This window comes from Luteimonas padinae (genome assembly GCF_014652935.1).
GTDB lineage: Bacteria > Pseudomonadota > Gammaproteobacteria > Xanthomonadales > Xanthomonadaceae > Luteimonas > Luteimonas padinae.
The window spans coordinates 1-56,296 of the sequence record NZ_BMZT01000013.1 but is presented as its reverse complement, the minus strand read 5'-3'; the positions used below and the strand labels follow the sequence as shown (position 1 = coordinate 56,296).

Sequence of the window (56,296 nt, the reverse complement as noted above, 5' to 3'; positions counted from 1 at the left end):
GGTGGTGGGCCTGCTTCTCCAGGCCCACCCCGCCTTCTCGAGCAGATCCGCATCCGCTGCCGGACGAAGCACTACAGCATCCGTACCGAACGCGCCTACGTGGGCTGGGCCCGCCGTTTCATCCTCGCCAACAATCGCCGCCATCCGCGCGAGCTCGGGATTGCCGAGGTCGAGGCCTTCCTGTCCGCGCTGGCGGTCCGCGACGATGTGGCTGCCAGCACGCAGAACCAGGCGTTGTCGGCGCTGCTGTTCCTCTACAAGGAGGTGCTGGGCGTCGACCTGCCCTGGGTCGGTTCGGTCACGCGTGCCAAGCGGCCGAAGCGTTTGCCGGTGGTACTCACCAGTGCCGAGGTCCGGTCGCTCCTCGCGCTGATCGATGGCCAGGCGGGCCTGATGGCGTCGCTGCTCTATGGGGCCGGCATGCGCCTGATGGAGGCGGTGCGGTTGCGGGTCAAGGACGTGGACTTCGGGCGCTGCGAGATCGTGGTGCGCAACGGGAAGGGCGGCAAGGACCGGCGCGTGCCGCTGCCGCGGCGGCTGGAAGCGGCGCTGCTGGCGCAGATCGAGCGCGTGCGGGTGTTGCACGGGCGCGATCTGGCGCAGGGGTACGGTGAGGTGTGGCTGCCGCACGCGCTGTCGCGCAAGTATCCGACGGCCGGCCGTGAGCCGGGCTGGCAGTATGTGTTCCCGGCCTCCGGCCTGTCGGACGATCCGCGCAGCGGGACGCGCCGGCGACACCACGTCGATGAGGCGGTGCTGCAGCGCGCGGTCAAGTCTGCGCGGGTGGCAGCGGGGATCGACAAGCCGGCCACCTGCCATACGCTGCGCCATTCGTTCGCGACCCATCTGCTCGAGGCCGGCCACGACATCCGTACGGTGCAGGAGCTGCTGGGGCACAAGGACGTGGCGACGACGCAGATCTATACGCATGTCCTCGGCCGCGGGGCGGGAGGCGTGCTGAGCCCGCTCGACCGCGACTGAGACCCGGTCGCAACCACGCAGGCGGCACGGCTGGCACAGCTGGCACTGCTTCGCGCTGCTACTTCACGCTGCTACTTCACGCTGCTGTTTCGCGCTGCTGCTTCGCTCCACCGCCTCTGCGACTCACGCTGCCGCGATCGCCTCGCGGCGACGTCGAGGGTCGCCGCGGGCCGCTACGCGATCCGCTCCGGCAGCGGCAAGCCCCGCATCGCTTTCACCGTGCGCAGCACGAAGCTCGAGTTCACGTCGCCCACGCCCGGGCGCGCCAGCACGCGGTCGAGCAGGAAGCGGGAAAAGTGTTCGAGGTCGGTCACGGCCACCTGCAGCAGGTAGTCCATGTCGCCGGTCAGGGCGTGGCAGGCCACCACTTCGTCCCATTCGTTGACGCCGCGGGCGAAGTCGGCGACGGCGGCGGCATCGTGGTGGTTGAGGCGGATGCGGACGAAGGCGGTCAGACCCAGGCCGATGCGTTCGGGGTCGACTTCGGCGCGGTAGCCGGCGATCACGCCGCTGCGTTCGAGCCGCTGCACGCGGCGCAGGCAGGCAGATGGGGAGAGATGCACGCGCTCGGCCAGTTCGGCGTTGCTCAGGCGGCCCTGGTGCTGCAGTTCGGCCAGCAGCTGCAGGTCGATGCGGTCCAGCGTGTCTGCGGCGGGCATGGGATGTCTCCGGCGATCTGGCACAAGAATATTGCGTTGCTAGACGGAAGGCAGGCAACAATTGCAACCATCTTGCGAGCTTCTGTCGCTAGAGTCGATGTTCAGGGGTGTAGCGGCGCACGAAACATGCGTCCAGCCAGCAGCAGGGGGGGGGCGGCGACCATTTCGATGCTCCGTCCCGCCAGTGCCTCCCCGGCCACGTCATGTGGCGGCCATCCGCGGGACGCCTCACGGCAAGCCACTTCCGCAGCACGACGGCCGCCGCCGCGCGCCACCCCCAGCCCCCTGCGCCATCGAGCTCCCTGCACCACCGCCAGCCCGCATCGCCGTCATCACCACCGCCATTCCGGAGTCCGCCATGTCCGCCCAGGCCCCCACCGCACCCCGCCGCGTCGAGAACATCCACACCGACAAGGGCAAGGTGCCGGTCTATGCCACCGGCGTGGTCGACCAGAACTGGGCCGGCTACACCGATGAGGACCATGCGACCTGGGCGACGCTGTTCGAGCGCCAGCGCAAGCTGCTGGTCGGCCGTGCCAGCGGGGAGTTCCTGCGCGCGCAGGACGCGATGGGCATGACGCCCGACCGCATCCCGAAGTACGACGACCTCAACGCGGTGCTGGAGCCGGCCACGGGCTGGCGCCTGATCGGTGTCGAGGGCCTGCTGCCGGAGCTCGACTTCTTCGATCACCTGGCCAACCGCCGCTTCCCGGTGACCTGGTGGATCCGCCGCCCGGACCAGATCGACTACATCGAGGAGCCCGACCTCTTCCACGACCTCTTCGGCCACGTGCCGCTGCTGATGAACCCGGTGTTCGCCGACTACATGGCGGCCTACGGGCGCGGCGGGGTCAAGGCGCACGCCATCGGGCCGGACGCGCTGCAGAACCTGACGCGGCTGTACTGGTACACGGTGGAGTTCGGCCTGATCCGCGAAGCCGACGGCCTGCGCATCTACGGCAGCGGCATCGTGTCCTCGAGCGGCGAGTCGGTGCACAGCCTCGAGTCCGCCGCGCCCAACCGCATCGGCTTCGATCTGGAGCGCATCATGCGCACGCGCTACCGCATCGACACCTACCAGAAGACCTATTTCGTCATCGACAGCTTCGAGCAGCTGATGGCGGCGACCGATCCGGACTTCACGCCCATCTATGCGCGCCTGGCCGAGCAGTCCTCGATCCCGGCCGGCACGGTGCTCGAATCCGACACCGTCTTCCAGCGCGGCACCGGCGAGGGCTGGGCCACCGACGGCGACGTCTGACCTCTCCTCGCCCGCCCCTGCCCTCTGCAGGAGCGGCTACAGCCGCGACCGCTGGAGTCATCGCCACCCGAAGCCGACAACGTCACCGCCCGTCCCGTGCACAGGTGCCGGGAGCACACCCCCTGTGCGCGGGACGGGCAGCGAGGCCTCCAACGGAGTCGCACCAGGCTTCCAACGGAGCCGCCCCGACCGACCCGAAGAAAACCGGCCTTGCCCTGGTCTTGGAGATGAACTCGCCCCGCAAAAAATCCGACGGGAACACTCCTTTCCCACGCACGCACCGGCCTTTCCCCCTGCCACGGGCGACAATGCCCGCATGACTTCCCTCTCCCCCGCTCCGGCAGCCGCCCCCGCGCTGTCGACGCTGCCGTTCGCCATCGCGCTCGCGCTTGTTTCCTGCTCCGCCGCGGCCCTCGCGGCCTCGCCCGCCGAGGTCCAGGCCCCCGCCGCCAGCCCCACCACCCTCGACGCCGTCGTGGTCGAAGCCACCCGCCTGCGCACCGTGCCGGCCTTCGACACACCCGCCTCCACCGCCACCATCGACCTCGAAGGCGAGCGCTCCACCGCCGAGGGCGACGTCTCCGAGGCCCTGCGCGGCGTGCCCGGCCTGCTCGCGCGCGACCGCCAGAACCTGGCGCAGGACACGCAGCTGTCGATCCGCGGCTTCGGCGCGCGCGCGACTTTCGGCGTGCGCGGGCTGCGGCTGTACGCCGACGGCATCCCGGCGTCGATGCCCGACGGCCAGGGCCAGCTGTCGCACTTCAGCCTTGCCGGCGCCGAACGCATCGAGGTGCTGCGCGGGCCGTTCTCGGCGCTGCACGGCAACTCGTCCGGCGGCGTGGTCTCGATCCACAGCGCTGATGGCCAGGCCGGCGACCCCTGGCGCCTGCGCGCCACCGTCGGCAGCGACGGCACCTGGACCGGCGCGGCACGCCTGCTCGGCGGCAACGACGTGGTCGGCTACAACCTGTCGCTCTCGCGCCTGGACACCGACGGCTGGCGCGACCATTCCGCGGCGCGCCGCGACGTCGCCAACCTCAAGCTGGGCTTCGACCTGGGCGAGCGCCGTCGCCTCGACCTGGTGCTCAATCACGTCGACATCCCCGAGGCGCGCGATCCGCTGGGCCTGACCGCGCAGCAGATGCGCGAGGATCCTCGCCAGGCCGTCGCCAACGCCTACGTCTACGACACCCGCAAGAGCGTGCGCCAGTCGCAGGCCGGCGCGGTGTTCGAGCAGGGCTTCGGCCAGGCGCAGGCGCTGCGGCTGTCGGCCTGGGGCGGCGACCGCGAGGTCACCCAGGTGCTGCCGATCCCGCCGGCGCCGCAGCGCAATCCGCTGCACTCCGGCGGCGTGATCGACCTCGACAACCGCTACGCCGGCTACGATGCGCGCTGGTCCTGGAGCGGTGCGCTGGCGGGCCGTCCGCTGGAACTTGCCGCGGGCCTGTCCGGCGAGCGCCAGCGCCAGCACCGCCGCGGCTTCGAGAACTTCGTCGGCGAGTCGCTGGGCGTGCGCGGCACGCTGCGCCGGGAAGAGCGCAACGAGGTCGAGTCCGACGACCTGTACGCGCAGGCCTGGTGGCGGTTCGCGCCGCACTGGTCGCTGCTGCTTGGCGCGCGCCGCAGCGAGGCCGCGTTCACCTCGCGCGACCACTACGTCACCGCGGGCAATCCCGATGACAGCGGCCGCGTCGATTACGCCGAAACCTCGCCGGTGGCCGGCATCACCTTCGCGCCCTCTGAGCACCTGCGCATCTATGCGTCGGCGGGCCGCGGCTTCGAAACCCCCACCTTCAACGAACTCTCCTACCGCGCCGACGGCGGCGCCGGCCTGGCCTTCGGCCTGCGCCCGGCGGTCAGCGACAACCTCGAGCTGGGCATGAAGTGGCGCACGCCGGCCGGCGGTCTGCTGGAAGCGGCGCTGTTCCGTGCCGACACCGACGACGAGATCGCCGTGGCCAGCAACGTCGCAGGCCGCAGCAGCTATCGCAACGCCGGCAGCGCGCGCCGCCAGGGCGTGGAGCTGTCCTGGTGGCAGCCGCTGGGCGAGGCCTGGGACCTGCAGCTGGCGGCGACGCAGCTGGAAGCGGAGTTCCGCAGCGGCGCGGCCGACACCGGCGCGATCGCCGCCGGCCGGCGCATTCCCGGCGTGCCCGAGCGCCACGCCTTCGCGCGCCTGCAGTGGAACGACGGCGGCGCCTGGTCGGCGGCGCTGGAGGCCGAAGCCATGGGCGAGGTGATGGTGAACGACGCCGGCACCGGCTCGGCCGCGGGCTACGGCCTGCTCCACGTCGAGGCATCGCGCCGCTGGGCCACCGCCTCCGGCCCGCTGCGGGTGTTCGCGCGCATCGACAACGTGCTCGACCGCGACCACGTCGGCTCGGTCATCGTCAACGAGGGCAACGGCCGCTTCTACGAGCCCGGCGCCGGCCGCAGCTGGCTGCTCGGCCTGGAGTGGCGGTTCGACCGCCGCTAGCTCAGCCCGGCACGAACGCCGCCGCGGCGACGCCGGCGGCCAGCGCCGCCAGCAGCCCGGCGGCCACGCGCAGGCCGTAGCCGCGTCCGCCGCTGGCGAAGGCCAGCACCGACTTCGTGCCCAGGCTGGCGGCGAGCAGGCCGACCATCAGCCATCGCCCCTGCGCCGGGTCGATGGCGTCGCCCAGGCGCAGGCTGCCCAGCGTGGCGATCGACGCGTGCAGTTCGGCCGCCGCGGCGATCACCGCGGCGGCCATCGCACCGCCGGCGCCGATCCATCGGTTGAGCACGGCGGCGGTCGACGACACATAGCCGGCGAAAAACCCCGACACCGCCAGCCCCCAGCGGTTGCCGATCACGCGCAGCACGACGTGGCCCAGCGCGCCGACGGCCATCACCAGCACCACCAGCAGCCACAGCGTGCGCGGGTTGATCGCCTGGTAGGGGCCGAAGCCGCGGTCGGGCAGCAGCGGCAGCACCACCAGCGCCGAGGCCAGGAGGAACAGGTCGTCGAAGACTTCGCGCTCGCTCAGCAGGTCGCGCGTCAGCCGGTGCAGCGGCTGCTTCGCGAACAGCAGCACCGCCACCAGAACCGCCAGGCCGGTGGCGATCGCCGGCGAGCGCAGCGCCAGCGCGCCCAGCAGGGCGGTGGCGACCAGCGCCACCTCGCCGGTCAGGCCCGGGTCCTGCTCGTGGCTGGCGTGGTAGGCCATCGCCGCCAGCAGCGCGACGGCGGCCAGCACCACCACCAGCACCGCGGTCCCCAGCCAGGCCGCGACCGTCGCTGCCAGCGCCACCAGCGCGTGCGTGCGCAGGCCGGCAGTGGGCTGCGTGGCGTGGCCGCGCTCGCGCACCAGGCCCACCAGCAGCCCGGCACCGAGCGCGGCGGAGAAGGCGTACAGCAGGGCCGCGGTGTCCTCGGGTACGTTGGAGTCCGGTGTCGTTGAAGCCCCGCAGTCTGCCATGCGCTTGCTTCCCCGGCGGCAGCCGGGAGAATGGCGGCGTCCTTCCCGTCCGCAGGTCGCCATGTCCAGCCCCCGCCACGCCGTCTCCCTCACCCGCCACCTGATCGAGGAGCAGCGCGCCGGCCGCATCAACGCCGACCTGCGCCAGCTCATCGCGGTGGTCGCCCGCGCCTGCACCAGCATCTCGATCGCGGTCGGCAAGGGCGCGCTGGGCGGAGTGCTCGGCGATGCCGGCACCGGCAACGTCCAGGGCGAGGCGCAGAAGAAGCTCGACGTGATCAGCAACGAGATCCTGCTCGAGGCCAACGCCTGGGGCGGGCACCTCGCGGCCTGCGCCTCGGAGGAGATGGAGCACTGCCACCAGATTCCGGATGCGTATCCGCGCGGCAACTACCTGCTGCTGTTCGATCCCCTGGACGGCTCCAGCAACATCGACGTCAACGTTTCGGTGGGCACGATCTTCTCGGTGCTGCGCGCGCCCGACGGCGTCGCCACGATCGCCGACGAACACTTCCTGCAGCCGGGCACCGGCCAGGTCGCGGCCGGCTACTGCGTCTACGGCCCACAGACCACCCTGGTGCTGACCTTCGGCCACGGCACCCACGCCTTCACCCTCGACCGCGAAACCGGCACCTTCATGCTGACCCGCGAATCCATCCGCATCCCGGAGGAGACGAAGGAATTCGCGATCAACATGTCCAACCAGCGCCACTGGGAAGCGCCGATGCAGGACTACGTGCGCGACCTGCTGGTGGGCAAGGAAGGCCCGCGCGGCAAGGACTTCAACATGCGCTGGGTGGCGTCGATGGTGGCCGACGTGCACCGCATCCTGACCCGCGGCGGCATCTTCATCTATCCCTGGGACCGCAAGGACCCCGGCAAGGCGGGCAAGCTGCGCCTGATGTACGAGGCCAACCCGATGTCCTTCCTGGTCGAACAGGCCGGCGGCGCCGCCACCAACGGCCGCGCGCGCATCATGGAGATCGCCCCGGAACAGCTGCACCAGCGCGTGCCGGTGTTCCTCGGCTCGAAGTCCGAAGTCGAAGCCGCCACCCGCTACCACCGCGACCACGACGCATCAGCCGGGTGACGCTGGAGGTGCGGAAAAGCCTTTGCCACGGATGAACGCGGATCAAGCGGATTTACACGGATAGGGCAAAGGCAGGAGAAGGGAAAAGGCCAAGAGCTTTTTTGCCACGGATGGACGCGGATTACGCGGATTACGCGGATCGGGTCGAGGCCAGTGCAGGCACACTCGCCTGGCCAGGGCAGTGTTTCCGGCTGTGCCTCTCCCCGGCGATCTTGCTTCAGCTGAATCCGCGTGATCCGCGTTCATCCGTGGCAAGAAGCTTTTTCCCAGTTTTTGCTCTATCCGTGTAAATCCGCGTAATCCGCGTCCATCCGTGGCAAGAAAGCTCTTCCCCCAAGTCCCACCAGAAGCGAGCCCCGTATGACACCGACCGCCGACTTCATCGAAGTGACCCCGGGTGCCCTGGACGCGGCGACCTGCGCGGCGATCGTCGAGCGCATGCGCGCCAGCGATGCGCTGCAGCCCGGGCGCGTGGGCAGCGGGGTGTTTCCGGAGCTGAAGAAGAGCCGGGACATCGGGCTGGCCGGGCGCGCCGACTGGGCCGACGTCGAGCAGGCGCTCAACGTCGCCGTCTACGGCGGGCTGTTGGCCTATCTGCGCAAGTATCCGCAGGCGCTGATCGCGCCGCTGATGCTGCAGCAGCCCGGGGCCGACGGCGCGCTCCGGCGGCTGCAGGCCGACGACATCGCCGCCATGGACGACCGTGCGCTGGGCCGGCTGGCGATGGCCTGCCTGCGCCCGGGCACGGTCAACCTGCAGTGGTACGCCGACGGCGAAGGCGGCTATCCGTACTGGCACTGCGAGCTCTATCCGCGCGACCCTCAGGCCGAAACCCTGCACCGGCACCTGCTGTGGACGCTCTACCTCAACGACGGCTTCGACGCCGGCGAGACCGAGTTCCTGTTCCAGGGCCGCAAGGTTACGCCGCGTACCGGCGACCTGCTGATCGCGCCCACCGCCTTCACCCATACCCATCGCGGCAACCGTCCGCAGGGCGGCGACAAGTTCATCGCCACCAGCTGGATCCTGTTCCAGCGCGCCGAGGCGCTGTTCCCCGCGGGCTGAGCGCCGGTTGCGCGACCGGCGGCGTCCCCCGGCGGCGTCCCCGCGATCCGCCCTAGCCCTCGCGCGGGTGGTTCAGCACCAGCCAGTACATCCCGACCTGCTTCACCGCCCACATGAACTGGCTGAAGTCCACCGGCTTGCGGATGTAGCTGTTCGCGCCCAGCGAATAGCAGGCCTCGACGTCGAAGGGCTCGGTGCTGGTGGTCATTACCACCACCGGCAGGCTGCGGGTCCCGCTGTCGGCGCGGATCGCCTGCAGCACTTCGCGGCCGTCCATCCGCGGCATGTTGAGATCCAGCAGCACCAGCGCCGGTGGCTCGCGGCGCGCCTGGTCCGCCCAGGCGCCGCGGCCGAACAGGTAGTCCAGCGCTTCCACGCCGTTGCCCACGACGTGCAGCGGGTTGGCGATCTTGGCCTCGGCGAAGGCGATGCGGGTGAGTTCGACGTCGTCGGGATTGTCCTCGACCAGCAGGATCGGGCGGTTGCTCATGGCGACGCCGGACTCCGGGCCGCCGGCAGTTCGACGTGGAACACGCTGCCCTCGCCGCGCACGCTGTCGGCAAAGATGCGGCCGCGCATGCGTTCGATGATGCGGCGCGCGATCGTCAGGCCCAGCCCGTGGCCTCCGCCCTCGTCGGCACCATGCAGGCGCTGGAAGGGATCGAACATGCGGTCGGCGTGGCGCGTGTCGAAGCCGCTGCCCTGGTCGCGCACGTGGATCCGCACGGTGTCGCGCGCCTGCTCTGCATCGACGGTGATGTGCACGGCGTCGCGGCCGGCGGAAAACTTCCATGCGTTGTGCAGCAGGTGGTCGAAGACCAGCTTGAGCTGGCGCTCGTCGGCGCGCACCAGGATGCCCGGCTGCACGCTCGATTCCACCCGGCGCCCGGGTTCGGCGTCGCACAGTTCCACCAGCGCCCAGTCCACCAGCAGGCTGGCGTCGACCTCGCCGATCTCGAGCGCGTCGTGCGACGCGCGCGAGAGTGCCTGCAGCGCGTCGATGAGCGAGGCCATGCGCGCGGCCGCGGCGCGGATGCGCGCCAGCTGGTCGCGCCCGGCAGCGTCGAGACTCTCGCCGGAGCCGGCCTCCAGCATCGCCGCGAAGCCATCGATCGCACGCAGCGGCGCGCGCAGGTCGTGGGCGATGCCATGCGAGACCAGGGCATGGTCCCTGGTCACGCGTTCGAGTTCCGCCTGGCAGTCGCGCAGCTGCTGATCGAGGTCGCCGGCATCGCCGGATGCGGCGTCGGCCGCGCCGACCGCTTCGGTCGCCACGTCCCCGGCGGCGGGATGCCCGGCTTGGCCGTGTTGCTCTTTCATCGCGGCACCGTACACCAGAGCCCTGTCTCCGGTGCGTGTATGCCGTGTGTACCGGGCGGCTAGAACAGGCTCCCCTGCGGCGAGGGCGGCGGCGCCGCCGCGGGCCGTACCGGCGCGATGAAGCGGCCGCAGTCGAGCGCCGGCAGCCGGGTGAACCCCAGCGTCCTGCGGGCCTTCGCGAAGCGGGCGGCCAGCAGCTGGGCGAAGGGCCCCTCGCCGCGCATGCGGCTGCCGAAGGCGCTGTCGTAGTCGCGCCCGCCGCGCATCTGGGCGACCAGGCTCATGACATGCGCGGCGCGGTCGGGATAGTGCTGGGCAAGCCATTCCCGCCACACCTCCTTGAGCTCGTGTGGCAGGCGCAGCAGCACATAGGACGCGTCCGTCGCGCCGGCCCCGCGCGCGGCGGCAAGGATCGCCTCGAGCTCGCCGTCGGTGATCGCCGGGATCACCGGCGCCACCATCACGCTGACCGGCACGCCGGCCTCGTGCAGCCCGGCGATGGCCTTGAGCCGCGCGTGCGGTGCGGAGGCCCGCGGCTCCATGCGCGCGGCCAGGCGGTTGTCGAGCGTGGTCACCGACAGCGCCACCTGCACCAGGCCCTGCTCCGCCATCGGCGCCAGCAGGTCCAGATCGCGCAGCACCAGCGCGTTCTTGGTGATCAGGTGCACCGGATGACGGGCTTCGGCCAGCACTTCGAGCAGGCCGCGGGTGAGGCGCTGGCGGCGCTCCAGCGGCTGGTAGGCATCGGTGTTCACGCCAAGCGCGATCGGCGAGCAGGCGTAGCGCGGGCGCGCCAGCTCGGCGCGCAGCAGCTCGACCGCGTTGGTCTTGGCGTACAGGCGGGTCTCGAAGTCGAGGCCCGGCGACAGGTCGAGATACGCGTGGCTGGGCCGGGCGAAGCAGTAGACGCAGCCGTGCTCGCAGCCGCGATAGGGATTGACCGACTGGCTGAAGCCCACGTCCGGCGACTGGTTGCGGCTGATGATGCTGCGCGCGCGCTCGACGGTGACCGTGGTGGCCGGGCCCGGCTCCAGCGCCTCGCCGCTCGCGTCGGTGAAGTCATGGCCCGAGCCCCAGCCATCGTCTTCGCGGCTGGCGCTGCGCTGTTCGAAGCGGCCGGTGACGCGCGAGGCCGCCCCGCGGCCCTTGAGGGGTCCCAGGGCGGCCAGCCTGGCTTTGCCATCGTCGCGCATGCGGCTAGCCTAGACGCTGGTGGTCTCAGTCCCTGCGACGGGGGAAGCGTCTGGACGCGTTGCGCGAAGCCTGGCAGGCCCTCCTGTCGATCCCACAGCTGGGCACGTGGCTGCTGGCGCTGTGGGCCGCCTACCTGCTGCTGCTCGGCGGCTGGATCGTGCTGCAGAAGCGCGAGCCGGTGGCGACGCTGAGCTGGCTGCTCGGCCTCGCCCTGCTGCCCTACCTCGGCTTCTTCATCTACCACGTATTCGGGCCGCAGCGGATCCGGCGCCATCGCCTCCGGCGCGCGCGCAGCCGCGAGTCGATGGATGCCGGCGCCGCCTTCGAGCACGCGGCGCACGCCGACGCCGCCGAGCTCGCCCGCCTCGCCTTGACCATCACCGGTCTCGCGCCGGCGACCGCGCGTGAAGTGCGCCTTCTCGTGGACGGGGCGGCGAAGTACGACGCGCTGCTGGCCGACGTCGCCGCCGCCACGAAGCACGTCCACCTCGAGTACTACATCTACGAGCCCGACCGAACCGGCGCCGCGCTGCGCGACGCACTGGCCGAGCGCGCACGCGCCGGCGTCGAGGTGCGGCTGCTGGTGGACGCGATCGGGTCGGCACGCGCGCGCCGCTTCTTCCAGCCGCTGCTCGACGCCGGCGGTGAAGTCGCCTGGTTCCACCCCATGCGCTTCGGCCACGTCTGGCGCCGGCCCTGGGCCAACCTGCGCACCCACCGCAAGATCGTGGTGATCGACGGCCGCGTTGCCTACACCGGCGGCATGAACGTCACCGACGAGCAGGACGAGCGCCTCGGCGATCACGCCTATCGCGACCTCCACCTGCGCCTGGGGGGCGAGGTCGTGCGCCGGCTGCAGCTGGTGTTCTGCGAGGACTGGGCCTATGCCACCGGCAGCCGCGACTTCCTGTCCCGCGTGGCGCGCGATACCCCGCCGGACGCCGGCCCCGGGCCGATCCGCGCGCAGGTGCTGGTGTCGGGCCCGGACTCGCCGTGGGAGGCGATCCACCGCATGCACGTGTCCGCCATCCACGCGGCGAAGCGGAGGGTGTGGATGACCACGCCCTACTTCGTGCCCGGCGAGGCCGCGATGATGGCGCTGACCTCGGCCGCCGCGGCCGGCCTCGACGTGCGCCTGCTGGTCCCGCGCGAGAGCGATTCGAAGCTGGTCACGCTGGCGGCGCGCTCCTACTTCGGCGCCCTGCTGCTGGCCGGGGTGAAGATCTACGAGTACGGCCCGCGCATGCTGCACAGCAAGACCCTGCTGGTCGACGACGAACTGGTGCTCGTGGGCAGCGCCAACTTCGACCACCGCAGCTTCCGCCTGAACTTCGAGGTCTCGGTGCTGTTCGACGATCCGGGCATCGCCGCCACATTGGCGACCCTGCTCGAAGGCGAGCTCGCCAATGCGCCGCGCGTCCAGCGCGGTCGCCATCGCCCGCTGCTGCGTGCCCGCCTGCCGGAGGCCCTCGCCCGCCTGCTGTCACCGCTGCTCTAGGCGGGCGCGCCGCCGGCTCCGGCCGTCCCCGGCGACACAGCGCCGGGCGCTGCGTGTCCCGAACTGCGACCGGCGGCAGACTCCCGCCGTCCGGCGGCCGCGCGGGCGCGGCGTCAGGCGGGCTAGACTGCGCATCCGACCCCGCGGAGACACCCCATGCCCTGGCTGTTCCTGCTCCTGGCCGTGGCCGCCTTCGCGGTGGCGCTGAACGCATCCTCGATGGCGCTGGCCGTGATCTGCCTGCTCGTCGCCCTGGCCGGCACCGTGGCCTGGGTACTCGGGCTGCTGGCGCAGCGCGTCGGCAACCAGTCGCGCGACGACAGCATGATGCTCGACCCGATGGAGCTGAAGCGCCTGCGCGACGAGGCAGAGGCCCGCCGCGCCAGCGGTGCTTCGGTCGCCGCGGCGGCGGCAGCGACGGCAGCGGCGGCGACGCCGGGCGATTCCACCCAGGCTTGAGTTCACGCCGGACGAACAGGGCCCGGGCACATCGCTGGCGGCCGGCGTATCCTGCCGCCCCATGACCCGACTGAGCGTCAACCTCAACAAGATCGCCGTGCTGCGCAATTCGCGCGGCGGCGCCGAGCCCGACATGCTGCGCGCCGCGCGCACCTGCCTGGACGCCGGCGCCCACGGCCTGACCCTGCATCCCCGCCCCGACGCGCGCCACGCCCGCGCCGACGACGTCATCGCCCTGGCCGCGCTCGCCGGCGAACGCGGCGTCGAGCTCAATCTCGAAGGCAATCCCTTCGCCGCTCCCCGCCCCGGCTACCCGGGCTTCATCGCCCTCTGCCGCGCGGTCCGGCCTGCCCAGGCGACCCTGGTGCCCGACGACGACGGCCAGATCACCTCCGACCACGGCTTCGACTTCGAGCGCGACCGCGACCGTCTCGCGCCGCTGGTCGCCGAACTGCGCGGCCTCGGTTGCCGGGTCAGCCTGTTCGCCGACGCCGGCAGCGCCGTCGAGTCGGCCGCCGATGCCGGCGCCGACCGCATCGAGATCTACACCGGCCCCTTCGCCGACGCCCACGCCTCCGGCGATGCCACCGCTGCGCTGGCCGCCTGCGCCGACACTGCGCGCCGCGCGCGCGCCGCCGGCCTCGGGGTCAATGCCGGCCACGACCTCAGCCAGTCCAACCTGCGCGACTTCCTGGCCGCCGTTCCCAGCGTCGAGGAAGTCTCCATCGGCCACGCTCTCGTCAGCGAAGCCCTTTATGACGGCCTGTCCACCACCGTCGGCCGCTACCTCGCACTTCTGTAGCGGCGCAAAGAGCTCTTGCCACGGATGGAGGCGAATGGACGCGGATCACGCGGATCACGCGGATAAAGCACAGCGCACTTGTGTAGGAGCAGCTACAGCTGCGACCGGAATCTGCGGGGCTCATCACAGGCAGCGCCCCGCCCGCGAATGACGGTTTTGCGAGGCAAGCCTGTTACGCCGTTCGGCGCACTGGTCGCAGCTATAGCTGCTCCTACCGCGATCCTGGCAAAGCTGTTGTCTTATCCGTGTAGATCCGCTCCCAACCGCGCAAATCCGTGGCAAACGCGTTTCTTTCACACGCAAAAAAGCGCCGCCCTTGTGGGGCGGCGCAAGAAAGCAAGCGTGTTGTGCCTCCGCGACGCGCTGCAGGCGACGCCGGGAGACTCTTGCGGATCAGTTCCTCACGAAACCGATCTTCATCATCTGTGCATTCTTCGCTTCGGCCAGCACCTTGGCCAGCACGCCGTAATCGGCCTCGGCGTTGACGTCGATCTCGAGCGTGGGCTGGTTGTTGGGATCGCGCTGGACCTCGCTCTCCATCATGTTGCGCAGCGCCGACATCGGGGCCGGGCTGTCGTTCCAGAACACCTGGCCGCCGGCGTCGATGCGCAGCCGGATGGGCTCCGGCGGATCCACCGGGTTCACCGGCGGATTCGTCGAACGCTGCGGCAGGTCGATGTCGATCGGATACGACAGCTGGGGCGCGGTGACCATGAAGATGATGAGCAGCACCAGCATCACGTCGCAGAGCGGAATGATGTTGATGTCGGCCATCGGGCCGTCACCGGAATCGGATGAAAAAGCCATGGTGCAAACTCCGAATCAGTTGGGCTCGCGGGTGGCGACGAAGCCGACCTTGCGCATGCCCTGGGCCTGCGCGAGCTGGACGACTTCCTTCACCATTCCGTACTTCGTGGTCCGGTCGGCGCGGACGTTGACCGGGGGCTGCGGCGTCTTCTGGGCCTCGACCGCCAGCGAACTCTCCAGCAGCTGGAGCGTCACCGGCGAATCGTTGAGGAAGATGTCGCCGTTGTCGGTCACCGCGATGGTGATCGGCACCACGGCCCCGGACGTGTCCGGACGCTCGTCCAGGTTGGCCTCCGGGAGCTCGACCTTGACCTTGTGGGCCATCAGCGGTGCCGTGACCATGAAGATGATCAGCAGCACCAGCATCACGTCGACCAGCGGCACGATGTTGATCGTGGCGTTGACCTTGTCATGGCCCCTACCACTTGAACTGTAAGCCATGTCGGTTCTCCTCGGACCCGTACGTCTGCGCTTAGTGCTTCTGCTCGCCGACGCGCGAGCCGGTGGCGAAGAAGTCGTGCAGGTCGTGGGCGAAGGTGTCGAGCTTGTTGTTCACGCCGCGGTTCAGGCGGACGAAGAAGTTGTAGCCGAGCACCGCCGGGATCGCGACGCCGAGACCGATGGCGGTCATGATCAGCGCCTCGCCGACCGGACCGGCCACCGCGCCGATGTCGGCCTGGCCGCTGGCGCCGATGCGGATCAGGGCGCGGTAGATGCCCCACACGGTGCCGAGCAGGCCGACGAAGGGCGCGGTCGCACCGACGGTGGCGAGCACGGTCAGGCCGGCTTCGAGCTTCAGCGACTCGCGGGTCACGCCCTGGCGCAGCGCGCGGTCGACGAACTCGGAGCGGTTGAGCGACTCGACCAGGCGCGAACCTTCATGGCGCTGGTGGTGCGCCGCGGCCTGGGCGGCATCGAGGGCGACCTTCGAGAAGGGCTCGCTGCGCGCTTCTTCTTCCATGGAGCGGATCGCGTCCTGCGCGTTCTGGGTTTCCCAGAACGTGTTGATCACGCGGTCCGAGCGGCCGCGCAGGCGGGCGTGCTTGATGGCATTGAAGATGATCCAGTAGATCGACATGGCCGACATGACCAGCAGGGTGATGAGCACCACCCAGCCGACCGCGTCCATGTGTTGGATCATGTCCGCGAAGCCCATCTGCTGGAGCGCTGCGGCGTTGCTGCCTCCAGCGGCGGGGACGTTAGTGGTTTCCTGCAGCATGACGCTTACCTTCTAGATGTTGTGATGTTGGAAAGGGTGGAGCGGGCGGAGCGGTGTTGCAAAGCTTGCGGCACTCGCGGCGTGCTTGCGCCCTTAGAGGACGAAGTCCACCGGGACACGGACGCGGCCGGCCACGGGGACGCCGTCGCGGACCTCGGGGTTGAAGCGCCAGCGGCGGGCGGCGTCGATCGCGGCACGATCGAGGTCGCGGTTGCGGCTGGACTTCTCCACCGACACGTTGGTCACGTTACCCGAAGCGTCCACGTCCACCACCAGCACGACCTGGCCGGTGATGCCGGCGCGGAGCGCGGCCGGCGGATACTTCGGCGGGTTCATGCTCTTGGACGAGGGGTCGACGCTGGCGCCGATGCTCGGGGCCGGGGCGGGCGGCGCCGGCGGGGCCGGCGGCGGGGCCGGAGTGTCCATCGGCGAGGGCTCGTCGAAGACCACCGGCGGCTCTTCCGGCGGCGGCGGCAGCGGCGAGGGCTGCGGCGGCACCAGCTCACGGATCGGCTGGGGTTCCGGCGGCTTCGACGGCGGCGGCGGCGGCGGCGGGGGCGGCGGCGGCGGTTCGATGATCACCACGCGGGTGACCTGTTCTTCCTCCTGCGCGGCGTTCGGCGGGTTCACCGGCGCCAGCAGGAGCAGGACGGCGGCGGCGTGGAAGGCCACCACCATGGTGAAGCCGGCGATACGCGCCCAGTTCAGGCCCTCGTCCTGGTCGTTGTTCCGGTCAAGGGTCGTGGCGTGCTGCGTCATGCGGGGAACTCGATTCTGGCCGGGCGGCGAGCGCCCCGAATGTTGTCTGGATCCGCGACCGTGTTCTGCGCGGGAATTTCCAAGCTTATACCAATCTTGCGGCGCAGTACCACCGCGTCAGGGCGCTTGATTTGCACGCCGGATCAGCGTGCAAGCAGCTTGCGCGCCTCCTCCGGATTGGGCAGGCCCTTGTCAAGTGCCTTCTGGGCCGCCGCCTTGGAGTCGGCGTCCCGGCCCTCGTTGGACAGCACCTTGGCGAGGTTCAGGTAGGTGCTGCCGTCGTCGTCCAGGGGCGCCGCCTTGCCGTAGAACTCGATCGCCTTCTCGTACTGGTCACTGAAGTAGTACGCCTGCGCCAGCGACGAGTAGGTGCGGTAGTCGCCCTTCAGCAGGCCCTTCTCGAGGCCCTCGTTGAGTACGCTGATGGCATTGGCCTCGCCGTTCTCGGAGTTCAGGTAGAGCGCGGCAAGGTTGTTGTAGTCGCGTTCTTCGCTGAGTTCGCCGGCCTGGCGCAGGCGCTCGTAGACGGCGATCGCGTTCGGGTAGTCGTCCGCCTGCAGGTAGACGTTGGCCAGGTTTAGCTGGGCGCGCTTGTCGCCGGGTGCCTGGCTTGCGACCTGTTCGGCCAGAACCTTGGCATCGTCGGGCCGCCCCGCGTCGGCGTAGGAGGCCATCAGCAGCTGGGTCCAGTCGGCACGCGCCTCCGGATTGCCCTTGACCACCGGCTCGAGCGCCGCGATCGCGTCGTTGTAGCGCTCCAGGCGATACAGCGTGTTGCCGCGCAGCACCTGCAGCTCGGGCTTGTCCGAATGCGTCTCCGCCACGAGGCGATCGAACGTCGCCAGCGCCGCGGTGTAATCCTCTTCCTGCAGCTGCAGCTGGCCCAGGCCCAGCATGGTGTTGTAGTGGTCGTTGTTGTTGAGGCCATCGGCCTCGAGCGCCTGGCGCATGTAGTCGGCGGCACGCGTGGCGTCGGTGTCCATCACCACGTCTGCCAGCAGGCGCAGGGCGAGCGCGCGCTCGTAGGCGTTGGCGCGGTCGTTCTCCAGGATGACGGCGGCGGCGGCCTCGGCGGCGGCGAGGTCGCCGGCCTGCTGGGCTTCCGACAGCGTGTTGAGCTGGGCGCCGATCCGCGTACTCGTCTTGAGACCCGGCTCCTGGCGCGTGGCCTGCGGGTACTCCTGGGCAACGGCCTGGGTGTCCGCCTTCTCCGCGCGCTTGCGCGACTGGCCGCGCTGCTGGAAGGCATCGCGCGCACTGCGGCGCTCGTTGCGCTGCTCGCCATCCTGGGCCCAAACCGGCGAGGGAACGGCCGCCAGGCCGAGGGCGGCGGCGACCGCCGTCATCAGGATGGTGCGATGGAACATGGAAGCGAACATGGCGGACCTCTTGGCTGCGGGACGCGTGCCGGCGGACGCCGGCCTGCGCACGGGGGGTGCCAAACCTAACAGAATCCGGGCCGATGGCGCGAGCGCACCATCGGCCAATGGCGTGGAGATTCAGCCGCAGGCCGGTCGACGGCCGGCCGCGCGGGCCTGCTCCCAGGTCGGCACCAGTGCGGTCGCGCGCGACTGCAGCTCGCCGATGCGGGCGGAGGGATCCGGGTGCGTGGACAGCCACTGCGGCGGGCGCGAACCGCCGCTGGCAGCGATCATGTTCTGCCACAGGTTGACCGCCTGGCGTGGATCGAAGCCCGCGGCGGCCATCAGGCGCTGGCCGACCACGTCGGCCTCGCTCTCCTGCACGCGCGAACCCGGCAGCAGGAAGGCGGTCTGCAGGGCGGCGCCGCCGAGCTGGCTGGTGGCCTGGGTGGCGCCCTCGCCGTAGCGCGAACCCACCAGCGCGCCGACCACGCCCAGCGCGCCCTGTGCGCCCATCTGACGGGTGATGCGCTCGTCGTGGTGGTTCTCGACCACGTGGCCGACCTCGTGCGCGATCACCGCCGCCAGCTGGTCCTGGTTGCGGGCCACGCTGAAGATGCCGGTGTACACGCCGACCTTGCCGCCGGGGAGCGCGAACGCGTTCGGATTGTCATCCACGAACACCGCCGACTCCCAGGCGATCCGGCGCTGGTCCGCCGGCAACTGGGCGACGATCGCGTTGACCACGCAGCTGACGTAGCGCTTCTGCGCGGCGTCGCTGGTCTGGCGCATCTGCGCCTTCTGCTCGTTGAAGGCCTGGGCGCCCATCTGGTCGAGCTGGGCCTGGGACACCGCGCCGACATACTGGGTACGCCCGGTGGAGGAGGTGGTGGTGGCGCAGGCCGTGATCGCCAGGGTGGCGGAAAGCGCGGCGGCGAGCGGCAGGATCCTCATGGGAACGTCCTCTGGGATGAATTGCGCCGTTGTAGACGCCGCCGGCTGAAGGCGGCGTCAAGCCCTGTATTCAGACGTCCAGATTGGACACCCTGAGCGCGTTGTCCTCGATGAAGGCCCGGCGCGGCTCGACCACGTCGCCCATCAGGGTGCTGAAGATCTGGTCGGCGCCAACGGCGTCCTCGATTGTCACCTGCAGCAGGCGGCGCGTCTCCGGATTGACCGTGGTGTCCCACAGCTGCTCTGGGTTCATCTCGCCCAGGCCCTTGAAGCGCTGGATCTGGCGGCCCTTCTTCGCTTCCTCCAGCAGCCAGGCCTGGGCCTGGGCGAAGCTGGTGACCGGCTGCGCGCGGTTGCCGCGGGTGATCTGCGCGCCTTCGCGCACCAGGCCGTGCAGCAGCGCCGCGGCGTCGCGCAGGGCGCGCAGCTCGCCGCCCTCGAAGGCGGAGAACGGCAGCACCTGCACCGCGTCCACGCCCATGTGGCGGCGCCTCGCCACCAGCGCCGGGCCGATGGTGTCGGTGGCCGGCTGGAACTCGAGCGAATAGCGCGGCTTGCCGAGCCCGGATTCGTTGAGGCGCTTCTCGAGCTGGTCGAGCTCGTGGCGCTCGTCGACGTTGGCGGCCAGGATCGCGGCGTCCAGCGGCGTGAAGTCCACAAGCGCCCCCAGCAGCTCGGGATCGTAACGCCAGGCGTTGCGGGCGATGGTGTCGCGCGCGGCCGCATAGGCCAGCAGCAGCTTCTCCAGCGCCTCGCCGGTGATCGGCGGCTCGCCGGTGGCCGGCACCAGGCTGGCGCCTTCCACGGCGTTGCCGGCGAGGTAGGCGTCGAGCGCCGCATCGTCCTTCAGGTACAGCTCGGTCTTGCCCTGCTTGATCTTGTACAGCGGCGGCAGGCCGATGTAGACGTGGCCGCGCTCGATCAGCTCCGGCATCTGCCGGTAGAAGAAGGTCAGGAGCAGGGTGCGGATGTGGGCGCCGTCGACGTCGGCGTCGGTCATGATGATGATGCGGTGGTAGCGCAGCTTGTCCGGGTTGTACTCGTCCTTGCCGATGCCGGTGCCGAGCGCGGTGATGAGCGTGCCGACCTCGGCGCTGGAGAGCATGCGGTCGAAGCGCGCGCGCTCGACGTTGAGGATCTTGCCGCGCAGCGGCAGCACCGCCTGGTTCTTGCGGTTGCGGCCCTGCTTGGCCGAGCCGCCGGCGGAGTCACCCTCGACGATGAAGAGTTCCGACAGCGCCGGATCCTTCTCCTGGCAGTCGGCGAGCTTGCCGGGCAGGCCTGCGATGTCCAGCGCGCCCTTGCGGCGGGTCAGGTCGCGGGCCTTGCGCGCGGCTTCGCGCGCGCGCGCGGCGTCGACGATCTTGCCGGCGATCGCGCGGGCCTCGTTCGGGTTCTCCTGCAGGAACTCCTCCAGCCTGGCACCAAAGGTGTGCTCCACCACCGGGCGCACGTCGGACGAGACCAGCTTTTCCTTGGTCTGCGACGAGAAGCTGGGGTCGGGCACCTTCACCGACAGCACCGCGATCATGCCTTCGCGCATGTCGTCGCCGGACAGGCTCACCTTCGCCTGCTTGGCGACGCCGTTCTGCTCGATGTAGTTGGTCAGCGTGCGCGTGAGCGCGGCGCGGAAGCCCTGCAGGTGCGTGCCGCCATCCTTCTGCGGGATGTTGTTGGTGAAGCAGAACATGGTCTCCTGGTAGGAGTCCGTCCACTGCAGCGCCACTTCCACGGTGATGCCGTTCTCCTCGCCCGACACCGCGATCACCTTAGGGTGCAGCGGGGTCTTCAGCTGCGCCAGGTGCTCGACGAAGGAGCGGATGCCGCCCTCGTACTCGAACACGTCGCGACGCGACTCCCCGCGCTCGTCGGACAGCGTGATCTTCACCCCGGAGTTCAGGAAGGACAGCTCGCGCAAGCGGCGCGCCAGCACGTCGTAGTGGAACTCGACGTCGCTGAAGATCTCCCGCGCCGGCTTGAAGCGCAGCGTGGTACCGCGGCGCACACCCGCCGGGCCCACGGCCTTGAGCGGGTACAGGGGCTCACCCAGCGCGTATTCCTGCTGGTGGTGTTCGCCGTCGCGCCAGATGTCCAGCCACAGGTGCTCGGACAGCGCGTTGACCACGGAGACGCCCACGCCGTGCAGGCCGCCGGAGACCTTGTAGCTGTTGTCGTCGAACTTGCCACCGGCGTGCAGCACGGTGAGGATCACCTCGGCCGCCGAGACGTTCTCTTCCTTGTGGATGTCGACCGGGATGCCGCGGCCGTTGTCGGACACAGAGACCGAGCCGTCTTCGTGGATGGTCACGATGATGTCGTCGGCGTGGCCGGCCAGGGCCTCGTCGACCGCGTTGTCGACGACCTCGAAGACCATGTGGTGCAGACCGGTGCCGTCGTGGACATCGCCGATGTACATGCCGGGACGCTTGCGGACGGCCTCCAGGCCGCGCAGGACGGTGATCTTGCTGGAGTCGTAGCCGGTATTGGCGGCGGTCTCGGGGGTGTTGCCGTTTTCTTCGGTCATCGAGGTGCTTCTGGCCGTGAAACGCCCGGCAATGGCCGGCGCGCGGGGAAGGCGCGCGACACATTACTTATAGGGCTTGAGGCGGGGATTATAGCATTTCAGGCCCGTTGGCAAGGGGTGCCCCGGGTGGCCTGCATGGCGCATCCGGGAGCTTCGCTGGATGTGCGGCGGGACCACTCCCGGAGGGCGGGCCCGGTTGCCCTCCGGAGAAGCGGGTCCATCGACGGCCTCAGGCCTGGTGCGCGCACGGGCGCCGCCCTGGAGCCCGAATCGGGGAACGTTCCACGTGGAACAAGCGCGATCCTGCGACCCGGCAACCTGGCAACCTGGCAACCTGGCAACCTGGCAACCCGGCAATCGGTGGTTGGCGGCGGCTTGGGCTTGGCTGTTGAGGGCTGAGGTCTGCCGAAGACGAGGCTGAAAATGAGGTTCATGTCGCAAGTGAGGGATCGCGCCCTGCGCTGATCCCAGACGCGGCCGGCGGGAGGGGGGTCGTGCTGCGGTGCGATGCCTGCTGCCGCTCATGTCCCCCGGCTGCGGCCTGCGGCCACAGCCTCCTCCTTGACTTCCCGTCAGCAGGCATCGCACCGCAGTCCGGAACAGTGTCGGCGGTCGAGGGATAGTGGAAGCGTCGCGGAGCCGGTGGAGAAGGGCAGAGCGTCGACGCGCCTCGGGGCTCACGCAAGGTGGCCCACGCCGCGCCTTTTCCAACGGCCCGCCGGGACCTTGCACGCTTTGGCGCGTGGCCTGCTGACGGGAAGTCAAGGAGGAGATGCCGGCCCCTGTGGGGCCGGCATCGGGGGACATGAGCGGCAGCAGGCCATGCGTCGAAGCGCCGCGATGCTCCCACGCGCCTTTTTCCTCGGTCGGGAGAAGAACCAAAAATGAGCGCTGATGCCGGTAGCTGACCACTGCATACCGGGCATCGAACACCGACGACCGCGCTCGCAACCGCAACCACCGGCCCACCTAGCCCGGGGTCACCAGACCCTGTTCCACGTGAAACACCCTGCTGCCGTCATCCAGCGGAAGCGGATCGGTGCCTGTAATGAACGCCTGGGCCGGCACGTTTCCCAGGAACGCCAGCACTCGCCCCCGATGCTCCGCATCCAGCTCCGACGCCAGGTCGTCCAGCGCGATCACCGGCCAGTCGCCACGCTCGGCGGCGCAGTCCGTCGCCTGCGCGAACAGGCAGGAGAGCGCCGCCAGCTTGGCCTGCCCGCGCGACAGGGTCTCGCCCTCGCCCTTGCCGGACAGCCGCAACCGCCAGTCGGCGCGATGCGGTCCCACGCTGGTATGGCCCAGCATCCGGTCCCGGTCCCGCGCAACCGCCAACGCATCCGCCAGCGACAGGCTGGACTGGCGCCAGCCGGGTTCGAACTCCAGCATGGCCTGCCCGAGCGAGGGCGCGAGTGCCGCGGCAACGGGCTCCAGCCGGTCCTGCAGCCGGTCCAGATACAGGGCCCGACGACGGGTCAGTTCCTCTCCGGACGTTGCCAGCTCATGATCCCAGGCCGCGATCTGTCCGATCCCCGCCCCCGACTTCAGCAGCGCATTTCGCTGCTTCAGCGCTCGCGAATAGCGGCGCCAGATCGGAAGAAATCCCTGTTCCACGTGGAACAGCCCCCAGTCGACGAACCTGCGCCGGGGCTCGCCGCCCCCGGACACCAGCGCGTGGCTGCCCGGCTCGAAGGTCACCACCATGAAGGCCGCGCAGAGTTCGCCGAGATGGCCAACCGTCCCACCGTCGATCCTGGCCTCCCAGCTGCCGCCGCCATGCCTCAGGCCCGCGCGATGGCTGCGGTCACCGGCCTCGGTGTGCCATTGGGCGAACACTTCGACTGCGCTGCTGCCGGTCCGCAGCAGTCCGTCGCGGACGCGTCCGCGGAAGCTGCGTCCATAGGCCAGCAGGTGCAGGCCTTCGAGCACGCTGGTTTTCCCGGCTCCGTTGCGCCCGACCAGGAGGTTCAACCCGGCGCCGGGCTCCAGCACGACCTCCGCCAGATTCCGCAGGTTGCGCAGCTCCAGACGATTCAGACGCATCCCGATGACCCCCGGAAAGCATAACGCCCGGTCGAAGCCGGGCGTCCCTGTTCCACGTGGAACCCTCGCGGGCTCACAGACGCAGCGGCATCACGACGTGGCGTGAACGCTCGTTGGCCGCCTCGCGCACCAGCGCCGAGGAGTTGGCGTCGCGCAGCGCCAGCACGACGGTTTCGTCGCGCAGCGCGCCCAGCGCATCGAGCAGATAGTTCACGTTGAAGCCCACGGCCAGGCCGTCCACCGCGGTATCAGCTTCCACCTCTTCCTGGGCTTCTTCCTGCTCCGGATTGTGGGCGCTGATCTTCAGCTGGCCCGGCGATACCTCGATGCGCACGCCGCGGTACTTCTCGTTCGACAGGATGGCGGCACGCAGCAGCGACGCGCGCAGGACCTCGCGATCCACCTTCACCTCGCGGTCGGCGCCGATCGGGATCACGGCCTCGTAGTCCGGGAAGCGGCCGTCGATCAGCTTGCTGGTGAAGGTCACATCGTCGCGCTTCACGCGGATGTGGTTGCGGCCCATCTCCAGCTCGAGCACGCGGTCGCCGCCTTCCAGCAGGCGCTGCAGCTCGGTCACGCCCTTGCGCGGCACGATGATCTGGCGCTTGGCCTGCGCGCCGCCGTCCAGCGCCGCCTCGCACAGCGCCAGGCGGTGGCCGTCAGTGGCCACGCAGCGCAGGCGGTGCTCGCCCAGGTCGAACAGGAGGCCATTCAGGTAATAGCGGACGTCCTGCTGGGCCATGGCGAACGCGGTGCGCTCGATCAGTTCCTTCAGCGCAGCCTCGGGCACCTCGACACGCTCGGTCGCCTCGACCTCGTCGATCGACGGGAAGTCGTTGGCCGGCAGGCTGGCCAGGGTGAAGCGGCTGCGGCCGGCCTGGACCGTGATCCGGTCGCCGGACTGGCTGACGGTCACCTTGCTGCCGTCGGGCAGGGCACGAACGATATCGAAGAGCTTGCGGGCCGGGATCGTGACCTCGCCGTCCTGGGCGTCGTCCACGGCGCAGCGGGCGACCATCTCCACTTCGAGGTCGGTGCCAGTCAGCGAGAGCTGGCCGTCCTTCACCAGGGCCAGCAGGTTTGCCAGCACCGGCAGCGTCTGCCGGCGTTCGACCACGTTGACCACCTGGGCCAACGGCTTGAGGAAGGCTTCTCGCTGCAGACTGAAACGCATGCCGGTGGTATCCCCTTGCCCTAGCTCTTGAATTGGATAAATACAGAAAGCGGTGGTGGTGGTGTCGGAAATTTCGGTTGACAACCCACACAAGCCATTGATTTGAAACGTAAATCCAGCGCTACAACCCCGTGGACAAGATCGCGTCCTGCGGTGGGAGAACCTGTGGACAACTTTCGGGTCCCGGGCGGGAGGTCGAGTTGTCCACAGCTTGTCCCGCCTCCGTCCACCGGCTCCAGCGCCGCCGGACCCTCACTCGCTGAGCTTGCGGATGAGCTTGTCCCAGTCCTCGCGGAGCTTGCCGTCGGTCTGCGCCAGGGCGCGGATCTGTCGGCAGGCATGCAGGACCGTGGTGTGGTCCCGGCCCGCGAAGGCATCCCCGATTTCGGGCAGGCTGTGCTCGGTCAGCTCCTTGGCCAGCGCCATCGCCACCTGGCGCGGGCGGGCCAGCGAACGCGTCCGCTTCTTGCCCAGCATGTCCTTGATCTGGAGGCCGTAGTAGTCTGCCACGGTCTTCTGGATATTGGGGATGCTGATCGCCGCCTGCTGGGCGCGCAGCAGGTCGCGCAGCGTCTCCTGCGCGAACTCGGTGGTGATCGCGCGCCCGGTGAAGTTCGCCTGGGCGGAGAGCGTGTTCAGGGCACCCTCGAGGTCGCGCACGTTCGACGGCATCTTCTTGGCCAGCAGGAAGGCCACTTCCTCGGGTACGTGGGTGCCGCGCTCCTGGGCCTTGGCCAGCACGATCGCCGCGCGGGTCTCGAAGTCCGGCGGGTCGATCGCCACCGGCAGGCCCCAGGCCAGTCGCGACTTCAGCCGCGGCTCCAGGCCCTCGACCTCGCGGGGGAAGCGGTCGCAGGTCATGATGATCTGCTGCCGGCCCTCGAACAGCGCGTTGAAGGTGTGGAAGAACTCCTCCTGCGTGCGGTCCTTGCCGGCGAAGAACTGGATGTCGTCGATCAGCAGCGCGTCGAGCTGCTGGAACTGGCGCTTGAACTGGTCCGCGGTGCGTTCCTGCAGCGCGCGGAAGAACGCGTTGTAGAACTGCTCCGAGCGCAGGTACAGCACGCGCGCGCCGGGATTGTTGCGGCGCATCTCGTTGCCGGCGGCGAACATCAGGTGGGTCTTGCCCAGGCCGGTGCCGCCGTAGAGCAGCAGCGGGTTGTGGCCGCGGTCGCCGGGCTTCTGCGCCGCCTGCCAGGCGGCCGCGCGGCCGAGCTGGTTGCTGCGGCCCTCGACGAAGTTGTCGAAGGTGTAGTGCGGATCCAGGTTGCCGTGGAACGCCGCCGCGCTTGCGGTCGCCGAGGCGGCAGTGGCCGCCGCCGTCGGGGTCATGCGTGGCGGCGCCGGGGCCGCGGGCAGGGACCCGATTTCGAGCGAGACGTCCGCGCCGCCGCCGAAGTGGCCCAGGAGTTCCCGGATCCGCGGCAGGTAGCGCTCGACCACCGCGTCGCGGATGAAGACGTTGGGGGCGTACAGCACGGTCGCGTCCTCGCGCCGCGCGGCCTGCAGCGGCCTCAGCCAGGTGTGGACATCCTCGGCCGGGAGTTCGGCTTCCAGGCGTTCGAGGCAGCGGGGCCAGGCTTCCATGTGGGATTCACGTACCGACGGCGGGGCCCGCCGCACGTCGTGGCGGACCACGTGCGGCGGGGGGTGGGAAGGGGGACGCCAGCCTACCACCTGCGCTCCCCCGGCGGCTTGCGCGAACACGGCGCGGGGGCGGGCAGGGCGGCAGGGTTTGACCCGCTGATCCGGGCCGGGATAGAATCTCCGGTTCTTTCCTCCGCGTCACGCTCAGAGCAAACCGCCATGGCCACCAAGCGCACCTACCAGCCCAGCAACCTCAAGCGCAAGCGCGACCACGGCTTCCGTGCCCGCATGGCCACCGCCGACGGCCGCAAGATCCTGGCCCGCCGCCGCGCCAAGGGCCGCAAGCGCCTCAGCGCCTGATGATCGCGGGCGGCCCGCACGCCGGCCGCCCCGTCGCGCTCCCGGTTCCGATGGACCGCCGCTTGCCCCGCCAAGCGCGCGTACGCGTGCGCGCGGATTTCGACCGCGTCTTCAGCGAGGGCCGCCGCACCGGCACGCCCCTGCTCGCCCTGCACCTGCTCCGCGACGGCCAGCCGGCCCGGCTGGGCCTGGCCGTGTCGCGCAAGGTCGACCGCCGCGCGGTTGGCCGCAACCGCATCAAACGCGCGCTGCGCGAGGAATTCCGCGCCCTGCGCGAGCGCCTGCCGCCCGCGGCCTATGTCGTGGTGGCGCGCCACGCCGCCGCGTCCGCGACCCGGGTCGCGCTGCGCGAGGCCTTCCACGACGCGCTGCGCCGCGCCGGTGCGTTGCCCGCGCCGGAGGCGGGCGGCACAATGCCCGCCGCATCCCCCGTCCACGTCCCGACGCCGCGCCCCAGCGGCGAATGAGCCTGCCTGCCCGATGAACCAGACCCGTACCTTCCTGATCTTCGCCTGGCTGATGGTGGCGACCCTGCTGTGGATGGAATGGGGCAAGGAGCAGCGCGAACCGCTGCCGACGGCGCAGGCCACGACCGCCGCGGCCGATCCCGCTGCCACGGTGCCCGGTGCGCCCGAGGCGATCCCCGGCGCGCCCGCCGTGCCGGGCGCGGTACCGGAAGCGCCGCAGGTCGCGGCGGTGCCCGGCAGCAACCCGCAGGCGGCCGCGGCACCTGCGGCCGAGGGTCTGGTGCATGTGCGCACGGACGTGCTCGACCTTGCGCTGCGCGGCGGCTCGATCGCCCGCGCCGACCTGTTGCAGTTCCCGCAGACGCGCGACGACGACAGCGCCCCGGTGCGCATGTTCGACGACGCGCCCGAGCGCTTCTATGCCGCGCAGAGCGGCTGGGTCAGCGCCACCAGCGCCGCGCCGAGCCACGAGTCCGGTTTCGTGGCCGAGTCGCCGGGCACGGAGTACGCCCTCGCCGACAACGCCGACACCCTTGAAGTGCCCTTCGTCTGGCACGGCGCCGACGGCGTCAGCATCCGCCGCAGCTATGTCTTCACCCGCGGCAGCTATGTGGTCGAGGTGCGCGACACCGTCTACAACAGGAGCGACAGCCTCTGGCAGGGCCACGTCTACCGCCAGCTCGTGCGCCTGCCGCAGGTGCTCAAGACCGGCTGGACCAATCCCGAGTCCTTCAGCCTGTACGGCGCCACCTGGTTCAGCCCCGGCGAGGGCTACAGCCGCGTGCGCTACGCTGATTTCGCCGACGAGGGCCCGGTCAACGTGCGCCAGTCCGGCGGCTGGCTGGCGATGCTCCAGCACCACTTCTTCAGCGCCTGGATCCCGGGCGGCAGCGACGAGGTGACGATCTCCCTGCACACCGTGCCGGGCCCCGCGGGCGGCATGCACCACCTGATCCGCGAGGTCGGTCCCGGCCTGGCGGTGGCGCCGGGCGACCAGGCCAGCACCAGCGCGCGCCTGTGGGTGGGCCCGAAGCTGGTGGGCCAGATCAAGGCGCAGGGCGTGCCCGGCCTCGACCGCGCCGTCGACTACAGCCGCTTCTCGATCTTCGCCGTCCTGGGCGAGGGCCTGTTCTGGATCCTCGACAAGCTGCACAGCCTGCTGCAGAACTGGGGCTGGTCGATTATCGGCCTGGTGGTGGTGGTGAAGGCCGTCCTGTACCCGCTGTCGAAGGCGCAGTACCAGTCGATGGCGAAGATGCGCAAGTTCCAGCCGCGTATCCAGCAGCTCAAGGAGCGCTACGGCGACGACAAGCAGAAGTTCCAGGTCGCCATGATGGAGCTGTACAAGAAGGAGAAGATCAATCCCGTCGGCGGCTGCCTGCCGGTGCTGCTGCAGATGCCGATCTGGCTGGCCCTGTACTGGGTGCTGCTGGAGTCGGTCGAGCTGCGCCACGCGCCGTGGATCGGCTGGATCCAGGACCTGACCGCGCGCGATCCGTACTTCATCCTGCCGGTGCTCAACATCCTGGTGATGTGGGGCACGCAGAAGCTGGCGCCGATGGTCGGCATGGACCCGATGCAGCAGAAGATGATGCAGCTGATGCCGCTGGTTTTCGGCGTGTTCATGATCTTCTTCCCCTCGGGCCTGGTGCTGTACTGGGTGACCAACGGCGCGCTCGGCCTGCTGCAGCAGTGGTGGCTGATCCGCAAGTTCGCCGACAAGCCCGATGCCGGCGGCGACCGTCCGGCCAAGGCCGTTGCCAGGGACTGAGTCCGGGCGGCGGTTGCGCCCGGCGCAGCGATGAACCGCGCCGCCTCCGACACCATCGCCGCCGTCGCCACCGCGCCCGGCGTCGGCGGCGTCGGCATCGTGCGCCTGTCCGGCCCCGCGGCCGCCGCGATCGCGCGCACGCTCTGCGGGCGACAGGCCCTGCGGCCACGCCACGCGCACCACGTCCGCTTCCTCGATGCCGACGGTGAGGCCCTCGACGATGGCATCGTCCTGCTGTTCCAGGCACCGGCCAGCTACACCGGCGAAGATGTGGTGGAACTGCAGGGCCACGGCAATCCCGTGCTGCTGCAGGCACTGGTCGCGCGCTGCTGCGCGCTGGGCGCGCGCATGGCACGGCCGGGCGAGTTCACCGAGCGCGCCTTCCTCAACGGCCGCCTCGACCTGGCCCAGGCCGAGGCGGTTGCCGACCTCGTCGCCGCAGGCGACCTGACCGCCGCGCGCGCGGCGCGACGCTCGCTCGAAGGCCGGTTCTCGCACCGCGTCGAAGCCCTGGCCGACGAGCTGCTGGCGATCCGCGTGCACGCCGAGGCCGCGATCGATTTCGCCGACGAGCCGCTGGAAACCCTGGGCGGTGCGCAGCTGGTCGCGCGCCTGCAGCGTGCGCGGGCCGACCTCGCCGCACTGCTCGGCGACGCCGAGCGTGGCCGCCGCCTGCGCGATGGCCTGCACGCGGTGATCGTGGGGCCGCCCAACGCCGGCAAGAGTTCGCTGCTCAACGCGCTGGCCGGCAGCGAGCGCGCGATCGTCACCGACGTCGCCGGCACCACGCGCGACCTGCTGCGCGAAACCGTCCACGTCGACGGCGCGGAGCTCGTGCTGGTGGACACCGCCGGCCTGCGCGACGCCGGCGACACGATCGAGCGCGAGGGCATGCGTCGCGCCCGCGACGAGCTGGGGCGCGCGGGGCTCGCGATCGCCGTCGTCGACGCCCGCGATCCCGACGCCGGCCGTGCCGCGGTGGCCGCCGATCTCGACGGCGTGCCGCAGGTGCTCTGGCTGCACAACAAGGCCGACCTGCTGCCGGCCGATGCGCCGCCCCTGCCCGATGGCGCGCTGCGCGTGTCGGCGACCACCGGGGCGGGCATGGCGGCCCTGCACGCGCGGCTGCGCGCGCTGGTGGTGGGCGATGCCTCCGGCGAGGGCGAATTCACCGCGCGTGCGCGCCATGTCGACGCGCTGCGGCGGGCGCAGCGTGGACTCGAGGCCGCCGCCGCCGCGCTCGACGCGGAAGCGCTCGATCTCGCGGCGGAGTCACTTCGTGATGCACATCACGCTTTGGGCGACATTACCAGGCGCGTGGACGCGGACGCGCTGCTCGGCCACATCTTTTCGCGCTTCTGCATCGGAAAATAGGCCCGGACGGACCATGACCGGGTGTTGACAAACGGCCCCGCGTATCGCGTCCTAGGCATACGTGCGGATCCGCACACCCAGGGGGAGTACAACCGATGTTGCTGAACAACCAAGCTTCTGCGTGGCGTGGGCTGCCGCGCCTGGCACTCGCGGCGGCCCTGATCGTGGCCATCTCGGCGTGCGGCAAGGACGAGGCCGCGGCGCCTGCCGACGCGGCTGCCGGCGGTAGCCCGGCCACCGCCGCCGCGGCGACCGAAGCCGCCGCCGAACAGGCCGCGGCCCAGGCCGACGCACTGGCCGCCCTCAGTGCCGACGAGCTGCGCGAGCGCGGCCGCACGGCCTACGCCGAGAGCCGGCTATACGCGCCCGCGGGCGACAACGCGCTCGAGTACTACCTCGCGCTGCGCGAGAAATCGCCTGGCGACGCCGCCGTCGCCAGCGCGCTGACGGACCTGATGCCGATGCTCGTCATCGCCACCGAGCAGGCGCGCGACCGCGAAGACTTCGAGGAGTCGCGCCGCCTCGCCGCGCTGGTGGCGCGCGCCGACGCCAACCATCCCGCGCTGCAGCGCCTGCAGGCCTCGATCGACAGCGCCGACGCGGCGGCCAAGGCCCGCATCGAGCAGCAGGCCCTGAGCGCCGAGCAGGAAGCCGAACGCCAGCGCCAGCTCGCCGCCGAACGCGAACGCGCGCAGGCCGACCAGCAGCGCGTCGCCGCGGAGCAGCTGGCCGAGCAGCAGCGCACCGCCGAGCGCGACGCCGCGGCCCGCGCCGAGGCCGAGCGCGTGGCCGCAGAGCAGCGTGCCGCAGAGGAACGTGCCGCCGAGCAGCGTCGCGCGCAGCAGCAGGCGGCGGCCGCGGCCACGCCGGCGGCGCCCGCGGCGCCCACGCTGCGCCCGCTGAGCACGCCGGCGCCGCGCTATCCCGCCGAGGCCCTGCGCGCCGCGCAGTCGGGCGAAGTGCAGGTCGAGTTCACCGTGGCGCCCGACGGCAGCGTCAGCGACGCGCGCGTGGTGCGCGCCGACCCGCCGCGCGTGTTCGACCGCGAAGCCGTGGCCGCGGTCCGGCGCTGGCGCTTCGAACCGGTCGCGCAGCCGGTGACCACGCGCCGGACGATCGCCTTCAATCCCGGCGGCTGAAGCGCCAGCGCCACCACGAAGAAGCCCGGCCATCGACCGGGCTTTTTCGTGTCGCGTCGATGCGGATCAGGCCGAGATCGCCAGCTTCTCGCGGTGGTACAGCCGCGCCGCCATCAGCCACAGCAGCAGTCCCATGCCGAAGCCCGCGCCCAGGTACGTCGCCCACTCCAGCGGCGACACCCACTCGCTGCGGATGATCTTCAGCAGCATCTGGTTCTGGGCCAGGAAGGGCACCGCGAACTGCCACAGCTCGTTCTTGAGCGGGTTCACCATCAGCACGATCGTCGGCACGATCGGCAGCAGCATCAACACGCTCATGTAGCTCTGCGCTTCCTTCACCGACTTCACGCTGGCCGCGATCAGGGTCAGCAGGGTGGTGCCGATCAGCACCATGGGCAGCAGCACCAGCAGGATCTTCAGCATCATCGCCGCCGACACCGAGACCATCTGGATCGCGGCCGGCGCCAGCGCGAAGCTCAGCCGGAACGCGAGCACGATCAGCGCCATGCTGAGCATCCCGAACAGGCAGGCGGCGAGGATCTTGCCGCTCATGATCGCGCTGCGCGAGGCCGGCGTGGCCAGCAGCGGCTCCAGCGACTGGCGCTCGCGCTCGCCGGCGGTCACGTCGGTCACCAGGTAGGCGCCGCCCAGGAAGGAGCTGAAGATCAGCAGGTAGGGCAGGATCGCCAGCAGCATGCCGCGCTTGGCCTCCGGCGTGGCGACGTCGCGCTGCGCCACCATCACCGCGATCGTGGCCTCCGGGCTGAAGCCGCGGCTGATCATGCGCAGCGCGCCGACCTGCTGGCTGTACTCGCCCAGCGCCGCGCGCACGCGCTCCACGGGGATGTGCGAGTCCTGGCGCGACGAGTCGTAGAGGATCTCGATCGTGGCCATGCGGCTGCCGCGCCACTGTTCCTGGAAGGCTTCGGGGATGCGCAGCACCACGTCATGGTCCTGCTCGCGCAGCGCGCGTTCCGGGTCGCCCGGTGGCTCGGTCGCTTCGATGTCGCGCGTGCCGAGGAAGGCAACCAGGTTCGGCGCGTGCGCGGCGCCGATTACCGGGACCTCCAGCACCGACTCCAGCTGCGTGCGCGCGCGCTTCTCGGCCAGCGTGCCCATGCCGACGATCAGCAGCGGGAACAGCAGCGGCCCCATCAGCAGGCCCAGCATCACCGTGCGCCGGTCGCGGAACAGGTCGACCAGTTCCTTGCGGGCCACGGTCCACACCGTGTTGTTCAAGAGCTTCATGCGGACAGGCCCTCCTCGGTGCCGATCAGGTCGACGAAGGCGTCCTCGAGGTTGTCCTCGCCCGACAGTGCGCGCAGTTCGTCCGGCGTGCCGCTGGCGCGGACCTCGCCCTGGGCGATGATCACGATGCGATCGCAGAGCGCGGCGACCTCCTGCATGATGTGGCTGCTGAAGATCACGCAGTGGCCCTGGGCACGCAGGTCCTGCAGGAAGCTGCGCAGGCCGCGGGTGGTCATCACGTCCAGGCCGTTGGTGGGTTCGTCCAGGATCACGTTGCGCGGTGCATGCACCAGCGCGCGCGCGATCGCGGTCTTGGTGCGCTGGCCCTGCGAGAAGCCCTCGGTGCGGCGGTCGAGGAAGTCCTCCATGCCGAGCGTGCGCGACATCGACTCGGTGCGCGCGGCGATGGTGGCGTCGTCAAGCCCGTGCAGGCGGCCGAAGTAGGCGATGTTCTCGCGCGCGGTCAGGCGCTTGTACACGCCGCGCGCATCGGGCAGCACGCCGAGGGTGCGGCGCACCGCGGTGGCGTCGCGGGCGACGTCGATGCCGTCGACGCGCACCGAGCCGCGGTCGGGCGACATCAGCGTGTAAAGCATGCGCAGGGTGGTGGTCTTGCCGGCGCCGTTGGGGCCGAGCAGGCCGGTGATCTCGCCGTCGCGGGCCTCGAAGCCGACGCCGCGCACGGCGTGCACCGGCCCCGACTTGGCCTTGAAGGTCTTGTGCAGGTCGTGGACTTCGATCATCTCAGGGCTCCCATCCGTAGTTGCCCGCGAAGGGCGGCGCCGCCGCGAGGCGGTCGAGGCAGCTGGCGTCGATGTCCGAGGCGTCGGCGCGCTCGACGAACTGCGCGAACAGCTTCGGCATGCAGCCCGCACCGATGACGTTATGGCCCTGGCCGGGGGCGACCAGGTGGCGGCCGTTGGCCAGGTGCCGGGTCACTTCTTCGCCGTAGCGCGCCGGCGTGACCGGATCGAACTCGCCGCTGATCGCGAGCACCGGCACGTCGCCGGACAGCGGATCGCGGAAGCCGCCCGCGCGCGGCGCCGTCGGCCAGGCCGGGCACTGCGCGTGGAAGAACTCGACCATGCCGGTGCCGAGCAGGCTGCCGGCGTCCTCGGGATCGATGGCCATGTCGGCCACGTCCTCGGTGCAGATCACCGACAGCTGCATGCCCTGCGCCATCTGGCTGTCCAGCGAGTCGGCCAGCATCCGCGCCTGCGACATCATCGGCGCGTAGCGGCCCTGCGAGGCGTCGTGCAGCAGCAGTGGCAGGGTGGCCGAGGCCGCGGGCTGGTAGGAGAACATGCGCAGCAGGGCCGCGAGATGGCCGAACGAGGGCCGGTCCTCCAGCCATTCGCCGCTGACCGGATGGCGGTACTGCACCGGGGCCAGGTCGCTGGCTTCCAGCGTGGCGCGCACCGCGTCCAGCTGCGCCGACGGGTCGCCCAGGGTGCCGACGCAGGCGGGTTCGTCGCGGCAGCGCTGGAACTGGGTGTCCAGCGCCTGCTCGAGGTTACGCGCGTGCTCCTGGCCCAGCACCATCGCATTCGGCACCACGCCGTCGAGCACCACGGTGCGCGTGGCCTCCGGCCAGGCCTTGGCGTACTGCTGCGCCACGCGCGTGCCGTAGGAGATGCCCACGAGGTTGAGCTGCGGCGCGCCCAGCGCCTTGCGCACCGCTTCGAGGTCGCGCACGTGGTCGGTGGTGCCGTAGCGGCGCAGGTCGGTGCCGTCGGCCGACAGCGCGTCGCGACAGCGCTCGGCGAAGGCGCGCATGGCCTCGGCCGTCATCTGTTCGACGTCGAACGCGCTGCCCTCGTCCTCCGCCGCGCAGTGCAGCGGGTGCGAGCCACCGGTGCCGCGGGCGTCGACCAGCAGCACGTGGCGGTTGCGGCGCAGGTCGGAGAACGCCGCCGCCACCTGCGGATAGGACTCAAGCGCCGATTGGCCGGGGCCGCCGGCGATCATCACCACCGGGTCGGGTTCGGCCGTGCCTTCGGCCGGCAGCAGCGCCAGCGCGAGGCCGATGCGGCGCCCGTCGGGCGCGTCGTGGTCCTCGGGCACCTCGAAGCGGGCGCACTGGGCCTCGACCGCGCGCGCGCCCACGGCGCTGAGCGAACACGGCTCGAACGTGATGTCGCCCACGCGCAGGCGGGTGTCGGGCGCCCCGCCGCCCTCGGGCGCGGGCGTGCAGCCGGCGAGCAGCGCCGCCAGCGCCGCGACGGGCAGGATCGCCCTGATGGCTCGTCTTGTTCTCATTCGTCGTCCCCGGGTTGGAAGATGGATTCGATGCGCTCGTCCTGTCCTCCCCGGACGCGCGCCCGGCCCCGTATGTGACCAGCCCGCCACGCGCCCTGTAGCGGGGCGACGGGCCCGGTGCCTACTTGCTGCTGACGTACTTCTCGCGGCGGATGTGCGGCACCGGCAGGCCATGCGCCTTCAGCGCCTCGAAGCAGGCGTCGACCATGTCCGGATTGCCGCAGAGGTAGGCGATGTCGCCCTCGGCCGAGGGCGCGAACTCGGCCAGGAACTGCTGCACGTAGCCGTGGCGCACGTCGGGATGGTCGTGCGCCGAGCCCGGCTTGGGCAGCGCGCGCGAGAAGCAGGGCACGAAGCGGAAGCCCGGGTGCGCGTCGGCGAAGGCGCGGAACTCGTCGCCGTAGAGCAGCTCGTCGGGGCTGCGTGCGCCGAACAGCAGCACGACCTCGACGCCGCGGGAGGCCATCGCCTGCTCCAGCAGCGGCAGCATCGCGCGGTAGGGGGTGACGCCGGTGCCGGTGCCGACCAGCAGGTAGCGGCGATTGTCGTCGCGCGGCTGCAGGCAGAAGCGGCCGAAGGGCCCGCTGGCCTGCACGGTGCCGCCGATGTCGAGGTTCTCGAACAGCGCGGTGGCGGCGCCGCCGGGCACGTAGCTGACCGCGATCTCGACCAGCTCGCCCGGCCCCATCGCGTGGTCGTGGATGGTGGCCAGCGAATAGCTGCGCCTGGCCGCGCTGCCGTCGGCGTATTCGAAATGGACCTGGATGAACTGGCCGGGGATGTAGTCCAGCGGCAGGCCGTCGTCGCGGCTGAAGGCGAGGTGGGCGACGGTCGGCGCCAGCATCCGGCGCGAGGCGAGCTTCAGCGGGAACAGTGCGGGCACGATGGAACGGACCATTGCCGGGCCGGGGCCCGCGGGACTTCTATAATACCGCTCCCCCGATCCCCCCCGCGCCCAGGGAAACCCGATGAGCGAAGCCGCACCGCCCGCCGCGCTTTCCGTGCGCGACCTGCGCAAGACCTACGACAATGGCGTCGAGGCCCTGAAGGGCGTCTCGCTGGATGTCGCGCCCGGCGACTTCTACGCGCTGCTGGGCCCCAACGGCGCCGGCAAGTCGACCCTGATCGGCATCGTCTCGTCCCTGGTCAACAAGACCTCGGGCGAAGTGCGCGTGTTCGACGTCGACCTGCACGCCGAGCGCGACCGGGCGATGCGCCTGCTTGGCCTGGTGCCGCAGGAAATCAACTTCAACATGTTCGAGAAGCCGCTCGACATCCTGGTCAACTACGCCGGCTTCTACGGCATCCCGCGCGCGGAGGCGATGGTGCGCGCGGAAGAGGAGCTGCGCTCGGCGCAGCTGTGGGACAAGGCCGAGAAGATGAGCCGCACGCTCTCGGGCGGCATGAAGCGGCGGCTGATGATCGCGCGCGCGATGATGACCCGGCCGAAGCTGCTGATCCTCGACGAGCCCACCGCCGGCGTCGACATCGAGATCCGCCGCGGCATGTGGCAAACCCTGCGCCGGATCAACGCCAGCGGCACCACCATCATCCTCACCACGCACTACCTGGAGGAGGCGGAGAACCTCTGCCGCAACCTCGCCATCATCGACCACGGCCGCATCGTCGAGGCCGGGCCGATGCGCGCGCTGCTGTCCAGGCTCGACGTCGAGGGCTTCCTGTTCGACGTCGAGGACGACCTGCCCGCGATGCTGCCCGACGTTCCCGGCGCCCAGGTGCGCGCCGCGGACGCGCACACCCTCGACGTCGACATGCCGCGCGCGATGGACCTCAACCGCGTGTTCGCAGCGCTCGATGCCGCCGGCATCCGCGTGCGCTCGATGCGCAACAAGTCCAACCGGCTGGAGGAGCTGTTCGTGCGCATGACCGGCGACCCGGGAGCAGCCGCCACCCCCGCACGCGCTGCCACCCCCCCAGGCCCCAACGGACCCGCCGCATGAGCCGCATCCCGACCACGCCGCCCCCGGCCGACGCCTCTCCGCTGCGCGCCAACCTCGTCGCCCTCGGCACCATCGCGCGCCGCGAGGTGACGCGCATCCTGCGCATCTGGAGCCAGACCCTGGTGCCGCCGGCGATCACCATGACGCTGTACTTCCTGATCTTCGGCGGGCTGATCGGCAGCCGCATCGGGACCATGGACGGCATCACCTACATGGACTTCATCGTCCCCGGCCTGGTGATGATGAGCGTGATCCAGAACAGCTACGGCAACATCTCGTCGTCGTTCTTCGGCGCCAAGTTCGGGCGCCACGTCGAGGAGCTGCTGGTCAGCCCGATGCCGCCCTGGGTGATCCTGGGCGGCTACGTGGCCGGCGCCGTGCTGCGCGGGCTGATGGTGGGCGTGATCGTGCTCTGCATCGCGATGCTGTTCACCACCGTGCGCATCCCGCACCCGCTGGTGACGCTGTCCACCGTGCTGCTGGGTGCGACGATCTTCTCGCTGGCCGGCTTCGTCAACGCCGTGTTCGCGAAGAAGTTCGACGACGTGGCGATCGTGCCGATCTTCATCCTCACCCCGCTGACCTACCTCGGCGGCGTGTTCTATTCGGTCAAGCTGCTGCCGGGCTGGGCGGAAGCGGCCACGCACGCCAACCCGATCTTCTACATGGTCAACGCGTTCCGATACGGCCTGCTCGGCCAGAGCGACGTGCCGCTGTGGGTGGCGTATGCGCTGATGGTCGGCTTCGTCGTCGCGCTGGGCGCGCTGGGGCTGTGGCTGCTGAAGCGGGGAGTGGGCCTGCGCAGCTGAGGCGCGCGCCGCGGAGCGGCGCGTGTCCCGGGACCGTCGGGAACATCCGGTAAGCTCGCCGCTTTCCGACCGTAGGAGCAAGAGGAATGCGCAACGGGAACCTGGCCGCCGCGTGCGTGCTCGCGATGATGCTGTCCGCCTGCGTCGGTGCGACCGACCCCGCCGGCGATGCGGCGGCTGGCGCAGCCGCCGGGCCTTCCGACGATGCCACGATTCCGCGCGCCGACGGCGCAGCAGCCGTGGCGGCGCTGCCCGAGACGGACGACGCCGGCGCTGACGATGCGGCGCGTTCCGGGTCGGGCCTCGAGGACAAGGAAGGCAACCCGATCGCGCTGGTGCCGTTCGACATCCAAAGCGTACCGTTGAGCAGTGCGTCGCTGGGCGAGCTTCCGTTCTTCTCCATGCCTGCGGGCTACGGTCCGGTCAACCGGCCCGACCAGCGCAGCTTCGCGCGCTTTCCGTTCCGGCTCGGCGACGGCCTGCATTGGGTCGAGGGTGCGAGCTGGAACAGCCTGCTCGGCATCGATCGCGACCACCGCGGTGACAAGGAGTTCTCCCCGCGCGAACTGCGCCACAACCTGGAGGCGGTGTTCGAGCAGGCCGGCGCGAAGCAGGTGTTCGAGGGTCCGCTGCAGCGCGACTTCTACTACGGCCCGCAGCTCGAGGCCGAGATCGGCGGCGGCTTCATCGAGGGGGTCAATCTCGATGCCGAGGCAGCGACCACGGTCCACGTCATCCGCCAGACGGGCCGGAACATCTGGATGCAGCTGTCCACGCATTCCCACGGCGCTGCGCTGGTGGTGGTGGAAGAGCGTCCGTTCGAGGCCAGCGCGCGTTGGAGCGGCGCGTTCCCCCATCTGTCGCTTCCGGCGGGCTATGCCGATGGCAACCGGCCCAAGCAGCGCGACTTCGACATGTACCCGTTCTGGACCGGCAGCGGGTTCGAGGAGGTGGAGGGCAGGACCTATGCCGCGGACGTGAGGGCCCGGGAGCGCGCCAACTCCATGCACGAAGTGCGTCGCAACCTCGAGGCGATGATGGCCGAGGCCGGCGGCGTGCTGGTGTTCGAGGGTCGGATCCCCAAAGAAGCGTCGGATCGCTACGACAGCGACCTGAAGGGCTTCTACAGCGATGCCACGGGCTTCGGCTGGGACGACTATGAATCGCGCGTCTACCGCGTCGACCTTGCGGACGGGCGCCAGGTCTGGGTGCACGCGGCGCTGGACTACCTCTCCTCGGGCTGGGTGGTCGCCGAGCGCAAGGGCTTCGTGCAGACCGCGGCGCTGCTGCCGGCCTCCGCGCTCAAGCAGCAGCTCGACGCCGACGGTCGCGTGGCCATCCAGGTCAACTTCGCGGTCGACAAGGCCGACATCCTTCCCGACTCGCAGCCGCAGATCGACCAGGTGCTGGCGCTGCTGCGCGAGGATCCGGCGCTGCGCCTGTCGGTCGACGGCCACACCGACGACACCGGAAACGCCGGACACAACCAGCGCCTGTCCGAAGCGCGCGCGCAGTCGGTGGTGGCCGCGCTGGTGGCGCAGGGTATCGACGCATCGCGACTGGAAGCCAAGGGCCACGGCCAGTCGCAGCCGGTGGCCGACAACGACACTGAAGAAGGCCGGGCGAAGAACCGCCGGGTCGAGCTGGTGCGGCTGGACTGACTGAAGGAGCAGAAGACCATGCGAAACCGAAATCCTGCAGTGGCCGTTGCGCTGGCCCTGGGCTTGGCGGCGTGCGGAGGCGCGCCTGACAAAGAACAGGAGTCCGCGGCCGCAACTGCGGCACCTCCTGCGCCGCAGGCGACGCCGGATCCGGATGCCGGATCCGCCGCCAGCGAAGCGGAGAGCGCCCCGGAACCCGGCTTCGACATCGCGAACGTTCCGCTCAGCGAAATTGCGCTGGGCGAGTTCCCGTACCTGCGCCTGCCCGCGGGTTACGTGTACCAGGGCGAGGAGGCCTCCGACTTCGAGCGCATCCCGTTCTGGACCGGAGACCGCATGGAATGGGTCGAGGGCCGCTTGTTCGGCGGCCGGATCATCGGCGACAAGGCGCAAGGCAAGACGTTCTCCCTGCTTGAATACCAGCGCAACATGCAGGCCGCGATCCGGCAGGCGGGCGGCCAGAGCATCGCGCAGGGACGCATTCCCGAGGAGTTCCGCGAGGCGGTGGAGGATGCCGATCCCGAGCTCCAGTCCCGCCTCTATTCGTCGATGGGCAATACCTTTTCCGGACCGGTGGAAACCTTCGTGATCCGCCGGCACGACCGCGACATCTGGATCCAGGTGGGCGGCTACTCGAACGGCGGAAACCTGCGCGTGGTCGAAACCACGCCGCTCGAAATCACCGCCGGCCTGCTCGAGGCCTCCGAACTCAAGCGGCAGATCGACGCCGACGGCCGCGTGGCCATCCAAGTCAACTTCGCCGTCGACAAGGCCGACATCCTTTCCGACTCGCAGCCGCAGATCGACCAGGTGCTGGCGCTGCTGCGCGAGGATCCCGCGCTGCGCCTGTCGATCGATGGCCATACCGACGCCACGGGGGATGCCGCGCACAACCAGCGCCTGTCCGAAGCGCGAGCGCAGTCGGTGGTGGCCGCGTTGGTGGTGCAGAGCATCGACGCATCACGGCTGGAAGCCACGGGCCACGGCCAGTCGCAGCCTGTGGCCGACAACGACACCGACGAGGGGCGCGCGAAGAACCGTCGGGTAGAACTCGTCCGCCTGGATTGAACCCATGGAGTTCCGGACCATGCAGGACACATTCCGCAGCGTGCGCACGGGCCGGGTAACCGGACTTGCCTTCGCGCTGTTGTTGTTTCTTGGCGCTGGCTGCAGCGATGCGGGCGATCAGGACGAAAGGCGGCCGGGATCCCCGGACCCGGCATCCCCTGATGCAGGAGACGCGCCGAGCCTGTACCTCGATCAAGTCGTGCAGATGCTCGAGAACGGGCGCAATGCCCAGCTGGAGGGTTACCGGCACCGCGTCGAAAGCTGCAGGAATGCGGGAATCGCGACCCAGCCCCTGCCGTCGTCCGATGAGCACCTGGTCGGTACATCGCGCTGGCGCATGTGGCGCGACCGCGAGCATCTCGCCTATCGCATGGAAACCTGGCATGCCGAGCCGCCGGACGCGGCCGGCACGCCCGAGGCGCTCTGCACGTTCACGCTCGCCCTCACCGGCATCCACGGATACGTGGACGCGCAGCGCTCGATCCTGGTCGACCTGGAGACGGGGGCGCGCACGGAGGGCGAAGGCAATCCCGACATCGTCCTGGCCTCTGTCGATGCGTCCAGCGGAAGCGATCCGCAGGCAGGCTCCGCGCCGGAAACCGTGGCTGGCCAGTCCTGCAACCGCTGGCGGTCGCAGCGTGGCGGCACGGCCTGCGTCTGGTCCGGGGGCGCGCGCTGGGGCTTCGCCAGCCACACCGACCGCGGGTTCAACCCCGGCGCCGGCATGCATGCCGACCAGATCGTGCTGGATGCGGACGCGCCGCCGGATGCCATCGGCTACGAACTGGAAACCACGACCTTCGTGGTGGGCGCGCCGCTGGACCAGGACGCCATGATGCCGTAGGCGGATCCTCAGCCCGGCAGGCGGAAGAACGCGCGCGTGGCGGCCGTGGCATTGGCTGCGGTCACCGCGACGTCCTCGCCGCGGTCGCGCGCGAGCTCCTCGACGATGTGCGGCAGGAAGGCCGGCTCGTTGCGGCGGTCCTTCGGCACGGGCTTGAGCGTGCGCGGCAGCAGGTAGGGCGCGTCGGTCTCCACCATCAGCCGGTTGGCGGGGATGTTGCCGACGATGTCGCGCAGGTGCTGGCCGCGGCGCTCGTCGCACAGCCAGCCGGTGATGCCGATGTGCCAGTCGCGGTCGATGCAGTCGAACAGCTCCTCGCGGGTGCCGGTGAAGCAGTGCACCACCGCCGGGCCGATGCGGCCCTCGAAGTCCTTCATGATCGCGACGAAGTCGGCGTGGGCGTCGCGCTGGTGCAGGAACAGCGGCTTGCCGGTGTCGGCGGCGATCTCGAGCTGGCGTTCGAAGGCCTTGCGCTGGGCGGGGCGCGGGGAGAAGTCGCGGAAGTAGTCGAGGCCGCATTCGCCGACGGCGACGACTTCGGGATGGGCGTGGAGGGCGCGCATCTCGGCGTCGCATTCGGCGGTGTATTCGCTGGCGTGGTGCGGGTGCACGCCGGCGGTGGCGAACCATTCGCCGGGGCGGGTGCGGGCGAGTTCGAGGGCGAGCGGGGAGTGCTCGCGGCTGGCCCCGGTGAGGACGGCCTGGACGACGCCGGCGGCGCGGGCGCGCTGCCAGACCCGGTCGCGGTCGTGGTCGAAGCTGTCGTGGGTGAGGTTTAGGCCGATGTCGATGAGGTCCATGCGGGCATTGTAGGTGGGTGCCTGTTGGTGGGCTGCCGGTGGAGGCGTTCGGCTTCGGGAGGGAGCGCGCCGCTGCGCAGGGGGCATGGACCGGCGAAGCAGCCGTCCGTGGCTGATTCGCCTTCCGCGCACATCCTTGTGCGCTGCCCATGCCCCCTGCGCAGCGGCGCGCTTCGGCGACGTGACGTGCTCCGGCTTCGGCGGTGGGGGCGAGCCCGACGCGCTGTCGCGCGCTGCTTTACGGGCCGGAGGTCCTTATCCTTTGCGGGTGAGCGAGCCGACGTTTCCCATTGATGGACTGCTGCCGGAGATCCGGGCCTCGCTCGCGGCGCATCCGCGGCTGGTGCTGGAGGCGCCGCCGGGGGCGGGCAAGACCACGCGCGTGCCGCTGGCGCTGCTGGACGCGCCGTGGCTCGAAGGGCGGCGGATCGTGATGCTGGAGCCGCGGCGGGTGGCGGCGCGGGCGGCGGCGGGGTTCATGGCGGCGTCGCTGGGCGAGGAGGTCGGGCAGACGGTCGGCTACCGGATCCGCTTCGAGCGCCGGGTGTCGGCGGCGACGCGGGTCGAGGTGGTCACCGAGGGCATCCTCACGCGCATGCTGCAGGACGATCCGATGCTCGAGGGCGTGGGGGCGCTGCTGTTCGACGAGTTCCACGAGCGCCATCTCGCGGCGGACCTGGGGCTGGCGCTGGCGCTGGACGTGCAGGCGGGGCTGCGCGAGGACCTGCGGATCGTGGTGATGTCGGCGACGCTGGATGGCGAGCGCCTGGCGGCGTTTCTTGAGGCCCCGCGGCTGTCGAGCGCGGGGCGGAGCTTTCCGGTCGAGGTGGCGCATTTCCCGGCTCGCCGCGACGAGGCGGTCGAGCACCAGGCGCGACGGGCGGTCGGGCATGCGCTGGCGTCGCATCCGGGCGACGTGCTGGTGTTCCTGCCCGGGCGTCGCGAGATCGAGCGCCTGTCCCGGGTGCTGGAGGATGCCGGGAGCGATGTCGCCGCAACCGGGACCGCGATGCCCGGCGTCGAGGTGCTGGCGCTGCACGGCGACCTGCCGGTGGAGCAGCAGGCGCGCGTGCTGCAGCCGGCGGCCGATGGCCGGCGGCGGGTGGTGCTGGCGACCAACGTGGCGGAGTCCAGCGTGACCCTGCCCGGCGTGCGCGTGGTCGTCGACAGCGGGCTGGCGCGCGAGCCGCGGCATGACCCCAACAGTGGCTTCAGCCGGCTCGACGTGGTGCGGATCGCGCAGGCGTCGGCCGACCAGCGCGCGGGGCGTGCGGGGCGCGTGGCCCCGGGCCGGGCCTGGCGGCTGTGGCCGGAGTCGCAGCGCCTGGAGCCGCAGCGGCGGCCGGAGATCGCGCAGGTCGAGCTGGCGGGCCTGGCGCTGGAGCTGGCGGTCTGGGGCAGCGAGGCGCTGCGCTTCGTGGATCCGCCGCCGCCAGGGGCGATGGCCGCGGCGCGCGACCTGCTGCGCGGGCTCGGCGCACTCGATGCCGCCGGGACGATCACGCCGCAGGGCCGAAGGATGCTCGTGCTCGGCACGCACCCGCGGCTGGCCGCGATGCTGCTGGCCGCGCGCGACCCGGTGTCGCGCGCGCTGGCCTGCGACCTGGCCGCGCTGCTCGAGGCGCGCGATCCGCTGCGTTCGCGCAGCGATGCGCTGGCCGCGCGCTGGCGCGCGCTCGCGGGATTCCGCGAGCGGCGCGTGCCCGCCGACGCCAGCCGCGCCGCGCTCGCCGCCATCGATGCCGCCGCCCGCCAGTGGCGCCGCCGCCTGCGCGTGGAGACGCCGCCGCCCGGCGAGCTCCCGGCACACGCGCTCGGCGACCTTCTGGCGCACGCCTTTCCGGACCGCATCGCCGCGCGCCACGCCTCCGACCTGCGCCGCTACCAGCTGGCGAACGGCCGCATGGCGCGACTGACCGACGACAGCGGGCTGGTGGGCGAGCCCTGGCTGGTGGCCACCGAGCTGCGCTTCGAGGCGCGCGGCGACGCCCTGCTGCTGCGCGCGGCGCCGGTGGACGAGGCGGTGCTGCGGCGCGACTTCGGCGAGCACTTCAGCGAACGCGACGAGACCCGCTGGGACGCTGGGCGCCGCGCCCTGGTCGCCGAGCGCGTGCGCCGCTTCGCCGGCATCGTGCTCGACAGCCGGCCCGCCGGGCGGCCCGATCCCGCCGCTGCCGCGCAGGCCCTGGCTGACGCGGTGCGCGACCTTGGCCTGGATGTGCTGCCCTGGAGCGACGGCCTGCGCCAGTGGCGCGCGCGCGTTGCCAGCCTGCGCGCCTGGCGGCCCGACCTCGGCCTGCCCGACGTCGGTGACGCGGCCCTGCTCGACAGCCTGGACGACTGGCTGCGTCCGGCCTTCGCCGGCAAGACGCGCCTGGATGCGCTCGGCGCCGAGGAGCTCTCGAACGCGCTGCGCTCGCGCCTCGACTGGCCGCTGCAACAGGCGCTCGACGCGCTGGCGCCGGTGCGCATCACCGTGCCCTCGGGCCAGGCGCGCGTCATCGACTACGGCATCGGCGACGACGGCGCGCCGCGCCCGCCGGTGCTGGCGGCGAAGCTGCAGGAGCTGTTCGGCCTGGCCGACACGCCGCGCGTCGCCGACGGCCGCGTGCCGCTGCTGCTGCACCTGCTGTCGCCCGCGGGTCGCCCGCTGCAGGTCACCACCGACCTGCGCGGCTTCTGGGACCGCACATGGCCGGAAGTACGCCGGGAAATGAAGGGACGCTACCCGAAGCATCCCTGGCCCGAGGATCCCTGGAACGCCGTTGCCACCCATCGCGCACGCCCGCGCGGCAGCTGAACGGACGCGCGTCGGATCACGCCGGCACCACGGCGGGCGGCCGACACTGCCAGCCTCCGATCCTCCCGATCAACCGCGCCGGCGCCAGCCGTCGCACCGCCACCAGGAGTCATGCATGCGCAAGCGCACCCTCATCCGCGATGTCCGCAACGCCATTCCCGACCGGGCGCTGGACCTTGCCAGCCGCCTCGGCGACGGCCTCCGCAACGGCGCCGATGGTGCCGGCAAGTGGTTGCAGGATGCGCCCGGCAGCGCCGGCCACTGGCTGCAAGGCGCCCAGGCCGGTGCCGGCAAGTGGCTGCAGGCCGGGGTGGCCATGGGCGCGGCGCGCACCGGCGCGCGTGCGGTCGGCACCGTGGCCCGTCGCCATCCGGTGGCGCTGGCCGCAGCCGCGGTCGGCGTCGGTGCCGCGCTGTACGCGGTCGCCCGCCATCGCCGCAAGCTGGCCGAGCGTGAAGCCATCGAAGGCCGCTCCAGCCGCATCCGCGAGGCGCTCGACCGCCCCGAGCCGGATCCGCACGCGACCGACATCGGCGAGCGGCCGACCCGCGGCGAGGACTGAGCCCCCGGCCCGGTCGGCGGACCACTCCGGCAGGCGCGGCGCGCCGCGACCTCAGGCCGTCGGCGCCTCCGGAAGCTCCACCACGAAGCAGGCCCCGCCGCCCTCGCGGTCCTCATACCAGAGCTGGCCGCCGGCGTCGCTGACGATCTGCCGGGCCAGTGACAGCCCCAGGCCGCTGGACGTGCCGGCGCGCGCCGGATCGACCTCGGTCAGGCGGGAGAACGGCGTGAACAGCTCGCGCTGGCGGTCGCGCGGCACGCCGGGGCCGCGGTCGGCCACGCGCAGCTGCCGGAACCCCGGCGCTCCGGGATTGCAGAGGATGTCGACGTCGCTGGAGGGCGCGTACTTCATGGCGTTGCCGACCAGGTTGCCGGCTACCTGTCGCAGCACCAGCTCGTCAATCGCCACGACGCCTTCGATCGGCCGGCACACGCGCAGCCGGCTGCCGCTGTCCTCGAACTGCAGCTCGTAGCGGCCCACGATCCACTCCACCACGCTGGCCAGCTCGACGCGCGCGTCGCGGGCACTGCGCGCATCGCGCGCGCGCGCCTGGGTTTCCAGGTAGCGGCTGATGTAGCCCAGCCCTTCCTCGGCGCTGTCGCGGATCATCTGCAGGTAGCGCGGCACGCGTTCGGGCCGCAGCGTGCCGGCGACCATGATGTCGCTGGCGAAGACCACGCTGGTCAGCGGATTCTTCAGGTCGTGCGCGACCAGGTTCACCAGTTCCTGGCGTTCGCGCGCGACCTGTTCCAGCCGGTCACGCGCGAGCTTGAGGCCGATGTGCGCGTTCACCCGCGCCACCAGCTCATCCGGGATGAAGGGCTTCACCACGTAGTCGACCGCGCCGGCCTCGAAGGCGCGCAGCAGCAGGCCGCGGTCCTGGGCGGCAGTGAGGAAGACCACCGGCACCCGCGGCAGCAGCGCGCGCAGGCGGATTTCCTCCATGACCCCGAAGCCGTCCATGCCCGGCATCATCATGTCGAGCAGCATCAGGTCGGGCGCCTGGTCCTCGGCGATCGCGAGCGCCGCCTCTCCGTCTCCGGCAACGGCGACCTCGTAGCCCTGCCGTTCGAGCAGGGCGCTCACCACGCGCAGGTTGGCGGCCTGGTCGTCGACGACGAGCACCCGGCCACGGTTCTGGTTCGCTTTCATGGCCCCTTTCCGCGGTCCGCTCGACACCGGTCGTGCGGGGACTGAAAACGTTATCAGAAAGTGAGGGGGGCCAGCGCCGGTGCCTTGCGCATGGCGTGCGGCAGCGGTGCGCCGGCTGAACTGTTCAGGAGAACGGACGCGTGGCCGGAAGCTCGCGCCACTGGCCCGGTGCGAGTCCGTCCAGTCCGGCACCGCCGATGTGCGTGCGCACCAGGCGCAGGGTCGGCAGGCCGACGGCGGCGGTCATCCGCCGCACCTGGCGGTTGCGGCCTTCGCTGATCGCAAGCTCCAGCCAGGCGTTGGGCACGGTCTTGCGCACCCGCACCGGCGGGTCGCGCGGCCACAGCGGCGGCGGCGCGTCGAGCAGGCGCGCCTGCGCCGGACGGGTCGGGCCATCGCGCAGCTCGACGCCGTCGCGCAGCCGCTGCAGCTGCTCTGCGGACGGCGCGCCTTCCACCTGCACCAGATAGGTCTTGGCCAGCTTGTGGCGCGGGTCGGTGATGCGGTGGACCAGGGCGCCGTCATCGGTGAGCAGCAGCAGGCCCTCGCTGTCGTGGTCGAGCCTTCCGGCGGGATACACGCCCGCCGGCAGGCCGAAGCCCGCCAGCGTCGGTCGCGGGGGCTGGCTACTGTCGGTGAACTGGCAGAGCACGCCGTGGGGCTTGTTGAATGCGACCAGCACTAGGGCTTGATGAAGCGCAGCGTCATCCGGTCGCTCTCGCCGATGGCCTGGTACATCTGGCGGTCCTCGGCGTCGTGGTTGTTGCCGGGAGGCAGGGTCCAGACGCCGTTGGGATGGTTGCGGGTGTCGCGCGGGTTGGCGTTGATCTCGCTCGCCTCGTCGAGCCGGAAGCCGGCCGCGGTCGCGAGTGCGATCACCTGGTTCTGGCCGACGTAGCCCGAGCCGTCGTCATCGGCCACGTCGCCGGCGGCGCGGTGCTCGACCACGCCGAGCACGCCGCCCGGCTTCAGCACCTCGAAGAAGCCCTTGAACATGGCCCCGGCCACGCCGTCGGAGCGCCAGTTGTGCACGTTGCGGAAGGTCAGCACGGCATCGGCCGAACCGGCGGGGCCGAACACCGGGGTTTTCGGGTCGTAAAGCACCACGCGGGCATCGGAGAACTGGGCCGGTTTCGCGGCGAACAGCGCGTCCAGGCCGTCCTTCGAGCGCGCGGCGTAATCGCGCGCCCGGCCTTCCGGCCGCGCCTGCGGGTCGACCACCGCGGCCACGTAGCCGGTGCGCAGCCACGGCGCCAGGATCTCGGCGTACCAGCCGCCGCCGGGCGTGATCTCGACCACGGTCTGCCCGGTCTCGATGCCGAAAAAGGCCAGCGTCTCGCGCGGATGGCGGTACTGGTCGCGGGCCACGTTCTCCGGCGAGCGCCACGCGCCGCCGAGCGCCTGGTCGAGCAGCGGATCGGGTGCGCGCATCGACATGCCCGCGGCCTGTGCCGGCGCAGGCGCCGCAGCCGCCCCGGTGTCGGTCGCGGGCGTGGCGGCGCAGGCCGCGAGGAAGAACGGAATCAACAGGGGCGAAAGCCGTGCGGCCATGGTCGCGTCTCCGTGAAGCGGTGAGGTCCGCAAGCCTAACCGCTAAACCGGCGCGTTCGGGAGAAGCATTTGCCACGGATGAACGCGGATGGGCGCGGATCTACGCGGATAGAGCTGGGAAGGCAGGAAAGCGGAAAGGGCAGGAAAAGCGGAAAAGATCCTTGCCACGGATTTGCGCGGATTACGCGGATCTGGCCGAGGCCAGCGTGGGCATCGGGCCCTGCACGGGCTTTTTGTTCTGGACTTGCTTCTGGCGAGCTGCGCCGGATTGGCCCTGGGCCACAGTTCTCCTCGGTGAGATCCGCGTGATCCGCGTAAATCCGTGGCTGAAAATCTTCTTCTCTGCCTTTGCTCTATCCGCGAAAATCCGCGCCCATCCGCGTTCATCCGTGGCAAGAATAGGATCCCCACCCGCAGCGATCACACCCGCGCCGAAGCGGGATACGGAGGAACATCGAGGTAGCCGCCGGCGCGCAGCTTCGCCTGCACGCCGCGCCACCACGCGGCGTCGAAGATGCCGGGATGGGCGTCGAGCAGGGCCTGGCGCAGGGGCGGCGAGAGGCCGAGGAAGCGCGGGAACAGGGCAGGGAAGACGTCGTCGGGGCGGGCGTAGAGCCAGTCTTCCAGCGGGCGGGTCCCGTCTTCCTCGCGGGCTTCGGGCAGGTCGCGGAAGTTCACTTCCGTCGCCGCGCCCGTCGCGTCAGGTCGCCGAAGCGGGCGTCATAGTCTTCGAACGCATCCAGCACCAGCGCGGCGGCGCGGGGAACCAGCGGGTCGTTCGGCGAAGGGCTCATGGCCGCAGTGTCGCCCGGACGATGGCCTGCCGGCGTGCGCCGGGGTGTCGTTGGCGCGCGAACGGGCCGCCGGGCCTCAGGCCGGCGGATCCTTGCGGCGGGTGCGTGACACCGCGGTCACGATGCCGATGCCCAGCAGCACGATCGCACCCATCGCGATCCACTGCGTGGCCAGCCCGGCCATCGAGGCGCCCCAGGCGAGGCCGCCGATGATGATGACCATGCCGATCAGGTAGAGGGCGAAGGACGACATGCGCGGCTCCGTGATTCCAGGGGTCGCGCATCGTATTCATCCCCCCGGTGTGCGCCGGATGAAGGCACGGCGGCAGCGGAGCGCACTCGCCGCCCGGGCTCGCCTGGACGATGGGGTGGCGGGGAAACCAGGCTCCGGAAACGACAATGCCCGCGACGGAAGTCGCGGGCATTGCGGGTTTTACCAGCGGATACGGCGGTTGCCCGCATCCGCCCTGCGGGTCAGAGGTGCTTGATGATCTCGTCCGCGAACTCGCTGCACTTCACCTCGGTCGCGCCGTCCATCAGGCGGGCGAAGTCGTAGGTGACGCGCTTGGAGCCGATCGCGCCGTCCATCGCCTTGATGATGGCGTCGGCGGCCTCGGTCCAGCCCATGTAGCGCAGCATCATCTCGCCCGACAGGATCACCGAGCCCGGGTTCACCTTGTCCTGGCCGGCGTACTTCGGCGCCGTGCCGTGGGTGGCCTCGAACACCGCGTGTCCGGTGACGTAGTTGATGTTGGCGCCCGGCGCGATGCCGATGCCGCCGACCTGCGCGGCCAGGGCGTCGGACAGGTAGTCGCCGTTGAGGTTCAGCGTGGCCGAGACGTCGTACTCGCGCGGGCGCAGCAGGATCTGCTGCAGGAAGGCGTCGGCGATCGCGTCCTTGATGACGATGCCCGCGCCCGGCTTGCCCTCGGGGATGATGTGCCAGGGGCCACCGTCGAGCTCGACCGCGCCGAACTGCTCGCGCGCGACCTTGTAGCCGAAGTCGCGGAACGCGCCCTCGGTGAACTTCATGATGTTGCCCTTGTGCACCAGGGTCACCGACTTGCGGCCGTTGGCGATCGCGTACTCGATGGCCGACTTCACCAGCCGCTCGGTGCCCTGCCAGCTGACCGGCTTGATGCCGATGCCGACGTTGACCGTGGCGTCGGTGGCCGCCAGGCCGACCGCGGACAGCTGCTCGTTCCAGCCAGCGGCCTTGTCGGCGGTGCCGAAGCGGATCTTGTCGAAGCCCTTCGGGAACTCCTTCTGCAGGAAGTCGAGCACCTTCTGCGCATCGGCCGAACCCGGCTCGAACTCGATGCCGGCGTAGATGTCCTCGGTGTTCTCGCGGAAGATCACCATGTCGACGTCGCCTGGCTTCTTCACCGGCGAGGGCACGCCCTCGAACCAGCGCACCGGGCGCAGGCAGACGTAGAGGTCGAGCATCTGGCGCAGCGCGACGTTGAGCGAGCGGATGCCGCCCCCGACCGGCGTGGTCAGCGGGCCCTTGATGCTGACGAGGTACTCGCGGCAGGCCTCGACGGTGGACTCCGGCAGCCACTCGCCGGTCTGGTTGAAGGCCTTCTCGCCGGCCAGCACTTCCATCCATTCCAGCTTGCGCTTGCCGCCATAGGCCTTCTCGACCGCGGCGTCGAGCACGCGCACGCTGGCGCGCCAGATGTCGGGACCGGTGCCGTCGCCCTCGATGAAGGGGATGACCGGGCGGTCGGGGACGTTGAGCCCCTGCGCGGTCTTGGTGATCGGGCTCGCGCCTGCGGGCACGGTCGGGGTGAAGTCTGCCATCGGGTTCCTCCGTGGGGTGCCGCGGCGCCGGGGCGGGCGCCGCGGATGTGGACCGTCATTGTCGCGCTTCGCGACGATGCGGGCAAAGGCGCGGGGGCGCGCGGGGGTGGCGACCAAAAAAAAGACGCGGCCCCTTGGGACCGCGCCTTGATGCACCGCGCTGCGCCTCAGCGCACTTCGAAATCGCGGGTCTGCACCACCTCGCCGTCGTACAGAATCTCGACGCGGTAGTTGCCGGTGGGCCAGCCGTCGGGCTTGCTGACCTTGAACGCGGTGGCGCCGGTGCCGGTGAAGTCGAAGTCCTGGCTGGTCTCGTCGACCGCCTGGTTGCCCTCGTAGGTCCAGCGCGCGGTCAGCTGGCCGCGCTGCGGCGAGGCCGGATCGGACGACGTCGTCGCCACCGAGGCATAGATGGTGTCGTTCGGCGCGAAGGTCGTGGCCGGCGTGGTCACGCGGTTGTCGGCGCCGATGGCATTGCCGAGATCGACCGAGGTCACGCTGACCACCGGGGCCGCGGGTTCCTGCGGCGGAGCGGGCGCGGGTGCCGGGGCCGGGGTGGCCACCGGAGGCGGCGGCGCGGGCTCGTCTTTCTTGCAGCCGGCCAGTGCCAGCGTGGCCAGCAGCGCCGCGGCCAGCGCGGCGGGGGCGGCATTGATGGGGCGTCGGGTCATAGCGGGTCTCCGTGGGGGCTGGTCGTGGTGCCGCCGTCCTCGCGGGCCGCGGCGGGAATCCTGAGCACCTGGCCGGGCTGGATCCGGTCGGGATCGTCCAGCTGGTCGCGGTTGGCCTCGAAGATGCGCGACCACTGGCTGGCCTTGCCGTAATGCGCCTGGGCGATGTGCGAGAGCGTGTCGCCCTTCTGCACGGTGTACTGGCGTTCGCCCACCGCTTCTTCGGTCGAGGTGACCGAGGACTGCACGTTGCCGAAGTCGGGCTTCGCCGCCTTGGCCTCGGTACTGGTGACGCCGGACTGGACGCTGGAGAAGTCGGGCTTGCCGCCCGGCCGGTCCGGATTGGCCGGCGTGGTGCCCGGCTTCAGCGACAGCGAGCCGGGGTCGTTGGGGTTCTGGGGTCTGCTCATGGGGCCTCCTGTGCCGCGCGAAGCGCTGTCAGGTATACACCGGGCCCGTTAAGGAAACATCGAAGCCGGCTACTGCCTCGGATCGCGCGCCGCGGGTGGCGGCGCCAGGCCCGGCGTGGCCCGCCACGGGTTGATGTCGAGCCCGCCGCGGCGGGTGTAGCGCGCCTCGAGCGAGAGCGCCTGCGGCCGGCAGCGCGCCATCAGGTCGACGAAGACCTGCTCGACGCACTGCTCGTGGAAGCCGGCGTGCTCGCGGAACGAGACCAGGTAACGCAGCAGCCCGGCACGGTCGATGCGCGGGCCGCGGACGGCGATACGGATGCTCGCCCAGTCCGGCTGGCCGGTGACCGGGCAGTTCGACTTCAGCAGCGCCGAATGCAGGACCTCGTCCACCACTTCGTCGTCGCTCGCCGACAGCAGCGCGGGGTTGGGCGCGTCGTACTCGTCGCATTCCACGTCGAGGTCGTCGAGCGATACCGGTACCGGTGCACCCGGCATGGCGCCGTCGCCGGCATCGACGGGCGGCAGGCCGAATTCCACCGCCACCGGAGCGCCCGCGGCCGCCGACAGGTCCGCGACTATCCGCGCGCGGACCTCGTCGCGGCCGTCGAAGCGCGACCCGTTGAGCGAGTTGAGGTAGAGCTTCAGCGACTTCGACTCGACCAGGTTCGGCGAACCCGCCGGCACCAGGAACGTCGCCGTCTCCACCACCGGCCGGCCGCGGCCGTCGAGCCAGGACAGCTCGTAGGCATGCCAGCGGTCGTGGCCGGCGAAGGGCAGGGCACCGTCGCCGAGCCCGAGCGCCGCACGGCCCTGCGCGCGCGGGATCGGGAACAGCAGCGACGGATCGTAGGCACGCGGGTAGGCGACCTCGCGGCCGAGCGGGAGTTCACTGGTCATGCCGGCATTATCGCGCGCCGTGCGGCCGGGTGCCGGGAAACGCCTTGCCACGGATGACGCGGATCAACGCGGATTTACACGGATAGAGCAGGTCAATCGAAAGGCGCCGGCTGGTGCCTCGGACCATGCCTTCTTCTTTTGCTTGATCCGTGCAAATCCGCGTCATCCGCGTAAATCCGTGGCAAAAGCTCTTCAGGACGCCCCAGTGTCTCCGTGAAGGTAGTCCAGCGAGAGCTGCAGCATCGCGCGCAGGCCCAGGTCCAGCGCGGTTTCGTCGAGGAAGAACTCGGGCGAGTGGTTGCTCGGCGCCGTCGTGGGGTCCTGCCCGGCGGGCGTGGCGCCGACGAAGAAGAACACCGCGGGGACCTGCTGCGCGTAGTACGAGAAATCCTCGGCGCCCATGTTCAGCGGCATGTCGACCAGGTGGCCGGCGCCGGCCACGGCTTCCAGGCTCGGGCGCATGCGCGCGGTCAGCGCCGGGTCGTTGGCGGTGACCGGGGTGCCTTCGATGTCGGGCACCTTCGCCACCACGGTGGCGCCGTGCGCGGCGGCGACCTTCTCCGCCACGTTGGCCAGGTCGGCGAACACCGCCTTGCGCATGTCCTCGTCGAACGTGCGGATGGTGCCGATCATCTCCACGCGGTCGGGAATGATGTTGAAGCGCACGCCGCCGCGGATCGCGCCGAAGCTCAGCACCACCGGCTGCCGCGAGATGTCCTGGCGGCGGCTGACCACGGTCTGCGCGGTGCCGATGATGTCGGCCGCGGCCACGATTGGGTCGACGCCGCCCCATGGCCGCGAGCCGTGCGTCTGCCGGCCCTGCACCACGATGTTGAAGCGGTCCGACGCCGCCATGGTCGGACCGCTGCGCACGCCGAGCTGGCCGGCGTTGAGGGTCGAGAACACGTGCAGGCCGAACACGGCGTCCGGCTTGAAGTCCTGGAAGATGCCCTGCGCCAGCATCACCTCCGCGCCGCCCTCCTCGCCGTCCGGCGGACCTTCCTCGGCCGGCTGGAACACGAACAACACCTCGCCGGGCAGCTCGTCGCGCATCGCCACCAGGGCCTCGGCCACGCCCATCAGGATGCTGGTGTGGGCGTCGTGGCCGCAGGCGTGCATCACGCCCACGGTTTCGCCGTTGAAGGTCGCGGTGGCCTTCGACGCGAAGGGAAGGCCGGTGGCCTCGGTCACCGGCAGCGCGTCCATGTCGGCGCGCAGCGCGATGCGCGGGCCGGGCCTGCCGCCCTTGAGCACCGCGGTGACGCCGGTGGTGGCGATGCCGGTCTTCGGCTCGAGGCCGAGCGCGCGCAGGTGGTCGGCGACGAGTTTCGCGGTGCGCGTCTCGCGGTTGCCGAGCTCGGGGTGCTGGTGGATGTCGCGGCGCCAGTCGACCACCCTGGCCTGCAGGCGCTGCGCGGCCTCGGCGACTTCGGCGCGCTGCGCCTCCTGCGCGAGGGCGGAAGGGGCGGACAGCGCCAGTGCCAGGGCGCAGGACAGCGACAGGAGCTTGGGCATGGTGTTCCCCGGATGGTCGATGGAGCCGACATCGTGCACCAGGTCGGCACGCGGCGGCAGCGCGCCGCCGCCCGCCTTCACGGGACTGGTCTATAAGGGAGCGCGGCGGATGGGGATCCGCCCACCAATGGGAGAGAACCGGTATGCGCAAGCGGACGGGAACGGTCGTGCGCACGATGCTGTGTGCGTCGATGCTGATCGCGATGGGAACGGGAGCGGCGACCGGCGCCGGGAGGGCGCCGCTGCAGCCGAAGCAGCTGGCCGGCCCGGCCACGGAGTTCGAGGCCATGCGTGCGCCGGATCCGGCGCACGCCGCGATCCTGTCGCGCAGCGCGCTGCTGCCGGTGGTGTTCGACGCCTCCGGCCAGGCCACGCTGCGCGTGCCGGTGCACCACGGCCGGCTCGACGCGATGCTGCTGTCCGGCGGCGCCGACTGGTCGCCGCGGCTGGTGTCGCCGGCCGGCGTGGAGCTGGCGCAGGCGACGCTCGCCCGCGGCGCGCGCGCGTCGCGACTGGGCGGTGAGCATGACGGCCAGGCCGGCACAGTGGTCCGCCTCGACGGCCTGGTCCGCGGCGACTGGACCCTGCACCTGCAGGCGCGGTCGGGCGAGGGTGCGCGCGGCTACCTGCTGCTCAAGGGCGACGACCGCCTCGAGCTCGCATCGCACCAGGTGCATCGCCGGCAGTTGGTCGGCGAGCGGATGGACATCGTCGCGATGCTGGCCGCCGACGACGGCACGCGTGTCGCGCTGGGCCGCGACGCCGGGCACGTGCGTTCGGCGCAGCTGCGGATCGTTGCGCCCGACGGCACGGCCACGCTGCGCCCGATGCACGACGACGGCCGCCACGGCGATGGCGGTGCCGGTGACGGCCGCCTGGCCGGCGGCTTCGTGCCCGACGCCACCGGCACCTGGATCGCGCAGGTCATCGTCCACGGCCATGACCGCCTCGGCACGCCCTTCGTGCGCACCGCCGAGCACGCGCTGCCGGTGATCGAAGCGGGACCGCGGCTGGCGGCGGGCACGGCTTCTGCGGCGTACTCGTCGCCTGGGCGGCTGTCGGTGCGGCTGCCGCTCGCGAACGCCGGCAAGGGCGCGCACTACCGCGTGCTCGCCGAGGTCTGGGGCCGCGACGGCAAGGGCGGCGAGGTGCCGGTGGCCTGGATCGGCGGCATGGCCGAGGCCGGCGACGGCGGACTGTCGCTGGGCCTGGACGAGCGCTGGATCGCGCGCGCGGGCGCGTTGGCGCCATTCGAACTGCGCGCGCTCAGGATCGAGGACCCCGACCACTTCATCCCGCTGGCGACGGCCACGCGCCTGCCGCTGTCGACGCCGCGCCTGCGCCTCCCGCGCACCGCCCCGGCCAGGCAGGCCGCGATCGACGAGCTGATGACGATGGGACCGCGTCCCGCCGCAGCCGACGCGCGTGCCGCCGCCACCGGGCGCAAGCTGGTGCTGGTGCACGGCTACTGCTCGGGCGGCGTTTGGCCGCAGGCGCAGTTCGCCAACTCCGCCACCTTCCTCGACGCCAACCAGAACCGCAGCCACGACCAGTTCGCGCAGCGCATCAAGAGCTTCGGCGCGCAGTGGAACTCGTTCGGCACCGTCGCCCACAGCCAGGGTGGCGCGGCCTCGCTGCACCTGTATGCCTACTACTGGAGCGGTCTCGACAACGCCAGCGGTTCGCGCCTGATGCAGTCGGTGGGCACGCCCTACCAGGGCACCAACCTCTCCGGCATCATCGCCACGGTGGGCAACTGGTTCGGCGTGGCCTGCGGCTCGAACAGCAACATGACCTACAGCGGCGCCTCGGCCTGGCTGGCGGGCATCCCGACCTCGGCGCGGTCGAAGGTGAACTACTACACCACCGCGTTCCGCACCACGAACTGGTACACCAACGACTACTGCAACGCCGCCAGCGACCTGGTGCTGGGCGATCCCGAAGACGGCACGGTGGAGCGCGCGTATGCCCAGCTTCCGGGCGCGACCAACCGCGGGCACACCGCCGGCCAGTGCCACACCGCGGGCATGCGCGATCCGGCGCAGTACCGCGACAGCAGCCGCAACGCGACGATGAGCAGCAACGCCGCGCGCTGAGGTAGCCGCTTGTGTCTTTGCTTTGTTCTAGCGTGTAGGCGAGAGCGGAGTGCGGGACGCCGACCAGCCGGGGTGCCGCGAAGC

51 protein-coding genes (1 of these 51 cut by a window edge) are annotated in these 56,296 nt (G+C 70.9%); 21 read left to right on the top strand and 30 right to left on the bottom strand.

All coding sequences use genetic code 11. The features are described 5' to 3' along the window. Positions 1-981, top strand: partial view of an integron integrase gene (locus tag IE168_RS13645; protein WP_189499183.1) — the 3' portion only. Its footprint begins 69 nt before the window's first position; only the last 981 of its 1,050 coding nucleotides appear in the window; the start codon falls outside the window, past its left edge; its stop codon occupies positions 979-981. Between the two features lie 173 nt (positions 982-1,154). On the opposite strand, the gene IE168_RS13640 is transcribed toward IE168_RS13645, so the two are convergent. Further along, the gene (locus tag IE168_RS13640; RefSeq protein ID WP_189499180.1) at positions 1,155-1,640 is read right to left on the bottom strand and encodes an Lrp/AsnC family transcriptional regulator; all 486 of its coding nucleotides are present in this window, start codon (positions 1,638-1,640) and stop codon (positions 1,155-1,157) included. 358 nt (positions 1,641-1,998) lie between these two features. Between IE168_RS13640 and phhA the strand changes: the two genes are divergently transcribed. Next, positions 1,999-2,901, top strand: coding sequence for a phenylalanine 4-monooxygenase (gene phhA / locus IE168_RS13635; RefSeq protein WP_189499178.1), 903 nt, complete (start codon positions 1,999-2,001; stop codon positions 2,899-2,901). Positions 2,902-3,217: 316 nt separating this feature from the next. Then, complete coding sequence (locus IE168_RS13630; RefSeq protein WP_189499176.1) at positions 3,218-5,377, top strand: TonB-dependent receptor family protein; 2,160 nt, start codon at positions 3,218-3,220, stop codon at positions 5,375-5,377. A 1-nt stretch (position 5,378) separates the two neighbouring features. Here IE168_RS13630 and IE168_RS13625 read toward each other — a convergent pair whose 3' ends face one another. Beyond that, positions 5,379-6,341 (bottom strand): MgtC/SapB family protein, encoded by a 963-nt coding sequence (locus IE168_RS13625; RefSeq protein WP_189499174.1) that lies wholly within the window; start codon positions 6,339-6,341, stop codon positions 5,379-5,381. 61 nt (positions 6,342-6,402) lie between these two features. Here IE168_RS13625 and IE168_RS13620 point away from each other — a divergent pair, with 61 nt between their 5' ends. After that, entirely contained in the window at positions 6,403-7,431 is a 1,029-nt protein-coding gene (locus tag IE168_RS13620) for a class 1 fructose-bisphosphatase (protein ID WP_189499172.1), read from the top strand. A gap of 360 nt (positions 7,432-7,791) precedes the next feature. Next, positions 7,792-8,496, top strand: a complete 705-nt coding sequence (locus IE168_RS13615; RefSeq protein WP_189499170.1) for a 2OG-Fe(II) oxygenase — start codon at positions 7,792-7,794, stop codon at positions 8,494-8,496. Positions 8,497-8,548: 52 nt separating this feature from the next. Here IE168_RS13615 and IE168_RS13610 read toward each other — a convergent pair whose 3' ends face one another. From IE168_RS13610 to IE168_RS13600, 3 genes are read right to left on the bottom strand one after another with little or no spacing between them, the layout of a single operon-like run. Then, complete coding sequence (locus IE168_RS13610) at positions 8,549-8,986, bottom strand: response regulator (RefSeq protein ID WP_189499168.1); 438 nt, start codon at positions 8,984-8,986, stop codon at positions 8,549-8,551. Further along, entirely contained in the window at positions 8,983-9,816 is an 834-nt protein-coding gene (locus IE168_RS13605; RefSeq protein ID WP_189499166.1) for a sensor histidine kinase, read from the bottom strand. Before IE168_RS13605 ends, IE168_RS13610 begins: the two co-directional genes overlap by 4 nt. Positions 9,817-9,875: 59 nt before the next feature. After that, a complete protein-coding gene (locus IE168_RS13600; RefSeq protein WP_189499164.1) occupies positions 9,876-11,009 on the bottom strand; it encodes a PA0069 family radical SAM protein in 1,134 nt (377 codons plus the stop codon). 50 nt (positions 11,010-11,059) lie between these two features. Here IE168_RS13600 and cls point away from each other — a divergent pair, with 50 nt between their 5' ends. The 3 genes from cls to IE168_RS13585 all read left to right on the top strand — a co-directional run bounded on the left by cls (position 11,060) and on the right by IE168_RS13585 (position 13,769). Then, complete coding sequence (gene cls, locus IE168_RS13595; RefSeq protein WP_189499191.1) at positions 11,060-12,508, top strand: cardiolipin synthase; 1,449 nt, start codon at positions 11,060-11,062, stop codon at positions 12,506-12,508. Positions 12,509-12,664: 156 nt separating this feature from the next. Continuing rightward, positions 12,665-12,967 carry a hypothetical protein gene (locus tag IE168_RS13590; RefSeq protein ID WP_189499162.1) on the top strand — a complete coding sequence of 101 codons (303 nt, stop codon included), beginning with the start codon at positions 12,665-12,667 and terminating at the stop codon, positions 12,965-12,967. A 61-nt stretch (positions 12,968-13,028) separates the two neighbouring features. Next, complete coding sequence (locus IE168_RS13585; protein WP_189499161.1) at positions 13,029-13,769, top strand: pyridoxine 5'-phosphate synthase; 741 nt, start codon at positions 13,029-13,031, stop codon at positions 13,767-13,769. A gap of 393 nt (positions 13,770-14,162) precedes the next feature. On the opposite strand, the gene IE168_RS13580 is transcribed toward IE168_RS13585, so the two are convergent. From IE168_RS13580 to dnaA, 10 genes are all read right to left on the bottom strand, one after another. Beyond that, positions 14,163-14,576, bottom strand: coding sequence for an ExbD/TolR family protein (locus tag IE168_RS13580; RefSeq protein ID WP_189499159.1), 414 nt, complete (start codon positions 14,574-14,576; stop codon positions 14,163-14,165). A 15-nt stretch (positions 14,577-14,591) separates the two neighbouring features. After that, positions 14,592-15,017, bottom strand: coding sequence for an ExbD/TolR family protein (locus IE168_RS13575; RefSeq protein ID WP_189499156.1), 426 nt, complete (start codon positions 15,015-15,017; stop codon positions 14,592-14,594). A 31-nt stretch (positions 15,018-15,048) separates the two neighbouring features. Then, the gene (locus IE168_RS13570) at positions 15,049-15,795 is read right to left on the bottom strand and encodes a MotA/TolQ/ExbB proton channel family protein (protein ID WP_189499154.1); all 747 of its coding nucleotides are present in this window, start codon (positions 15,793-15,795) and stop codon (positions 15,049-15,051) included. Between the two features lie 93 nt (positions 15,796-15,888). After that, a complete protein-coding gene (locus IE168_RS13565; RefSeq protein WP_189499152.1) occupies positions 15,889-16,554 on the bottom strand; it encodes an energy transducer TonB in 666 nt (221 codons plus the stop codon). A 143-nt stretch (positions 16,555-16,697) separates the two neighbouring features. Next, entirely contained in the window at positions 16,698-17,933 is a 1,236-nt protein-coding gene (locus IE168_RS13560) for a tetratricopeptide repeat protein (protein ID WP_189499150.1), read from the bottom strand. A 120-nt stretch (positions 17,934-18,053) separates the two neighbouring features. After that, positions 18,054-18,869 (bottom strand): M48 family metallopeptidase, encoded by an 816-nt coding sequence (locus IE168_RS13555; protein WP_189499148.1) that lies wholly within the window; start codon positions 18,867-18,869, stop codon positions 18,054-18,056. Positions 18,870-18,939: 70 nt separating this feature from the next. Continuing rightward, complete coding sequence (gene gyrB, locus IE168_RS13550; protein WP_189499146.1) at positions 18,940-21,393, bottom strand: DNA topoisomerase (ATP-hydrolyzing) subunit B; 2,454 nt, start codon at positions 21,391-21,393, stop codon at positions 18,940-18,942. A 969-nt stretch (positions 21,394-22,362) separates the two neighbouring features. Further along, on the bottom strand, positions 22,363-23,436 hold the full coding sequence (gene recF, locus IE168_RS13545; RefSeq protein ID WP_189499144.1) for a DNA replication/repair protein RecF: 1,074 nt from the start codon (positions 23,434-23,436) through the stop codon (positions 22,363-22,365). A gap of 73 nt (positions 23,437-23,509) precedes the next feature. Next, positions 23,510-24,610: a DNA polymerase III subunit beta gene (gene dnaN / locus IE168_RS13540; RefSeq protein WP_189499142.1), complete on the bottom strand. Its 1,101-nt coding sequence runs from the start codon at positions 24,608-24,610 to the stop codon at positions 23,510-23,512. Positions 24,611-24,862: 252 nt separating this feature from the next. Beyond that, entirely contained in the window at positions 24,863-26,197 is a 1,335-nt protein-coding gene (gene dnaA / locus IE168_RS13535) for a chromosomal replication initiator protein DnaA (protein WP_189499140.1), read from the bottom strand. Between the two features lie 219 nt (positions 26,198-26,416). Between dnaA and rpmH the strand changes: the two genes are divergently transcribed. The 5 genes from rpmH (at position 26,417) to IE168_RS13510 (ending at position 31,308) form a co-directional block, all read left to right on the top strand. Continuing rightward, the gene (gene rpmH / locus IE168_RS13530; RefSeq protein ID WP_027070414.1) at positions 26,417-26,557 is read left to right on the top strand and encodes a 50S ribosomal protein L34; all 141 of its coding nucleotides are present in this window, start codon (positions 26,417-26,419) and stop codon (positions 26,555-26,557) included. Between the two features lie 50 nt (positions 26,558-26,607). Next, the gene (gene rnpA / locus IE168_RS13525; protein WP_189499138.1) at positions 26,608-27,024 is read left to right on the top strand and encodes a ribonuclease P protein component; all 417 of its coding nucleotides are present in this window, start codon (positions 26,608-26,610) and stop codon (positions 27,022-27,024) included. A gap of 13 nt (positions 27,025-27,037) precedes the next feature. Then, positions 27,038-28,795, top strand: a complete 1,758-nt coding sequence (gene yidC, locus IE168_RS13520; protein WP_189499136.1) for a membrane protein insertase YidC — start codon at positions 27,038-27,040, stop codon at positions 28,793-28,795. A 30-nt stretch (positions 28,796-28,825) separates the two neighbouring features. Next, complete coding sequence (gene mnmE, locus IE168_RS13515; RefSeq protein WP_189499134.1) at positions 28,826-30,169, top strand: tRNA uridine-5-carboxymethylaminomethyl(34) synthesis GTPase MnmE; 1,344 nt, start codon at positions 28,826-28,828, stop codon at positions 30,167-30,169. A gap of 95 nt (positions 30,170-30,264) precedes the next feature. Beyond that, positions 30,265-31,308, top strand: coding sequence for an energy transducer TonB (locus IE168_RS13510; protein ID WP_189499132.1), 1,044 nt, complete (start codon positions 30,265-30,267; stop codon positions 31,306-31,308). 66 nt (positions 31,309-31,374) lie between these two features. Here IE168_RS13510 and IE168_RS13505 read toward each other — a convergent pair whose 3' ends face one another. The 4 genes from IE168_RS13505 to IE168_RS13490 form a co-directional block, all read right to left on the bottom strand. After that, positions 31,375-32,556, bottom strand: coding sequence for an ABC transporter permease (locus IE168_RS13505; protein ID WP_189499129.1), 1,182 nt, complete (start codon positions 32,554-32,556; stop codon positions 31,375-31,377). Next, complete coding sequence (locus IE168_RS13500; RefSeq protein WP_189499127.1) at positions 32,553-33,299, bottom strand: ABC transporter ATP-binding protein; 747 nt, start codon at positions 33,297-33,299, stop codon at positions 32,553-32,555. Before IE168_RS13500 ends, IE168_RS13505 begins: the two co-directional genes overlap by 4 nt. A 1-nt stretch (position 33,300) precedes the next feature. Beyond that, on the bottom strand, positions 33,301-34,815 hold the full coding sequence (locus IE168_RS13495) for an alpha/beta fold hydrolase (protein WP_189499124.1): 1,515 nt from the start codon (positions 34,813-34,815) through the stop codon (positions 33,301-33,303). Between the two features lie 121 nt (positions 34,816-34,936). Further along, complete coding sequence (locus IE168_RS13490) at positions 34,937-35,713, bottom strand: FAD-binding oxidoreductase (protein ID WP_189499122.1); 777 nt, start codon at positions 35,711-35,713, stop codon at positions 34,937-34,939. Between the two features lie 70 nt (positions 35,714-35,783). On the opposite strand from IE168_RS13490, the gene IE168_RS13485 reads away from it, so the two are divergent. The 5 genes from IE168_RS13485 (at position 35,784) to IE168_RS13465 (ending at position 41,158) form a co-directional block, all read left to right on the top strand. Further along, entirely contained in the window at positions 35,784-36,776 is a 993-nt protein-coding gene (locus IE168_RS13485) for an ABC transporter ATP-binding protein (RefSeq protein ID WP_189499120.1), read from the top strand. After that, complete coding sequence (locus IE168_RS13480; RefSeq protein WP_189499118.1) at positions 36,773-37,585, top strand: ABC transporter permease; 813 nt, start codon at positions 36,773-36,775, stop codon at positions 37,583-37,585. Before IE168_RS13485 ends, IE168_RS13480 begins: the two co-directional genes overlap by 4 nt. A gap of 86 nt (positions 37,586-37,671) precedes the next feature. Further along, positions 37,672-39,246: an OmpA family protein gene (locus tag IE168_RS13475; protein ID WP_229823588.1), complete on the top strand. Its 1,575-nt coding sequence runs from the start codon at positions 37,672-37,674 to the stop codon at positions 39,244-39,246. Positions 39,247-39,264: 18 nt separating this feature from the next. Beyond that, positions 39,265-40,314 carry an OmpA family protein gene (locus IE168_RS13470; protein WP_189499116.1) on the top strand — a complete coding sequence of 350 codons (1,050 nt, stop codon included), beginning with the start codon at positions 39,265-39,267 and terminating at the stop codon, positions 40,312-40,314. Between the two features lie 40 nt (positions 40,315-40,354). Beyond that, the gene (locus IE168_RS13465) at positions 40,355-41,158 is read left to right on the top strand and encodes a hypothetical protein (RefSeq protein ID WP_189499113.1); all 804 of its coding nucleotides are present in this window, start codon (positions 40,355-40,357) and stop codon (positions 41,156-41,158) included. An 8-nt stretch (positions 41,159-41,166) separates the two neighbouring features. Here IE168_RS13465 and IE168_RS13460 read toward each other — a convergent pair whose 3' ends face one another. Continuing rightward, positions 41,167-41,958: a TatD family hydrolase gene (locus tag IE168_RS13460; RefSeq protein ID WP_189499111.1), complete on the bottom strand. Its 792-nt coding sequence runs from the start codon at positions 41,956-41,958 to the stop codon at positions 41,167-41,169. Between the two features lie 268 nt (positions 41,959-42,226). On the opposite strand from IE168_RS13460, the gene hrpB reads away from it, so the two are divergent. Both hrpB and IE168_RS13450 read left to right on the top strand, forming a co-directional pair. Beyond that, positions 42,227-44,758, top strand: a complete 2,532-nt coding sequence (gene hrpB / locus IE168_RS13455) for an ATP-dependent helicase HrpB (RefSeq protein ID WP_189499109.1) — start codon at positions 42,227-42,229, stop codon at positions 44,756-44,758. 115 nt (positions 44,759-44,873) lie between these two features. Next, positions 44,874-45,320 (top strand): hypothetical protein, encoded by a 447-nt coding sequence (locus IE168_RS13450; protein WP_189499107.1) that lies wholly within the window; start codon positions 44,874-44,876, stop codon positions 45,318-45,320. Positions 45,321-45,371: 51 nt separating this feature from the next. On the opposite strand, the gene IE168_RS13445 is transcribed toward IE168_RS13450, so the two are convergent. The 10 genes from IE168_RS13445 to IE168_RS13400 form a co-directional block, all read right to left on the bottom strand. Further along, the gene (locus tag IE168_RS13445; protein ID WP_189499105.1) at positions 45,372-46,472 is read right to left on the bottom strand and encodes a hybrid sensor histidine kinase/response regulator; all 1,101 of its coding nucleotides are present in this window, start codon (positions 46,470-46,472) and stop codon (positions 45,372-45,374) included. Between the two features lie 124 nt (positions 46,473-46,596). Then, on the bottom strand, positions 46,597-47,154 hold the full coding sequence (locus IE168_RS13440) for a pseudouridine synthase (RefSeq protein WP_189499103.1): 558 nt from the start codon (positions 47,152-47,154) through the stop codon (positions 46,597-46,599). Further along, positions 47,154-48,023, bottom strand: coding sequence for a class I SAM-dependent methyltransferase (locus tag IE168_RS13435; RefSeq protein ID WP_229823587.1), 870 nt, complete (start codon positions 48,021-48,023; stop codon positions 47,154-47,156). Before IE168_RS13435 ends, IE168_RS13440 begins: the two co-directional genes overlap by 1 nt. Before the next feature lie 420 nt (positions 48,024-48,443). Continuing rightward, positions 48,444-48,701: an isocitrate dehydrogenase kinase/phosphatase-domain containing protein gene (locus IE168_RS13430; protein ID WP_189499101.1), complete on the bottom strand. Its 258-nt coding sequence runs from the start codon at positions 48,699-48,701 to the stop codon at positions 48,444-48,446. Between the two features lie 192 nt (positions 48,702-48,893). Then, a complete protein-coding gene (locus IE168_RS13425) occupies positions 48,894-49,070 on the bottom strand; it encodes a hypothetical protein (protein WP_189499099.1) in 177 nt (58 codons plus the stop codon). A 221-nt stretch (positions 49,071-49,291) separates the two neighbouring features. Continuing rightward, entirely contained in the window at positions 49,292-50,620 is a 1,329-nt protein-coding gene (gene icd / locus IE168_RS13420) for an isocitrate dehydrogenase (NADP(+)) (protein ID WP_189499097.1), read from the bottom strand. Between the two features lie 167 nt (positions 50,621-50,787). Further along, positions 50,788-51,291 carry a hypothetical protein gene (locus IE168_RS13415; protein ID WP_189499096.1) on the bottom strand — a complete coding sequence of 168 codons (504 nt, stop codon included), beginning with the start codon at positions 51,289-51,291 and terminating at the stop codon, positions 50,788-50,790. Beyond that, positions 51,288-51,659: a LysM peptidoglycan-binding domain-containing protein gene (locus IE168_RS13410; protein WP_229823590.1), complete on the bottom strand. Its 372-nt coding sequence runs from the start codon at positions 51,657-51,659 to the stop codon at positions 51,288-51,290. The genes IE168_RS13415 and IE168_RS13410 overlap by 4 nt, the downstream gene beginning before the upstream one ends. A gap of 111 nt (positions 51,660-51,770) precedes the next feature. Then, positions 51,771-52,601: an NADPH-dependent 7-cyano-7-deazaguanine reductase QueF gene (gene queF / locus IE168_RS13405; protein ID WP_189499092.1), complete on the bottom strand. Its 831-nt coding sequence runs from the start codon at positions 52,599-52,601 to the stop codon at positions 51,771-51,773. A gap of 192 nt (positions 52,602-52,793) precedes the next feature. Further along, positions 52,794-54,116: an amidohydrolase gene (locus IE168_RS13400; protein ID WP_189499187.1), complete on the bottom strand. Its 1,323-nt coding sequence runs from the start codon at positions 54,114-54,116 to the stop codon at positions 52,794-52,796. Positions 54,117-54,259: 143 nt separating this feature from the next. Here IE168_RS13400 and IE168_RS13395 point away from each other — a divergent pair, with 143 nt between their 5' ends. Further along, positions 54,260-56,212: a choice-of-anchor X domain-containing protein gene (locus tag IE168_RS13395; RefSeq protein WP_189499090.1), complete on the top strand. Its 1,953-nt coding sequence runs from the start codon at positions 54,260-54,262 to the stop codon at positions 56,210-56,212. The last annotated feature ends 84 nt before the right edge of the window (positions 56,213-56,296 follow it).

What these genes read in the sequence shown, in the direction of transcription:
- IE168_RS13640 (WP_189499180.1), bottom strand. Translation starts at nt 1,640, where the DNA reads ATGCCCGCCGCAGACACGCTGGACCGCATCGACCTGCAGCTGCTGGCC.
- phhA (WP_189499178.1), top strand. Translation starts at nt 1,999, where the DNA reads ATGTCCGCCCAGGCCCCCACCGCACCCCGCCGCGTCGAGAACATCCAC.
- IE168_RS13630 (WP_189499176.1), top strand. Translation starts at nt 3,218, where the DNA reads ATGACTTCCCTCTCCCCCGCTCCGGCAGCCGCCCCCGCGCTGTCGACG.
- IE168_RS13625 (WP_189499174.1), bottom strand. Translation starts at nt 6,341, where the DNA reads ATGGCAGACTGCGGGGCTTCAACGACACCGGACTCCAACGTACCCGAG.
- IE168_RS13620 (WP_189499172.1), top strand. Translation starts at nt 6,403, where the DNA reads ATGTCCAGCCCCCGCCACGCCGTCTCCCTCACCCGCCACCTGATCGAG.
- IE168_RS13615 (WP_189499170.1), top strand. Translation starts at nt 7,792, where the DNA reads ATGACACCGACCGCCGACTTCATCGAAGTGACCCCGGGTGCCCTGGAC.
- IE168_RS13610 (WP_189499168.1), bottom strand. Translation starts at nt 8,986, where the DNA reads ATGAGCAACCGCCCGATCCTGCTGGTCGAGGACAATCCCGACGACGTC.
- IE168_RS13605 (WP_189499166.1), bottom strand. Translation starts at nt 9,816, where the DNA reads ATGAAAGAGCAACACGGCCAAGCCGGGCATCCCGCCGCCGGGGACGTG.
- IE168_RS13600 (WP_189499164.1), bottom strand. Translation starts at nt 11,009, where the DNA reads ATGCGCGACGATGGCAAAGCCAGGCTGGCCGCCCTGGGACCCCTCAAG.
- IE168_RS13590 (WP_189499162.1), top strand. Translation starts at nt 12,665, where the DNA reads ATGCCCTGGCTGTTCCTGCTCCTGGCCGTGGCCGCCTTCGCGGTGGCG.
- IE168_RS13585 (WP_189499161.1), top strand. Translation starts at nt 13,029, where the DNA reads ATGACCCGACTGAGCGTCAACCTCAACAAGATCGCCGTGCTGCGCAAT.
- IE168_RS13580 (WP_189499159.1), bottom strand. Translation starts at nt 14,576, where the DNA reads ATGGCTTTTTCATCCGATTCCGGTGACGGCCCGATGGCCGACATCAAC.
- IE168_RS13575 (WP_189499156.1), bottom strand. Translation starts at nt 15,017, where the DNA reads ATGGCTTACAGTTCAAGTGGTAGGGGCCATGACAAGGTCAACGCCACG.
- IE168_RS13570 (WP_189499154.1), bottom strand. Translation starts at nt 15,795, where the DNA reads ATGCTGCAGGAAACCACTAACGTCCCCGCCGCTGGAGGCAGCAACGCC.
- IE168_RS13565 (WP_189499152.1), bottom strand. Translation starts at nt 16,554, where the DNA reads ATGACGCAGCACGCCACGACCCTTGACCGGAACAACGACCAGGACGAG.
- IE168_RS13560 (WP_189499150.1), bottom strand. Translation starts at nt 17,933, where the DNA reads ATGTTCGCTTCCATGTTCCATCGCACCATCCTGATGACGGCGGTCGCC.
- IE168_RS13555 (WP_189499148.1), bottom strand. Translation starts at nt 18,869, where the DNA reads ATGAGGATCCTGCCGCTCGCCGCCGCGCTTTCCGCCACCCTGGCGATC.
- gyrB (WP_189499146.1), bottom strand. Translation starts at nt 21,393, where the DNA reads ATGACCGAAGAAAACGGCAACACCCCCGAGACCGCCGCCAATACCGGC.
- recF (WP_189499144.1), bottom strand. Translation starts at nt 23,436, where the DNA reads ATGCGTCTGAATCGTCTGGAGCTGCGCAACCTGCGGAATCTGGCGGAG.
- dnaN (WP_189499142.1), bottom strand. Translation starts at nt 24,610, where the DNA reads ATGCGTTTCAGTCTGCAGCGAGAAGCCTTCCTCAAGCCGTTGGCCCAG.
- dnaA (WP_189499140.1), bottom strand. Translation starts at nt 26,197, where the DNA reads ATGGAAGCCTGGCCCCGCTGCCTCGAACGCCTGGAAGCCGAACTCCCG.
- rpmH (WP_027070414.1), top strand. Translation starts at nt 26,417, where the DNA reads ATGGCCACCAAGCGCACCTACCAGCCCAGCAACCTCAAGCGCAAGCGC.
- rnpA (WP_189499138.1), top strand. Translation starts at nt 26,608, where the DNA reads ATGGACCGCCGCTTGCCCCGCCAAGCGCGCGTACGCGTGCGCGCGGAT.
- yidC (WP_189499136.1), top strand. Translation starts at nt 27,038, where the DNA reads ATGAACCAGACCCGTACCTTCCTGATCTTCGCCTGGCTGATGGTGGCG.
- mnmE (WP_189499134.1), top strand. Translation starts at nt 28,826, where the DNA reads ATGAACCGCGCCGCCTCCGACACCATCGCCGCCGTCGCCACCGCGCCC.
- IE168_RS13510 (WP_189499132.1), top strand. Translation starts at nt 30,265, where the DNA reads ATGTTGCTGAACAACCAAGCTTCTGCGTGGCGTGGGCTGCCGCGCCTG.
- IE168_RS13505 (WP_189499129.1), bottom strand. Translation starts at nt 32,556, where the DNA reads ATGAAGCTCTTGAACAACACGGTGTGGACCGTGGCCCGCAAGGAACTG.
- IE168_RS13500 (WP_189499127.1), bottom strand. Translation starts at nt 33,299, where the DNA reads ATGATCGAAGTCCACGACCTGCACAAGACCTTCAAGGCCAAGTCGGGG.
- IE168_RS13495 (WP_189499124.1), bottom strand. Translation starts at nt 34,815, where the DNA reads ATGAGAACAAGACGAGCCATCAGGGCGATCCTGCCCGTCGCGGCGCTG.
- IE168_RS13490 (WP_189499122.1), bottom strand. Translation starts at nt 35,713, where the DNA reads ATGGTCCGTTCCATCGTGCCCGCACTGTTCCCGCTGAAGCTCGCCTCG.
- IE168_RS13485 (WP_189499120.1), top strand. Translation starts at nt 35,784, where the DNA reads ATGAGCGAAGCCGCACCGCCCGCCGCGCTTTCCGTGCGCGACCTGCGC.
- IE168_RS13480 (WP_189499118.1), top strand. Translation starts at nt 36,773, where the DNA reads ATGAGCCGCATCCCGACCACGCCGCCCCCGGCCGACGCCTCTCCGCTG.
- IE168_RS13475 (WP_229823588.1), top strand. Translation starts at nt 37,672, where the DNA reads ATGCGCAACGGGAACCTGGCCGCCGCGTGCGTGCTCGCGATGATGCTG.
- IE168_RS13470 (WP_189499116.1), top strand. Translation starts at nt 39,265, where the DNA reads ATGCGAAACCGAAATCCTGCAGTGGCCGTTGCGCTGGCCCTGGGCTTG.
- IE168_RS13460 (WP_189499111.1), bottom strand. Translation starts at nt 41,958, where the DNA reads ATGGACCTCATCGACATCGGCCTAAACCTCACCCACGACAGCTTCGAC.
- IE168_RS13450 (WP_189499107.1), top strand. Translation starts at nt 44,874, where the DNA reads ATGCGCAAGCGCACCCTCATCCGCGATGTCCGCAACGCCATTCCCGAC.
- IE168_RS13445 (WP_189499105.1), bottom strand. Translation starts at nt 46,472, where the DNA reads ATGAAAGCGAACCAGAACCGTGGCCGGGTGCTCGTCGTCGACGACCAG.
- IE168_RS13435 (WP_229823587.1), bottom strand. Translation starts at nt 48,023, where the DNA reads ATGGCCGCACGGCTTTCGCCCCTGTTGATTCCGTTCTTCCTCGCGGCC.
- IE168_RS13425 (WP_189499099.1), bottom strand. Translation starts at nt 49,070, where the DNA reads ATGTCGTCCTTCGCCCTCTACCTGATCGGCATGGTCATCATCATCGGC.
- icd (WP_189499097.1), bottom strand. Translation starts at nt 50,620, where the DNA reads ATGGCAGACTTCACCCCGACCGTGCCCGCAGGCGCGAGCCCGATCACC.
- IE168_RS13415 (WP_189499096.1), bottom strand. Translation starts at nt 51,291, where the DNA reads ATGACCCGACGCCCCATCAATGCCGCCCCCGCCGCGCTGGCCGCGGCG.
- queF (WP_189499092.1), bottom strand. Translation starts at nt 52,601, where the DNA reads ATGACCAGTGAACTCCCGCTCGGCCGCGAGGTCGCCTACCCGCGTGCC.
- IE168_RS13400 (WP_189499187.1), bottom strand. Translation starts at nt 54,116, where the DNA reads ATGCCCAAGCTCCTGTCGCTGTCCTGCGCCCTGGCACTGGCGCTGTCC.
- IE168_RS13395 (WP_189499090.1), top strand. Translation starts at nt 54,260, where the DNA reads ATGCGCAAGCGGACGGGAACGGTCGTGCGCACGATGCTGTGTGCGTCG.